Origin of the sequence: Syntrophus sp. (in: bacteria) (assembly GCF_040768185.1) — a bacterium.
GTDB lineage: Bacteria > Desulfobacterota > Syntrophia > Syntrophales > Syntrophaceae > Syntrophus > Syntrophus buswellii.
In genome coordinates this window covers 1-57,671 of record NZ_JAXGNC010000009.1, presented here as the reverse complement: position 1 = coordinate 57,671, position 57,671 = coordinate 1, and the positions used below count along the sequence as shown (strand labels likewise).

Genomic DNA, 57,671 nt, shown 5'->3' with positions numbered 1-57,671 from the left:
GCACTTCGATGCCCGCCTGTACTCCAAATGGGAAGACAGGAAAGAATCCGAGACATTCGCCCGGAAGATCTTTCCCCATACCTTCGCTGCCCGTGACGGCCTGGAAGTGGATCTATAGGATCCGCTTTTTCCCTCGGCCTCACCTCTCCAGAATGCCTACAACCTCGATATGTTTTGTCTGGGGAAACATGTCCATGGGTTGCAGCTCCGTCAACCGATAGCCGCCGTCGAGAAGACGGCGTATATCCCGGGCCTGGGTGGCGGGGTTGCAGGAAATATAGACGATCCGCAAAGGGTTCAGGCCAAGGAGACCGTCGAGGACATCCGGGCTGCAGCCGATTCGCGGAGGGTCCAGAACGGCGATATCGACCGTGTTTTTTCTTTCCAGGAAAAAGGCCCTTAACCATTCGCCGACGTCGCCGGCGAAGAACTCCCCGTTCGGCACGCCCTCTTCCCGGAGATTCTCTTCGGCGCAGCGGATGGCCTCCCGGTCCGCGTCCACCCCGAAGAGCCGCTCCACCCGCGGAGCCAGAAAAAGGGAGAAGAGGCCGGAACCGCAGTAGGCATCCAGGAGCGTTTCGGCTCCCGAAGGCGCACTGGCCTGGACCACCGCATCAACCATCGTGTCCACAAGGGTTGAGTTGGCCTGAAAAAATCCCGCAGCAGGCACACGCAGGATCTTTCCCTTGACGGAACGCAAGACCCGATTCCCGGGGGCCTGGGAGCGGCCGAATCCGGGAATTGCCTCTTCCGCACCGGACCACAGGGTTACCCTTTCCTCCTGCCTCCCGCCTCTGCCGGAGGGGGGAGAAGAATTCTCCAGGTCCTTCCGCAGCGTTGCCAGGGAGCGGTTGATGGACTCGTCGACAATTTCACACCGCGTCACCGGAACGATCCGGCTGTCCGCCGCCTCCTTGTAGCCGATCAGGGGGGGCCTTCCCGGTGCGAGGCGGACATGAAAATCCGCTTTGCACCGATAGCCATACGGCTTCGGGGAAGGGATGGCTCTGCGCACGGGGGGATCCGGCACCCTTCCGATCCGCGCAAAGGTTTCCGTAACCTGCCGCCTTTTAATGTCCAGCTGGTGGCCGTAGGCGATGTGCTGATACTGGCAGCCTCCGCAGCGTCCGTAATAAGCGCATGGGGCAGCGCTCCGGAAGGGGGACGGCTCCACTATCCGGCATATGCGCCCTGTGGCGTACGCCCGCCGCACAGAGGCAATTTCAATCTCAACCGTGTCCCCATCCGCTGCGAAGGGAACAAAGATGACCAGGCGCCCGACCCTGCCGACCCCCAGACCGCCGAAGGCGACGCTGTCTATCTTCACTTCCAGCCGGTCCCCGATCCCGATCTTGACCTCCCGGGTTGATTTCCGTCCCTTCAATCGATCCCCCTCATTTTTTTTCAGTCTCTGCGGATTTCAAAGATTTCCCCGGGGACCATGCCGCCATTTCCCCTTCCAAAAAAGTGGGCTGAAATCTCTGCAAGCCCTTTCCTCAAGCTTGAATTTTGCTTTCTTTTTTACAGGAAGGATCAGAAATTCCGAACCGGCTCCGGAAATGTCCCCCACGGCATTTCCCTTTACAAGCCCATAAAATACTGATAGGAATCTCTCCATGATCACAGAAACAAGAGTAAATACCATGCAGGACCGAAATGTCCATCATTTGTTTACCGGGGGAAAGGAAATCATCCTGGTAGGCACAGCCCATGTGTCTCGGGAAAGCGCGGACCTGGTGGAGCGGGTCATTTCCGAGGAGCATCCGGACACGGTGTGCATTGAGCTGTGCCAGGCCCGTTTTGACGCCCTGAAGAAAAAGGACCAATGGCAGGAAATGGACATTGTGAAGGTCATCAGGGATAAACGGACCTCCCTGCTCCTATCCCAGCTTCTGATGATGTCCTTCCAGAAGAAAATCGCCGAAAAATTCAATATCCATCCCGGCGAGGAAATGCTTAGGGCCATTGCCATGGCGGAAAAGCAGGGGGCAGGCATCGTTCTCGCCGATCGGGAAATCCGGGTAACGCTTCTGCGCACCTGGAGGCGGATGGGGTTCTTCAGCAAAGTCCGGCTGGCCGCGGAAATGTTTCTTTCCCTTTTCATGACGGAGGACATCGATGAACAGGACATCGAAAAGCTCAAGGAGCATGATGTCCTGGACATGACTCTCCGCCAGTTCGGGGAAAAAATGCCGGACCTGAAAACAACGCTGATTGACGAACGGGACCAGTATCTGGCCGCCTCCATTCGCTCCGCCGGCGGGGACAAGGTGGTCGCCGTCGTCGGCGCCGGTCACATTCCGGGCATTGTCCGCACTCTCGAGCAGAATCAGGAGGTCGACAAGGAGGCCATTTCGGTGATTCCTCCTCCCGGCCTCTGGGGCCAGGTGTTCGCCTGGGGATTTTCCCTGGGAATCGTAGGGATCTTTATCGCCGGATTTTTCAGTTCCGGCTTTTCAGCCAGCATGGCCATGATTTTTTCCTGGTCGGCCATCACGGCGGTCTGTGCGGCAGCGGGGGCGCTTCTTCTCCTGGCCCATCCCTTGACCATCGCCGCAGCCGCCTGTTCGGCACCCATCGCCACCCTTCACCCCCTGATCGCCACGGGCTGGGTTGCAGGCCTGACCGAGGCAACGATCCGCAAACCGAAGGTCAAGGACTTTTTGAGCCTGAAGGATGACATCCTCTCCGTTCGAGGATTTCTGAAGAACAAGATCACCCGCATCCTTCTTCTGATCGCCATCGTGAACCTGACGACCTCCATTGGTACGTTCGCCGCCATACCGGTCATGATGAGATACTTTTAACGGATCTTCCTGTTGGCAGGCCATGGTTTCTTCCGGAAAAACTTCCCTTCTCTGTCCCCGCTGCCGCAAGCTCATCAGTGCTGATGAGCCCCAGTGCCCGCACTGCGGATTGAGAAGTCCGGGATCACGCTGGCTTTCCGGATTTGTGTGGCGGCTCAACAGCGGAAGCCTCGACCCGATTCGCATCCTGATTTACTTAAACGCAGCGTTTTACCTGCTTTCACTCCTTCTGAACCTGTCCGGTACGCGAATATCCTCTAATCCCCTGGCCCTTCTTTCCCCATCCAACAGCAGCCTTTTTTCCCTGGGCGCGGCAGGGGCCATCCCGATCGCCCAGTACGGGCGCTGGTGGACCCTGATCTCAGCCTCTTTTCTTCATGGAGGCATTCTCCACATTTTCTTCAACATGGCCGCTCTTTCCCAGCTTGGCTATTTCGTCCTTCGAGAATACGGGTTTAACCGCTTTATCCTGATTTACGTCGCTTCGGGCATCGCCGGCTTTCTGATTTCGAGCCTGGTGGGGGTCATTTTTACTATCGGCGCCTCCGCCAGTCTGTGCGGCCTGATCGGAGCGATCCTGTTCTACGGCAAAAGCCGCGGGGGGTTTTACGGCGAGGCGATTTACCGTCAGTCTCTCGGCTGGATCGTGGGGCTGGTGATCTTCGGCCTGCTGGTGCCGGGCATCAACAACTGGGCGCACGGCGGAGGTCTCGTCGCCGGCATTCTCCTGGGATTTTTTCTGGGATATGAAGACCAGTCCGAGGAGAAGCCTCTTCATCAGATCCTGGGAGCCGGCTGCATCTTTCTGACGGCATTGATCCTCTTCTGGGCGGCCCTTCATTCCCTCTTCGCCTTTTTTGTCTCATAACCTGTAATTCTTATTGACTTAATCTCTGCTTGTTTATATGGAAAACCCATGTTCAGGAAAAAGAACCGGCACCTGGATCAGCAATAACAAAGACAAGGAGAAGACCCTTTATGCATGTGTTCAGATATTACGGACTTACCGTCGCGCTGTCGAGCCTGCTGTTCCTTTCCGGCTGTGATACCGCCGTAGTAACCAATGGAAATATCATGGGCATCCAGTCCGGCCAGTTTCTCTATACAAACGGCTACCTGCAGGCAGACTATCTCACGAACCTCGACAGCGTCTGGCAGGCCTGCGAACAGACCCTTCAGGACCTCAAGGCGACAAACATACGCAAGGACCGCAAAATCGCATCGGGAACTCTGAAGGCAGACGTCTATGACGACAAGATTGTTATAGAAATTGTCTACTCGGAAAGGGACAGGGTCACCGTTTCCGTGCTGGCAGGCATAGGCGGCAGCCAGCTGGCGGCACGGCTCATCCACGAGAGAATCGGGAAGGCGCTGCATGCAATGGGGGCAATCAAATCCTCATAAGGACTCGGTGCCTTCTTTAATCCACCCGATGATCACGAGACCACACTATTAAAAAAAGAGGGGACAAACACCATGGCTAAAGAAAATCAGGGGTCAATCGCAACCAGGGGCGAGCAGCTCCTAGAGGACCAAATCGACCTGAGCCGGGAAGCCGAGCTGGAAGCCAGCATCCAGCGCCTGGAGGAGTTGAACTCGGCCCTCAAATCCCTGCTTCGACACCGGGATCAGGACAGGCGGGATGTGGAGGAGCGGTTTCTTTCCAACGTCAAGGAGCTCGTCCTTCCCTACATCCAGAAGCTCAAGGAGACGGAGCTCGTCGGCATGCAGGCCACGTACGTGGAAATTGCAGAATCCAATCTCAACGACATCATGTCGCCCTTCCTGCAGAAGATCACCTCGCGATACCGGAACTTTACACCCAAGGAAATTCAGGTCGCCAGCCTGATCAAGGAAGGCAGGCGGACCAAGGAAATCGCCCAGATCCTGGGAATCTCGAAAAGCGCCATCGACCTTCACCGGAACAGCATCCGCAACAAGCTGGGATTGATCAATAAAAAAACAAATCTCCGCTCCTATCTGATGTCTCTTTTCTGATCCTTCCCAAGAACGGGGTGGCGCACGGCACCGTTCCAGGGATGTTCCAGCAGCCACCCCGCAGCTTGCCGCCCGGAAGGATTTGCCCGAAGCCCACATAGCCGGCAGCGCGGCATGGCATGCGGCCAGTTCAGGACTGCCCGATCTTCAGCAGAAAGAGGGACAGGACCGTCATCAGTATTCCCGTCGTATTCAACAGCGTCAGTTTTTCCCGGTAGACCAGGGCGGCAAGAACATTGGCCAGGACGAAATTCATCCCCACCACGGGAACGATGATAGACAGGGGACCTGTTTTCATGGCCGAAAGCAGGGTAAAAAAAGCCGCAAAATTGAGCAGCCCCACCGCGAAGCCGATCAAAAGGGCTTCTCCATAGTTCTTATTCGCCCCTCCCTTTTCAAATGGCCTCTGAAGCCCCAGGGAAAAGAGCATGCTGAGAGAGTAGGTCAAGGCAATGAAGGCCATGGTATTGGTGTACAGCGCGGCGAATTTGCTGGAAACCGCCGCCACGGCGCCCGTCAGGACGGCCATGACGATCAGAAAATACCCCTTGCGGGCATGCCGGTTTTCCTTTTGCTCCTCCTCGGAGAAGCGTGTCAGAGTGAGGATGACGCCGATGGCGAGAGCGATGCCGGCAGCCTGATACCCGTTCAGAGAATCCCTGAAATAGACCACGGAGAAGATGACCACCAGCACGGCGCTCATCCGGGTCATCGGATAGACGATCGTCGTGGGCAGATAGCGGAGCGCCTCAATGGTCACGACCGTATCGACAAAAAAGGTCAGGCTGTTGATGAGGGCAAGGGCCAGCAGCCAGTTCAGGTTTTTCAGGGCTTCATCGGAGGAGAACCACCAGATCGAACTGAGAATTGCCACGGTGCCCATGAAGGACAGGGTGGTCCAGGCGGTATTGCAGTTCCGCTGCGCCGACACCTTGTAGAGGAACCGCTGGATCCCGTAGAGGACGAAACAGACCATCGTCAGGAAAAACCAGTTCATGAGTCTTCCCCGGCCCGTTTCACGAAATCCCGAGAGCTCCCAGCGCCTTGGGAACCGTGTTCCCGGGGCTTACCTTGTACCAGGCCTCCAGGATCCGGCCGTCCTCATCAATCAGGAAGGATGAGCGGAGAATTCCGAAATATTTTTTTCCATAGAGAGATTTCTCACCCCAGACGCCATAGGCCTCCGCCACGGAGTGGTCCGGGTCCGACAGCAGAGGAAAGGACAGTTGAAGCTTGTCGCTGAACTTTTTTTGCAGGGCTGTTGAATCGGGGCTGATGCCCAGGGCGTCCACCCCGATTTCCTTCATTGCGGAGAGGGCATCCCTCACGGCCTCCGTCTGCCTGGTGCAACCGGAGGTTCCGGCCTTGGGGTAGAAATACAACAAGAGTTTTCTGCCCTTGAAACCGTCGAGCGTTACCGTTTTTCCGAACTGGTCGATCAGGGCGAAGCCGGGCGCCTGATCCCCTCCCTTCAATTTGTCCACCTGGCACCTCCTGAAAAGTTTCCGGTCCCGCTTTCCTTCGGCGTTCGCATCCGCATCCTCCCGTTCCGGCGGAAGAGCGGAACTTGAGAGCCACAACACCTTGGTTACTCTAGTATGACCTCCCGTGTTTTTCAACATCAGATACAAAGAAATCATCGACAAAGGGAAAATATTTCTGTAGGTTTTCTCCCGGCTGTGGCCTTTTATCAAGGAAGGGACGGAAAAAGAGATGAAAAGCAAAAGGTTCCTTTACGCCTGGATATGGATCGTCTGCATACTGCCCCTGGCGGGATGCCTGCCGAAGGAAATTCCCCCTCCACCCAGGCCCGCCACCATTGCCGTCGTGCTGGGGGCCGGCGCATCCCGGGGGTTCGCCCACGTGGGTGTCCTCAAGGTTCTGGAGAGCAGGAAGATTCCCATCTCCCTGATCGTCGGAACGAGCGCGGGAAGTTTCGTCGGATCCCTCTATGCTTCCGGAATGAGCACCTTTGAACTGCAGCGGATTGCCCTGACCATGGAAAAAAATGACGTGGCCGAGCTGATTTTCCCCGACACCGGCTTCATTCGCGGAGAAAAGCTTGAAAGCTACGTTAACCGCTCGGTCCGCCAAACATCCATCGAAAAGCTGGCGATTCCCTTTCGGGCGGTGGCAACGAACCTTCAGGACGGCTCGGAAATCGTTTTCGGGTCGGGAAACACGGGAAGGGCCGTCCGGGCAAGCTGCTCCATTCCCGGCATCTTTCAGCCGGTATGGATCGGGGGGAAGCCTTACGTCGACGGGGGCGTTGTGAGCCCCGTTCCCGTTCTGGCCGCGAAGCGGTCGGGCGCCGATGTCGTCATCGCCGTGGACATCTCCGCGGGGGTGGGGGGAGCGGTCCCCCGGGGGATAATGGACACGATCCTCCAGTCCATCGACATCATGTACAACAAGATGGCGGCGTCCCAGATCGCCTATGCCGACGTGGTCATTGCCCCCAGGGTGAGCTATATCGGCTCAGGCGACTTCGATAAGCGCCATGAGGCCATCCTCGAAGGCGAAAAGGCGGCTACCCTGGCTCTGCCCCGCATTCAGCAGATTCTGGCCCGGCTTCGCCAGGAGGGAAGGCTGCCCCGGTAATCTGACATCAGCCCAGCGCGCTTTTCAGCACACGGCTCAGATTCGCCACGCTGTAAGGCTTTTGAATAAAGCCGGCCAGTCCCTTTCCCGCGAAGCGCTGCGTCACTTCCTGTTCATTGAAGCCGCTGGACAGGATCACGGGCAAATCGTCCTGCAGATTGCGCAGTTCCTGGAAAGTCTCCTCGCCGCCCATCTCGGGCATCATGAGATCAAGGAGCACACAGGCGATCTCTCCTCTGTGGGTGCGGAACACCTGCAAACCCTCACGGCCATTGACCGCGGTCAGGACTTCAAAGCCCAGCTTTTCCAGCATCGCCGATGCCACGGCCATGACAAAGGGGTCGTCGTCAATGACCAGGACGGTGCCCCCGCCCTTCAGCGGTTCGCCCTGCTCCACCGTCCCCTGAACCGCGCCCGACTCCCGTGTTGCGGCAGGCAGCAGGATCCGGAAGGTTGTCCCCTTCCCCACCTCGCTGGAAACCTTGATGACTCCCCGATGGCCGCGCACGATGCCGAGCACCGCCGCCAGTCCCAGCCCCCTGCCGACGAACTTCGTGGTGAAGAAGGGATCAAAAATCTTTCCCTGGGTTGCGGAATCCATCCCGCATCCCGTATCCGACACCTCGATGTAGACATAGAGCCCCCCGGGGGGGTGATCGGGCAGATAGCTTTCGGACAGGTAGGCCTCATCACACTCAAGGCACCCCGTCGTAACCGTAATGACGCCTCCCGCACCTCCCAGGGCATCGGATGCGTTCGTAATCAAATTCATGATCACCTGACGGATCTGCGTTACATCCGACTCCACCTCCGGGAGATGATCAGCAAGGACATAGCGCACCGCCGATTTCTTGGACACCGAGACATCGAGTATTTTTCCCATTTCCCGGACGACTTCAGAGAGGTCGCAGCGGCTGACCACGAAGCGCCCTTTTCCGGAATAGGCGAGCATCTGCCGGCACAGATCCGCCGCCCGGTGCGAGGCCCGCATGATCTCCTCAATGTGCTGGCAGACGGGGGACGCCGGAGAGAGCGCGAGAAGGGCCAGGTCGGCGTACCCGAGGATGGCCATGAGCAGGTTGTTGAAATCGTGGGCAATTCCTCCTGCAAGGACGCCCAGGCTCTCGAGTTTCTGAACTTCCCGCATATGGGCATCAAACCTGAGGCGCTCCTCCTCCATCTGCTTCCGCTCCGTCAGATCGTTGAAGACGGCAAGGGTCTTGTTACCCATGAACGTTCGAAACAGCTCGATATTCCGAACGGATCCATCCCGGCACGTCACGTCCATCTCAATGCCGCAGGTGCTGCTTTCAAGCCTGTCAACCGTCCTTCGCAGACGCTCCACCGTCCTGCTCCGGTAGAGCGGATCGGGAAAGGCGCAGCGGAACCATTCCCCCAGGGTGGGAATGTCGTCGATCGTATAGCCGAACTTCTCGCTGAATTTCGGGTTGACGTACTCGACCCGCCCGTTCCTGTTCGCAAAGCCGATGGGCAGCGGAGAAGACTCCACCACCATCCGGAACCGTGCCTCGCTTTCAAGAAGCGCCTCCTCGGCCTGCTTGAGCTCGGTGATGTCCTGCACCGTCCCGATGCCTTTCAGGGGACGGCCTTCCGGATCAAATTCGTTCCGGCCGATTTCATGGACCCACTTGATCCGCCCGTCCTTCATCAACAGCCGGTGAGAGATTTCGTAGGCGGCCCTGTCCTCCACGCATTCGGCAAAAAGGTGTTGGACCATCTCCCGGTCGTCGGGATGGATTTGCTTCAGGAAAGCCTCGAACGAAGCGTCAAACTCGTCGGGGTCGATTTCAAAGATCTCATAAGTACCGTCGGACCATTGCAGGGTGTTTGTGATCAGATCCAGCTCCCAGTTTCCCAGTCGCGCGATATGCTGCGCCTCTCGGAGCTTTCTTTCGCTTTTCCTCAGTGCATCCTCTACCCGCTTGCGTTCCGTTATGAAGCGCGCCTGCTGGATGTTCTGATAGGCTGTCGTTGAAAGCTGGTTGGCAAGGGCAAACAGGGCGTGGGCGATCTGCTCGAACTTCTCCTGCGGCATGAAGGGCACCTGGCGATAGGCCTCGCAGAATTCCTTCTCGTCGAGACCCAGTTCGCGGCAGTATTCAAGGATTTTCTCTTCGTCCTGTCTTTCGTTGCGGACCTGACCGATCAGCCAGCTGGCGATGTGGCGGCCGCCGACGGTGATGCTGGCGCCTGCACCGCACAGCCCGGCGCTCAGGCAGGTCTGAACAACCGGTCCGGAGGGATCATACCTTCCGAGCGTCGCATCGGATATCATACATTTTCGTTTCCCCTTTTCGGTACTCCGGATGAACGTGCTGCAGAACCTGGTGAAGCTGCTCGGTTTCGTAATGGCCGTTCCGTCGGGACGTGTGATCAGCGCCGAAACGCCCCAGGTTTCCGCAAGAAGATCCTGAAGTCGTTGAAGGTCCGAAAGGTTAAAGAGGTCCTCGAAGGCGACGGTTCCGATATTTTCCAGGGGCTCCGTCAACGCGACGATTCGCCTTTCCAGCGCGTCCTCGGCCTGCTTGCGCCTGCTGATGTCCCGGCAGACGGCCAGAACGACGTTTGACCCGGCCAATTCGAGATGCTGCAGGGACACTTCCATCGGGATCAACGTTCCGTCCCGCTTCCGGTTCAGAGTCTCAAAGAGAACGTAGCCTTTCCGCCTGAGCGCCTTCATCCGCTCGTCATGTTCCGCCACCGCAGAAATGTCGATGTCCAGCGGCCTCATGGCCATAAGCTCCTCGCGGCTGTAGCCCAGGGTCTCCAGGGCGGCCTTGTTTGCATCCAGAAGGCGCTCTTCCTGGTCGAAGAGGTAAATGGCATCCTTGGCGAGATGGAACACGGCATGGAATTTTTCTTCGCTGCGCCGCAGGGCCGACTCCACCTGTTTTTGCGCCACAATTTCCCCTATGACCCTGGCGGTGGTAGCAAGGCGTTTCCTTGCAAGCTCAATCATCAGGGACGGACGGGGTTCACAGGCTTCCGCCTGCCGGCGGAGCTCCTCCAGGGGAACTCCGTAAGCCTCCGCCAGGTCGCGCAGTTTTTCCCCGTCGCGGGGAGGATCGCCATAGCCGATGGCGAGGCTTCCAACCACTTCGTCGCCGGCAAAGACCGGAACGGCAAAAATCCGGATTCCTCCACGGCAGGGCAGCTCCACGGGCTGTTTTGTTTCAATGGAGACAAGGGCAGCATCATTCCGGCAGGATTCGAAACAGGGCCCCTCGCCGGACGCCATGGCCTTCCGGCTGTCCGCTGCCCCGCAGAGCCGCCTCGATGCCTGATTCAGAAACCGGCACCAGTTGGAGGAGATGAACTTCAGCGCACAATCGCCGTTTTTTTCACAGACGGTAACGGAGGTGTCAACGAGACAGGCCAGGTCTTCGACAAGCTCGGAAAGGAGAGATTCGCCGACGAGGTCACGAATGTATCTGGAGTCCTTCAGAAAGACCAGATCGTCATAGGCCGGGATCGGTTCTTCCCGCGGCCCGGACCGGACGGCTCCCCCCGTCGAGATCCCGTTCAGTATTCCCTTGAGAGGCTGAACTGTATCTTCTTTTCCCTTCAGATTCCACACAGGCATCTTGCCGGCCATTCCGCACTCCTCAATCCATGCTTTCCGCTCGGTACTCCGGGGCGAACCTCTTTCGCCAATAGTCAGACCGGCCGGCTTCCATCCCGAAGGGGATAAAACGTTACAGAAAAAGGAGGAAAAGGAGGCTGCTTCTTGATTCCCGCGGCTCTTTTCCTCCACGTCTATATGGAAGGAACATTTTTCCTAAGGTATGGAAGTATAAAGATAAACGCTAATGGATGTCAACAAAAAAGGAGGAGCGCCCCCGGGAGGGAAACATCCCGTCAGAAGGGAAGTCCATTCTCTAATGAGGCGGTAAAGATCATTTTCAAATGCGGGTGATGGATGGTTCAGGGAAAAACCCTCAGGAGCAGGCCTTTGAGATAGCGCCCTTCCAGATGGGCAAGGCTCGTGGGATGGTCGGGACCGGGCCCGAGCACCTTCAGCAGCTGGACCTGTCTGCCCGCATCGCGGGCGGCGCCGAGCACGACCTTCTGAAAGAGCGCCTCATCCATGAAGTTCGAGCAGGAGAACGTCCACAGCAGCCCTCCGCCGCGAAGATGCTTCATGGCCTGGAGGTTGATGTCCTTGTATCCCCGCGCGGAACGGGCGACATCCTTGCGGGATTTGGCAAAGGCCGGAGGATCCAGGATGACGGCATCGAAAATCTCTTCCGTTTCCCGCAGCCATGAAAAGACATCCGCCCGAATCACCGGGTGCCGGTCCGGCGAAAAACCGTTTTTCTCCAGGTGAAAGCGCGCCATGGCATTGGCCCCTTCCGAAACATCGACGGAAATCACCTGCCGGGCTCCGCCCCCGGCGGCATAAACGGAGAAGGCCCCCGTATAGGAGAAGCAGTTCAGCACCTTGAGCCCCCGGCAAAGGGAGGCCACCCCTTCCCTGTTCGGCCTCTGATCCAGGAAAAACCCCGTCTTCTGCCCGCCGACCGCGTCCACTTCAAAGAAAAGGCCATTTTCCCTGACGGGGATCCGTCTGTCCGCCTCCATGCCGCCGTAAATCCAGCCGCTGCGCTCTTCAAGGCCCTCCAGCTTCCTGGCCCGGCCCTCGCTGCGCTCATAGATTCCCGCAGGATGGAAAAGTTCATGCAGCCCATCCAGCAGGTGATGACGATTCTTCTCCATGCCCGCCGTGGCCATCGAGCAGACCAGGTAATTCTCGTACTGGTCCACGATCAGGCCGGGCATCAGGTCCCCCTCGGCATTGACAAGACGGCAGGCCGTCGTATCCCGGGGAATGATCTGACGCCGCAGATCGGCGGCAAACCGGAGCCTTTCCCGCCAGAAGCAGGCATCCAGCCGAAGGCCGGCGTCCGCCGTGAGCAGGCGGAAGCGGATGTCTGAATGGGGGTTGAAAAAACCGAGCCCTAACGGCCTTTGTGCGGAATCCACTGCGGCCACGATGTCTCCCGGTCCGGGACGCCCTTCAACGGAAGCCACGGCCCCGGAAAAAAGCCAGGGATGGCCGTTCAGAAGAGACTTTTCCCGTCCGGGTTTGAGAAAGAGGCGGGGATAGAACGTTTTCATGGGAAATTCGGAACCCTCAGCGCTGAAGTTCCCCTGAATCTATCGATTTGCGGAAGAAAATACAAGCCCCATTGTGCGCTTTCACATCCACGACGGCGTTCCGCCCCGGCATCGCCGGCAATCTGCCGGTGTGGTACATCAATGCTTCTCCTTCCGGCCGCCGGTCCATCCTTTATAAATCACTATGGCGTTGACACGCTGGAGCGTTATCCTATACTCTATCGGCAAAGATCAACGCCTCATCTCAAGGAGAACATCCCATGTATGCCGTTATCATGGCCGGAGGAAAGGGGTCCAGATTCTGGCCGCGAAGCCGCAGGAGCAAACCGAAGCATCTCTTGGACATTGCGGGGCCGGAGACGATCATCCAGGAGACGGTCAAGCGCATCTCTCCCCTGGTCCCCCCGGATCGCACCCTGATCGTTACGGGCGCCACCCATGCCCGGGAGCTGCAGAGGCAGCTCCCGGAGATCCCCCCGGACAATATCCTGGTGGAACCCGTCGGCCGCAATACCGCCCCCTGCATCGGCCTTGCGGCAATCCACATCCGTCGGATCGCCGGAGACGCCGTCATGGCCGTTCTGCCGTCCGACCACCTGATCTCCGACAGCCGTCAATTTCTGGATACCCTGGCCATTGCCGCCGAAGCCGCCGAACGCGAGGACGTCCTGGTGACGATCGGCATCCGTCCGACCGGACCGGAAACGGGCTACGGGTATCTCGAACGGGGAAATCCCGTTGAATCGATAGGGGGCAGACTTCTTTACGATGTCTGGTCGATCCGGGAGAAGCCGCCTCTCGAACAGGCCGCCCTGTTTCTTGAGCAGGGCAACTTTTACTGGAACAGCGGCATGTTCGTCTGGAAGGCCTCTACGATTCTTCAGGCCATGGCGGCCCACCTTCCCGATCTGCACGAGGGGCTGCTCAAAATCGAAGAGGCCCTGGGGACGGGGGAGTATGAATCCGTGCTGAAAGAGGTTTACGGAGAGGCCCCTTCCGTTTCCATCGATTACGGCGTGATGGAAAAGGCGGACAAGGTCCTGCTGATTCCCGGCGACTTCGGCTGGTCGGATGTGGGCAGTTGGGACGCCCTCTGGGAGGTCTCGGAGAAAGACCCGGCCGGAATCGCCTTCCGCGGCCCGGTCGTCGCCGTCGATTCAGCCGATTCCCTCGTCCACAGTCCCCACAAACTGGTCGCCCTGGTAGGCGTCAGGGACCTGATCGTCGTGGAAACCCGGGATGCCCTGTTGATCTGCCGCAGGGGAGAATCCCAGAACGTCAAACGGATCGTTGACATCCTGGAGGAAAGGAACCTGGAGACGTATCTTGAATAGCAGCACGCCGTGGCAGAGCCTCACGGTTCGGCGAAAGCCGGCCTGCCGACCGGGGGAGTATGCCCCCTGATCCGGAAGTTCCGCCACGGGCTTCAGGCCGGCTTGACATCCTCTCCCCAATTTTCTATAAGCGTTCCACGCCCCCCGGGGCGGTGCGTTACAAAGCAGATGGATCGAACAGACTCAGAAGCCTTCAGATCGATTCGAGCTTGCAGCCTCCGTCCATGGCCTGCGAGCGGAAAGGGAGCCGCTTTTTTTTCATGTGTATCCGCCTGACGGAAAAACTCATCCTGGCCTCCGCATCGCCCCGGCGGGCCGAACTCCTCCGTCTCCTGGGTCTTGACTTTGACGTCATCCCCAGCCATATGGATGAAGCCTCGATTCATGGAGAAACGCCGCCTGAGCAGGTTCTGCGCCTTTCCCGGGAAAAAGCCGGCCGAATCGCCGACCTTTTTCCCGAGGCCATGGTGCTCGGGGCGGATACCGTCGTGGTCATTGGCGGCCGGGTGCTGGGCAAGCCGGGCACCGTGGAGGATGCGCGGGAAATGCTCGAAGCGCTCAGCGGCCGGGAGCACATTGTTTTCACCGGCTTTTCGCTGATTTCGCGGCGGTTGGAACTTCAGGTTTCCCAGGTGGTGCAATCCGCCGTCCTTTTCAAGGAAATCCCCGAAGATGAGATCTCCTGGTATGTCCATTCCGAGGAGCCCTATGACAAGGCCGGGGGCTACGCCGTCCAGGGAATGGGGGCTTTTTTCATCCGCGAGATCCGGGGCTCCTACACCAATGTCATGGGCCTTCCGCTCAGTGAAGTCGTGGAGACCTTGAAGGACCTTGGAACCCTCACCTTTTCAGGAGATTCTCATGACCGATGACGGCATAAAAAGCAAGATCCAGATCGTCCGCAGCCGCATTGCCGAGGCGGCGGCCCGGTCCGGCCGCCGGCCCTCAGAGATCCGTCTCATGGCCGTCACCAAGACGGTGGAGGAAAACCGGATCCGGCAGGCCCTTGAGGCCGGCATCGACCTGTGCGGGGAGAATTACATCCAGGAGAGCAGGATCAAGATCGAATCCATCGGACATCCTCCGCAGTGGCACATGATCGGCCATCTCCAGACCAACAAGGCCAAGTACGCCGTCCGGCTTTTCGACATGGTGGAATCCGTGGACCGCTTCGAGCTGGCGGTGGAGCTGGACCGCCGCGCCGGAGGGGCGGGACGGGTGTTGCCGATCCTGATCGAAGTGAACAGCGGCGGAGAGCTGACGAAAAGCGGTATTCCCCCGGAGGAGGCCATCGGCCTGATCCGCAGGATCGCGCCCCTGGAACATCTCGCCATATCGGGATTGATGACCATGCCGCCCTGGTTTGACGATCCTGAGGAGGCCCGGCCCTTCTTTTCCGCCCTGCGGACCCTGCGGGACCGGATTGCGGCGGAGGAATTCGACCGCGTTGCCATGACGGAGCTTTCCATGGGCATGACGGATGATTTCGAAGTGGCCGTTGAGGAAGGCGCCACCATCGTCCGCGTCGGCCGGGGAATCTTCGGGGAGCGCACCGGCCGTTGACCAAAACCGTGTTCTTTCGTTGAAATCGAATTCAGACCAGAAACCAGGAGGAGCCCCCCATGACAACGGAAAAAACCATCCAGGCGGAAGATCGGCGGATGCCGAGCTTTTTCAAAAAAATCCCCGTCTCCATCGAACGCGGAGAAGGGGTTGTCGTGTGGGATGAAGAGGACAGGCGCTTTCTCGATTTCACGGCAGGCTGGGGCGTGACCTGCCTGGGGCATGCCTCCCCGGTCATCTGCCAGGCGCTCCTGGAACAGAGCGGGAAAATTCTCCAGGGCCCCAATTCAGGACTCACCTATTCTCCCGTCCGCGCCCGGCTCCTGTCCCTGATGGCTTCGATCCTGCCGGAAAACCTGACCCGCATCTTCTTCTCCAACAGCGGTGCGGAATCCAACGATGCGGCTATCAAGCTCGCCCGCAAGGTGACGGGAAGGCCGGACATCGTCTCCGCCCTGGCGGGGTTTCATGGCCGCTTGGCCAGCACGGCGTCAGCCACCTCCCAGGCCGCCCGCCGGGAGCCGTCCGCCCCGCCTGCCCCAGGTTCCCGCTTTGTCCCCTATGGCGATATCTCCGCCCTGGAGGCGTGCCTGGACAGCCGGGTGGCGGCGGTCCTCCTGGAGCCGATCCAGAGTGAAGCGGGCGTCCGGATTCCTCCAGATTCCTACCTGAAAGAAGCGGCCCGGCTCTGCCGCGCCAATGGGGCCCTCCTGATCGTCGATGAAGTGACGACGGGATTCTGCCGCACCGGACCGATGTTCGCCATCGAACCGCTGCAGGTTGAAGTCGATTTTCTGACCATGGCCAAGGGCATTGCCGGGGGGTTCCCCTTCGGGGCCTTCGCCCTGACGGAAGCCGTCGCCTCCCGCCTCGAATACGGCGATCACGGCGGCACCTACTGCGGCAATCCCCTGGGGTGCGCCGTGGCCGCCGCGGTCATTTCCCATCTCCTGGAGGCCGACATCTCCGCCAACGTCACGGCGATGGGAGCGCTGGCCATGGCCCGGATGGGGCAATGGAAACATGCCTGGCCGGAGGCCCTTGTGGATGTCCGCGGCCGAGGCCTGCTGCTGGCCATGGAATTCCGGCAGGAGGCCATGGCCGACCGCATTTCCGATGCCTGCCTCGCCCGGGGGCTTTTCGTGCGGCCTACCCAGGGAAACATTCTCCGGATCTTCCCGGCCCTCAACATTCGGAGGGAAGAAATGGAAGAGGGCCTGGCCGTCATCGAGAAGGCCCTGGAAACCTGCCTCTAGAGAGATGATCTACCGAATCCTCGCCGATGCCGTGGTGACCCTCCACTTCGGGTTCATTCTGTTCGTCGTTTTCGGAGGGCTGCTGGCGGTCCGGAGACGCTGGATTCTCCTGCTCCATCTGCCTGCCGCAATCTGGGGCGCCTTGATCGAGTTTCAGGGGTGGCTCTGTCCCCTGACAACCCTTGAATGGAGGCTTCGCCAGGCGGGAGGGGAAGCCGCTTATGGCCGGGGCTTTATCGAACACTACCTCGTCCCCATCGTTTACCCCGACAGGCTTACTCCCGAGCTGCAGGCCGTTCTGGGGGCCGCGGTTCTCCTTATCAACGGGGCCGTGTACGGCTGGCTTTTCCGGCGCCGGAAACGCATGGATGGCGATCGCGGCATCGGTTAGCCCTTTTTCCGGATGCCGTTCGACGGCAGCCGGACAGAAGTTACCTTATTCAGCCCATTCCCCCTTCGCCGGGAATCGCGGGGATGGAACCCTCATCGTGAAGCAGAAAGGAACAGGTTCATCGGCCCATGAAGACATCCCTGGATTGCATCCCCTGCTTTCTTCGGCAGGCATTGGACGTGGCGAGGCTCTCAACGGCGGATGCCTCCGTTCACGAGAGGATTCTCCGCGACGTCCTACAGTGGGCCGGTGGGATGAATCTCGATCAGCCGCCCCCACTGCTGGCTCAGCGCATTCACCGCCGCCTGCGCGAGCTCACCGGGATGGAAGATCCCTACAGAGCGGCAAAAAACCGCCATAACGCCCTGGCCTTGAAGATGCTTCCCCGGCTGAGGGCCGAAATAGCATCGGCATCGGATCCCCTGATCATGGCGGTCCGCCTGTCCATCGCCGGAAACATCATCGACATGGGGGTTAACGGCGGCTTTACCGAAACCGACCTACGGCGCTCTCTCGATGAGGCCCTGACCGAACCTTTCAGCGGAGATACCGACGGATTTCACCGATCCGTTGCACAGGCCGCCAACATCCTCTACCTGGCCGACAACGCCGGTGAAATTGGCTTCGACCGCCTGCTGATCGAACAGCTTCCGGCAGAGAGCGTGACCGTGGCCGTGCGGGGCGCACCCGTCATCAACGATGCAACGATGGCCGACGCCCTGGCTTTGGGCCTGCAGGAGATCGCCGAAGTCATCGACAACGGCTCGGATGCCCCGGGCACGGTCCTCGCCGATTGCAGCCGGGAATTCAATCGGCATTTTGACGAGGCCGACCTCATCCTTGCCAAGGGGCAGGGCAACTTCGAAACGCTCAGCGATGAAAACCGGAACATCTATTTTCTTCTCAAGGCCAAATGCCCTGTTATCGCCTCCCACATCGGGCTGCCCATGGGGACTCACATCCTGAAGAGAGTCCGGTCGTCCGGATGATCCGTCTTTGCGAAAGCAGTCTCTGAATGCGAGCAGCAAGCCGGTCCTGGAACGGTGGCGCCGACCCCCGCTTTTTTCAGACCGGACCGGAAATAATTCGCTCGAAGCGGCGGAATCCGGTTCGCAAAAAGCGGCCTGTTATCGGGAAGCGGCATATTCCGCGATGGCCTCCAGAAGCCCCGCTTTTTTGACGGGCTTGACGAGGTGCCCGTTGCAACCGGCTTCAAGGCTCTTCTGCCTGTCCTCTTTATAGGCATAGGCTGTCAGCGCGATGATCGGCGTTTCCTTGAGGCGATGCTCCCTTTCCCATGCTCGAATCTCCCGGGTCGCCGTATAGCCGTCCATCACCGGCATCTGGATGTCCATGAGGACAAGGTCGTATGTCCCCTCCCTGAACTTCTTCACGGCCACCGCCCCGTTTTCTGCGATATCCACCTGGTATGGACACTTTTTGAGATAGGACAGCAGCAGCAGGCGGTTGTCGTCCGAGTCCTCGGCCAGGAGAATTCGGAGGGCCCTGGGCTCTCCAGGGACGGTCGGTAACGAGGCCGCGGGTTTTCGGGATGCGGCTTTTGACTTTCCCACGGCGGCCAGGATCACATTTTTAAGATCGGCCCGCTTGACCGGCTTGGTGAGGTAGGCCGATATGCCCAGTTCGTGAAACCGCTTCGGGTCTCCCCTCCCCAGGTCCGAGGTGAGCATGACAATCGTGGCATCCTTTATCTCCGGGTCTTCCTTGACGCGCTTCGCCACATCAAAACCGTCAAGAAGGGGCATGCGGTAATCGATGAGCAGGAGATCAACGGGCGTTCCGGATTTCCTGGCCCGTTTCAGTTCAGCTATTCCGGATTCCCCGTCTTCCGCCTCCGCGGTAAGGGCGCCCCATCCGGCAAGGATCTCCCGCAAAATCATCCGGTTGGTGGCATTGTCATCGACAATGAGGGTTCGAAGCCCTTTGATCTCCACCTCCAGCTTTTCGGCCGGTTTCTTCTGCTCCTCCTGGAAGCCGAATGTCGCCGTAAAAGAGACCCGGGTCCCCCTGCCCATTTCGCTCTCAATCCAGATCCGCCCCCTCATCAGTTCGATGAGGCGCTTCGATATGGACAGCCCGAGCCCGGTGCCCCCGTACTTGCGGGTCGTGGACGAATCAACCTGGGTGAACTTTTCAAAGATCAGATCTATTTTTTCTTTGGGGATGCCGATTCCCGTATCGGAGATCCGGAACAGCAATTCCGTGTTATCGCCGTCTTCCTGCCTGTAGGCCTCAGGCTCCCCCCTGCTCACCTCGACGAGAATCTCGCCTCTCTCCGTGAATTTAACGGCATTTCCAATCAGGTTGATCAGGATCTGCCGCAGACGGATCGGATCCCCGATCAGGTTGACCGGTACATCGGGCAGGATGTGGCAGATCAGCTCAATCCCCTTGTCATGGGCGCGGATGGCCAGCACTTCACCAGTCTTTTCAACGAGTTCGGCAAGATCGAACTCCTCATACTCGAGTTCAAGATGTCCGGCCTCCACTTTTGACAGGTCAAGAATGTCGTTGATGACGTTCAGGAGGTTTTCTCCCGCATTCTGGAACACCTCGACATACTTCTCCTGCTCGGGAGTGAGCGGCGTCTCCGACAGGAGCTCCGCCATGCCGAGAATGGCATGCATCGGCGTGCGGATTTCATGGCTCATGCTGGCCAGAAAATCGCTCTTGGCGCGGTTTGCAGCTTCGGCCTCTTCCTTGGCCTTCCGTAATGCCTCCTCGGCATTTTTTCGCTCGGTGATGTCCTCTATGACCCCATCGACCCACTTGACCCTGCCGTCGGCATCATACAGCGCCTTTGCCGTGGCTGAAGCCCAGATCGGCGTGCCGTCCTTTTTCCTCAGCTGAAGCTCCTCATCCTTCACAAAGCCGCATTGCCGGATTTTTCTTCCAAACCGGCGCATCTCCTCCGGGTCCTGGTAGGCTTGCGAAACGGGCAGCTCCATAAAGTCGCTCATGGAGTCATAGCCAAAAATCTTCACGATGGCAGGGTTCACCTGGACAAAACGCCCCTGCTGCCCGGCTGTGACCCTGTACACGCCGATATTGACATTTTCGACGAGCGTTCGATACCTCTCTTCACTTTCCTGGAGCGCCGCCTCCCGCTCGGACAGCTTTTTCAATATTTCGTTGATTGCCTTGAGCTGCCGGGTGCGCTCCGCAATTCTCTCCCGAAGCTCCTCATTGAGCTTGTAGACCTCCCGTTCGGCCTGCTTGCGTTCCGATATGTCCATGAAGGATAGAACGCTCTTTGTTGTTCCTGGAATGATGGCGACCGTCATGAAGATGTCCCTGAGCTGACCCGCCCTGTTTTGAAACCGGATTTCATAATTCCTCGGGGCCGCGTCGGGATCGAGAATCCGCAGTGCGGAATAGCGCCTCATCTTTTTTTCATCGTTTTTCTCGATGAAGCCGATCCAGCTTCTCCTGCCCTCCAGTTCCCCCCTGCCATAGCCCGAAAGCTTTTCAAATTCCGCATTTGCCAGGGAGATGGTGAAGTCCTCCCCGCCTATGATCGTGGCGCAGCCGGTATTCTCGAAGATGGTCCGGTATTCGGCCTCCGATGCCCCCGTCAGGCCCCCTTCCCCGGCCTCCCGCTCAGCCGCCTTCCGGCGCAATTCCCTGAGCTCGGAAAGGAGCTGCTCTCTGGTTTTATCCTCATCGTTCATGCGACAATCCACTCATCACGGGGAATCCTGCAGAGCCGGATTTCGGCCGATCCTGCCGGGGAGAACATCCTTCAGCGCCTCTTCATGGAAGCCGCCAGAGCCGGATCGCTTCACTTCCCGAAAGTCCGAAAGGTTCGGCCGCTCCCGGGCCGCCGGACGTGCCCCGGGAAAGGCGGCGGGGGAGTTTCATCTGGAGATTTTCAGAAAAGGCTTGGATTTACGTAGGGAAAGTATAGGGAAACGGCGGGTTCCTGTCAACGGATTAGCGGATACGGGGGCCGGCAAAGCCCTGTCCCTTCAATCCCCGGACAGCACGTGCTCCAGGATCACGTCGGCCTGCTTGGCGGCGGCAATGGAAACCCTCGGGGAAATCGCGGGCCGGAAGGCGATATCGGATTGCAGATCCCCGATGAGGACGAAGTTCTCCCGGACGGGATGCAGCCGGATGGCATCGCTTGATCCGTAGCCGCCAAGCCCGGAAACCGCCACCACGAATTTCTTCAGCATGAGCAGTTCGGAAACGAGGAGGCTTTTGTCTTCGGGGCGGTCCAGGCACTCCGCCACCACGGCGCAATCGGAGAACAGGGCGCCTACCGAATCTTTCTCGATTTTCCGGTCCTCGATCTCCAGTTCCAGGTCGGAGGCGATCCGAAGGAGGTTCTGGCGGAGGGCCTCGACCTTCCGCATCCCCACCTGGTCGGCGAAGTAAAACTGGCGGTCCAGGTTTCCCGCCTCGACCACGTCGAAATCAACCAGCTTCAGGCTGCGGAATCCGACCCGCACGAGGTGGGCGGCACAGTTCGACCCCAGGCCGCCGGCCCCGGCGATGCCGACCCGGATCGTCCGGAGCCGGTCGAATTTTTCCCGGCCGATCTTCCCGATGAGATGCTCGTGAAACGCTTCGATAATCGTCATAATCCAAAAATCCAGTCCTTTAACACCGGATCGTAGCCCTTTTCGCGAAGCCGGGCCATCATCTCCGGAATGCTCCGTGAATCGGCAATCTCGAACTGCGCAAAGGCGTCTTCCGCCTCGTCCGGAACGGTGTAGCCGCCGACGCTGGTGCAGGAGCCGGCCGACATCCGGGTAATGCCCAGGGGAATCAGGGAATCGCGGAAACAGGAGTCCTCCCGGGTGGAAAGGGCGATGCCCAGCCGGGGCAGAAAGAGCCGCAGGGCCAGAATCGCCTGAACGATGTTCCGGTCGCCGACTTCGCACGAGCCCTGAAAGGCGCCGGCAAAGGGCCTCAGCCTTGGCACGGAGGCCCCGATCTCGACCTCGGGGAACCGGTCCTGGAGGTAACGGGCGTGGAGCCCGACCATCAGGATCTCCCTTCGCCAATCCGCCAGTCCGAGAAGAGCCCCGATATTGACCTGCCTCATCCGGGCCGCGGCGCCCCGCTCCGGCGCCTCCAGGCGATAGCGGAAATTCCGCTTCGGCCCAGCGGGGTGGAGAACCCGGTACAGACTTTCGTCATAGGTTTCCTGGTAAAGGGTCAAGCCGTCGACGCCCTCCGCCACCAGGCCGGCATAGTCTTCCTCCGACAGGGGGTAAACCTCGATGGCCACCGAAGAGAAATGCCTTCTGAGAACCTGGACGCAATCCCGGAGATAACCCACAGGGCTTTCCTTCTTCGATTCCCCCGTCAGCAGAAGAATGTGCTGCAACCCCGTGCCGGCAATAAAGGCCGCCTCGCGATCGATCTCCTCCAGGCTCAGTTTTTTCCGTTTGCGCCGGTTTCTCGAACTGAAGCTGCAGTAGAGGCAGGAGTTTTCGCAGTAATCCGACACGTAGATGGGCGCGTACAGCTGGATCGTCCGTCCGAAATACCTCAGCGTCAGCGCCCGGGCCTTCTGCGCCATCGGCTCCAGGTGGGCTTCGGCGGCCGGGGAAAGGAGGGCGAGAAAATCGGAAAAGGAAAGATGCACCCGCCGAAGGGCCTGTTCGACATCCGCCCCGGAAGCGGCGGCAAGGGCTTCGCCCCAGTCCCGTTCCCGGCAAGCAAGGTAGGTATCGTAAAAGCTTTTTGACAGAAACTCAGTCATGATCCCTCAAAAAACCCGTCAGGGGTGAAGAGGCCCTGGCCTCGGCGGCGCTTCCGGGCATCCCGGTCCGGTAGGCCAGCCTGCCCGCCTTCACCGCCAGGCTGAAGGCCCTGGCGAATTCCACGGGATCCGGGGCAACGGCAACGGCGGTATTGACCATCACGGCGGCGCATCCCATCTCCATGCACTGGCACGCGTCGGAGGGCTTCCCCAGCCCCGCATCGACGATAATCGGCACCGAAATTTCCCGGATCAGAATTTCCACCAGCTCCCGGGTCCTCACCCCCCGGTTCGTGCCGATGGGCGAGCCCAGGGGCATCACGGCCGCCGCGCCGCAGTCGGCCATCCGCCGGGCCATGGAGAGGTCCGGGCTCATGTAGGGAAAGGTGATAAAGCCTTCCTTGACGAGAGTTTCCGTCGCTTTCAGGGTTTCCAGATTGTCGGGAAGGAGATACCTGCTGTCGGCGATGACCTCGATCTTGATCCAGTCTCCCGCCCCGGAGGCCCTGGCCAGCCGGGCGATGCGAACCGCTTCGGCGGCATTCCGGGCGCCGGAGGTGTTGATCATGACGGTGCAGGACGGCGGGATATAATCCAGGATGCTCTCCGCCATCGCACCGCTCTCCACCCTTCGCAGGGCGACGGTGACCACATCGGCCTGCGCGGCCAGCAGGGCCTCGCGCATCTGCGCGTTGCCGGCGTATTTGCCCGTCCCCAGGAAAAGGCGGCAGGCGATCTTCTTTCCTCCGATCTCCAGCAGATCTTCCATTCCTATCCCCCTCCGACAAAGCTGACCAGTTCCACCGAATCCTCCGCCTGCAGGGAGACCGTCGGCCAGTGTTCGCGGGGGATGACTTCGAGGTTCAGCTCGACCACAACCCGCTCCGGAACCAACCCCCGGGTCTCCACCAGCTCCTGCAGCGTCACGTTCCCATCCGGAAGGCTCTCCTCCCGACCGTTGACTCTCACCTTCACGCGTCACCTCCCTGCGCCCTTTTTCAGGCGATCCTTGTACCACCGCGTCCGGGACGCGACATCCTCCGCCTGCATGATGTCGCGGATCAGAGCGACGGAAGAGGCCCCTTCCGACAGCAGGAGATCCAGGTTGGACGTATTGACGCCCCCGATCAAGACCACGGGTGTCGAAGCGATGCGCAGGACTTCCGCCACGTCCCCCGTCCCGATGGAATAGTCCTTGGTCCGGGTGGGAAAGATGGGGCCGAAGGCGAGATAATCGGCGTCCAGGTCACAGGCCCGGCGGAACTGCTCAAGGGAATGGGTGGAAAGGCCGAGAATCCGATCCTTTCCGATGATTTTCCGCGCCGTGTCCACGGAATACGTCTGAAGATCCTCCTGCCCCAGGTGGACCCCGTCGGCGTCCAGTTCAGCGGCAAGGAAGGGATCGTCGTTGACGATGAAGGTCACCCCGCTCTTCCGGCAGAGCGCGGCCAGTCCGCTTCCCAGTTGGATAAGATCGGATCGCGGCCTGGATTTCTCCCGCATCTGGAGGATATCGACCCCCCCGGCTATCGCCTCTTCGGCAACGAACATCAGGGGCCTGCCTGTTCCGTACTCCTCGGTGAGGACAAGATAGAGATGGCGATCCGTCAGATCGCGCGTGTTTCTTCCGTTCATGTTCAGCCTCGAATAAAAAAGCCCTTATGCTTGAAAATCGAGGCATAAGGGCTCCATGTTCTCTTGCACTCCCTCCGCCGGCATTACCCGGATCAGGTTGTGAGGGTCTTCCGCTCTGCACCTGCGGAACTCTCAGGCCGAAGTTACGGCCTCCCCTTATGCGCTATGAATGGACAAGGATAAAATCACATTATCCCGTTTCTGTCAAGGCGTGAAGCGTTGAAGGTTCGACTTCTCCGGGGTGCCTGAATCCACTTGATAATATCCGAAATCTCAGGTAGTTTGACGGGCAATTTTCCTGAAGACCGCTTCTTCGTTTCCGGCCCCCGGCCGGTAATCCGCGAGATCCAGCAGGAAACCGGGGAGACGGACAGAAGCCGAAAAAAAATGAAGAGGATTCCCCAATGACCCGATATGTCAACGATTCGGACTTGCTGCAATTCGTTCAGGATGTGTTCTCCAGCTTCGGAATCAGCCGGGAGAATGCCCTCATCTGCGCCGACAACCTCGTCCTCGCCGATCTGCGAGGCGTTTCATCCCATGGCGTGGCGCGCCTTCGCCGTTATGTGGACGGCATGACCAACGGCACCATCCTGCCCCACAGCGAGCCCTGGGTGGTGCGCGAAGCCCCGTCCACCGCCACGGTCGACGGCCGGGCGGGCCTGGGGCAGATCACAGGGCATTTCTCAACCGGGATGGCGATTGAAAAAGCCAAAAAAACCGGCGTCGGCATTGTCGCGGTGCGCAATTCAAATCACTACGGCATCGCGGGCTACTATACGCAGATGATGCTGGAAGCAGGCCTCCTGGGAATCTCCATGACCAATACGGCGCCCCTCGTCGTGCCGACCTTCGGGAGAAAGATGATCATCGGCACGAATCCCATCAGCCTCACCGCACCGACGAAACGGAACCTGCCCTTTTTCCTGGACATGGCCACCTCGGTGGTGCCCCGCGGAAAGCTGGAGGTCTACGACCGGATGGACAGGGACATGCCCGCGGGGTGGGCCGTGGACTCCAGCGGCCTGACGACGACGGACGCCACGAGGGTTCTGAAAAACATGGTCGCCCGCCTGGGCGGGGGCATTCTTCCCCTCGGCGGCGAAGGGGAGCTTTACGGAGGTTACAAGGGGTACGGCATCGCCCTTCTGGTGGACATTCTCTGCGGCGTCCTTTCAGGGGGAGCCTATGCCGACATGGTCGATGTCAAAGGTCCCGGCGGCGAAGGTCAGCCTGCCCGGGTCGCTCACTTCTTCATGGCCCTGAACATCGAGAATTTCGTGGAACTGGACGTTTTTCAGGAAAAAATGGACGACCTCATCGACCGCCTCAAGGAATCGGAAAAGGCCGAAGGCCAGGAGCGGATCTATATCCACGGAGAGAAGGAATACGAACTCTACGAAAAACACAAATCATCGGGCGTCCCTCTGGAAGAACCTGTATTCGACAGCCTGAAGGCTATCGCCCTGGAGCGCGGAGTGCCCTTCGAACTCTGAGGTGGAAAGGAAAATCCGTCATGACGCGCGTTTTTATCCACGGCCTGGAAAGCAGCAGCCAGGGTGACAAAGGCCGCTATTTCCGGGAGCGTTATCCCGACATGATCATTGAAGATTATTTCGGGTCCCTGGAGCAACGAATGGAGACCCTGAGGAAGCGGCTGGAAGGAAAAGCGGACCTGATCCTGGTGGGATCGAGTTACGGCGGGCTGATGGCCGCGATCTTCGCCTGCGAACAGGAGGAGCGGGTTCGTAAGCTCGTCCTGCTGGCGCCGGCCCTGAGTCTTCCCGGATTTGCCCCTTACCTGAACCGGCGCCTCTGTGTCCCGACGGCCCTCTTTCACGGCAGCGGGGACGACGTCGTCCCCCCGGAACCGGTGCGGGAGATCGCCGAACAGGTTTTTCTCAACCTGAGTTATAACCGGGTTGTTGACGACCATTCCCTCCATGAGACCTTCTCTTCCATGGCCTGGGATTCCCTGATCAACATCAAACAGGATGGCACGTATCAATAAGGATGGTCATGGTAAAGCCCGCGATGACACCGTCCATGGAGCGTCTTTGGTGACCGGTCACGTATGGAGAGATGCGGCTTTCAAAATCCAATTTAAATGACTCTATTATGGTTCGACTACGTTTGGTGGCTTAAAATATGCTAATGCACTTCATGATTGGGCATTGTTCCGCCGTTTGTTGATCCGGCCAGATTTTCCTGCCCTAATCAGGACATAACTCTCCCATATTTAAAACTCATTCTGATAAAAGTGATTATGAACGACAAAGATCAATCTACCAGAAGTGCAGTGTTTTTAACAAACGGGTGCCCTGAAAATCGGCTTGACGCTGCCAGTATGCTGGAATTGTGGCGCAGTCAAGGTCGGGATGTTTCTTCAGATGTCTCCAATGCCGATTTAATCCTTTTCAACGCTTGCGGCCTGACGGATGCCAACGAAATGACATCTCTAGAAATCATCAAAGATATAAGAAAGAAAAAGAAGAAAAGTTGTCGTCTTATTGTCTGCGGCTGCCTTCCAAGAATTAACCCCGCAGCTCTTGAAGGGATCTATGAGGATATTACGTTCGGATCGGATGATATTAAATCTTTTTCAAAATTGATAAATGCCGATCAATCAAGGAATTATCCTTGTGCTAATTATTTGCTTCCAATCACCACCTATAAAAATATCAGTATCAAAAGTATTAATCGATTCAATAAGCTAATTGATCCATATTTTACGTTGTATCATCTTTTGCTTAATAAACGATATTCCAGGTATGGGCGTGAAAGAGATATCTCCAATCCCCGCCATTATTTCATCAAAATCGCTACAGGTTGCGTACATCGTTGCTCCTACTGCGCCGTGAGACTATCACGAGGGCCTATTCACAGCAAGCCGATAGAAAACATTTTACAGGAGGTAAGAAAGGGCTTGATGGAGGGCTACTCAGATATTGCGCTTCTAGCAACGGATTCGGGCAGCTATGGTGTTGATCGTAACGCCACGTTTGTGGATCTCTTGAATGAAATTCTTTCCATCCCCGGAGACTTTCGTATTCGGCTTAGAAATGTCCATCCGCAGTTCTTGACGTTCAAGTTGCCAGACTTGGTTCCCATTTTTAAAACAGGCAGAATTGTACATATGACTTCGGCGATTCAATCCGGTAACAACAGAATTCTAAAACTGATGAATAGAAATTATACAGTCGAATCCTGTTGTGCCGCCTATGATGCGCTTAAGAAGGCATGTCCCTCTCTACAGATTCGATCCCAGATCATTGTGGGTTTTCCAGGTGAGACAGAAGCCGAATTTCAAGATAGTCTCAAAGTGATAGATACAGGATTATTTGATTTTATGGAGGTTTACCAATTCTCTCCCCGAATAAACACACCGGCTGCAGCGTTGGCAAACAATTTGTCATCGAGTGTTGTATCGAATCGTTACTATCGCCTGGTGAAAAAAATTGTGGAACAGATCGAGAACGGAAGGAAAACTCGGTGATTAACATTCACGTAGATTGATGTGCCTCAGTCGAAACCGGCCTTATCAATCTCAAATTTTACATGCCGTAAGGCCATGCATTTCTTGACAAGCCGAAGAAAGTAGTCGATAAGAAAGGCCTTGTATCACATTCGGAAAGAGGCTTGAAAGCATGTATTCCAAAAAGGTCATTGTCCACTATTCCGCCGGCATTGTCGAACAGCCGATCATCTACCAGCTGGTCAAAAAGTATGATCTGATCTTCAACATCCTCAAGGCCAGGATCTTCCCCCGGCGGGAAGGCGTCATCGTCCTGGAGCTGAGCGGCGAAAAGGACAACTTTGATGCGGGGGTCCGCTTTCTCCAGGAAAAGGGCCTGCGGGTCGAACCCCTGTCCAAGAGTGTCAGTCACAACACGGAAAAATGCGTGCACTGCGGTGCCTGCACCTCCTTCTGCCCCACCGGCGCCCTGTCCATGGACCCGGTCACCATGAAGGTCTCCTTCGATCCGGAAGTCTGCAACGGCTGCGGCCTCTGTGTGACCGCCTGCCCGGCGAGGGCGATGGAGATCAACCTGGGGTTCTGACCGGGGACCGGAACGTCCCCCCCCCCGACGAATGCCCGCCGCGGCTTGAGACGTTCTCATTTACCTGCTCGGCTGTTTCTCTTTCTCCTTTCCCGTCAGGGAATCCATGCCCTCGGTAAACTTCCTCCCCTTCTCGTAGACAACCTTTCCCGTTTCGTACGTTTTTTTGCCGGTCTCCACGATTTTTTCCGCCTTCACCCTGGTCTTCTGCCAGAATTCCCCCACGTCCTTCGAAGACCGGCCCGGCTCCTTCAGGTAGTGATATCCTGCGATGGCCAGAACGATAAGGACGCAGAACAGGGCGAGCTTGATCAGCCGATTGAAGATGAAGTAGCAGATCAGAACCGCCGCGGCAAGAATCAGCATCAAGGCGGTATGATGGGACGAAAGGTAAGCTAACAGGGAATCCATGGCCATCTCCAAAAGCAGAATCGCTTCATCTTAAAAGTTCTCTTTGATCCTCGCATTGTGATTACCGCGCTTTTGTAATAAAATCCAGCTCTCCTTTCGTCTTGACAAACTCTTTCAGGATGATAAGAGTCCATCCGGATCGAATCCGGAAAGGAGCAGGAATTGAAATCGGAACGCCCGTTGTCCAGGGTCGCAATCGCCACACTGGGCTGCAAAGTGAACCAGTACGAATCGGCGGGAATCGGGGAGGCCCTGGCGCGTTCAGGCCATGCCCTCGTCCCCTTTTCGGAAACAGCGGATTGCTACATCATCAACACCTGCACCGTAACGGCCCGGACCAACTACCAGTCCCGGCAGATCATCCGGCAGGCGATCCGGAAAAATCCCGAGGCCCTCATCGTGGTCACCGGATGCTACGCCCAGACCGCGCCGGATGAAATTGCCGAAATCCCCGGCGTTTCCCTGATTGCAGGTCATGGAGAGAAGGATCGGATCCCCGATCTGCTCGGCAGCCTGGAAAAAAACGGCCGGGAAATCCGTGTCGGGGACATTTCTCCGGTCCGGCCCTTTGCTTCCCTGCCTGTGAGTCGCTTTCAGGATCACACCCGGGCCTTCCTGAAGATCCAGGACGGCTGCAACGCCTGGTGCCGCTACTGCATCATTCCATCCGCCAGGGGAAGAAGCCGGAGCCTCTCGCAGGACGGGGTCCTGGAGAAGCTGAATCTCCTCGGCCGGGCGGGATACCGGGAGGCCGTCCTGACTGGAATTCACCTCGGGGCTTACGGGCAGGATCTCTCGCCGGAAACCTCCCTTGTCGACCTTTTGAAGCGGATCGAAAGGGAAAGGCCGCTGGAGCGACTCCGCCTGAGCTCCATTGAGCCCACCGAAATTTCGGATGACCTGATTTCGCTGCTGCGGAAATCCAGCCTGATCTGCCCCCATCTCCACATCCCGCTCCAGAGCGGCGACGACGCCATCCTCTCCGGGATGGGACGCCAGTATTCCGCCGCCTTTTATAAAGCCCTGCTGGTGGATCTCGAGGGGGCGATCCCCGATCTGGCCATCGGCATCGACGTTATCGCCGGCTTTCCCGGAGAGGATCGGGCATCCTTCGAAAACACACGGGAGCTGATCGAATCCCTGCCCGTGGCCTATCTCCATGTGTTCCCCTATTCGCCCCGCCCGGGGACCCCTGCTGCGGACATGCCCGATCAGGTTCCCCCGGACGAGAAGAAAAGGCGCGCGGAAATCCTGCGCGATCTTGGTTCGCGGAAGCGGGAAACCTTCGCCCGGCGTTTCCAGGGGCGCACCCTCCAGGTTCTCGTAGAGGAGCGGATTGACCGCATCAGCGGCCTGAGGAAGGGGTTTTCCGGCAATTATCTTCCGGTCCACCTGATCAACAGCAGGGCCTCCCAGGTCAACTCCCTGATCACGGTCCGGCTTGAAGGCTTCGAGGGCACAAGAATCCTGGGGAGGGTCCTTTCGCCATGACCGAAGAGCGCCATCAAGCCCTGAAGAACCTGGAAACGGCTCTTTCCCACCTCTTCGCCGACCTTTCCCTGCTGGATCATGCCCTCGTCCACCGCTCCTATGTCAACGAGAACCCGGCATGCTCCTTCGGCGACAACGAACGGATGGAATTTCTGGGAGATGCCGTTCTCGAACTGTGCATCACCGATCTGCTGATGAAAACCTTCCCGGACTATTCGGAGGGTCAGCTGTCCAAACTGCGGGCCTCCGTCGTCAACGAGCAGCCCCTGGCCGATCTCGCCAGGAAACTCGAGATCGGTCGCTGCCTCCTCCTGGGCAAAGGGGAGGAAAGCTCCGGCGGCCGCTCCAAAACCTCCATCCTGGCCGATACCCTTGAAGCCGTCATCGCCGCCGTTTACCTGGATGGGGGCTTTGACCGGGCCTGCGAAGTGGTCCGCGGACTTTTCAGCCTCCTGATCGTAGAAGGAAGCCGCAACCTGACCTACCGGGACTACAAGACGGCCCTCCAGGAGTACAGCCAGAACCGGTTCAAGGAGATTCCCAGCTATGCGCTCATCGGGGAATATGGCCCGGACCATGACAAAATCTTCGAGAGCCGCCTTTCCCTTTCCGGGATCCTGGAAACAACGGGCAGGGGGAAAAGCAAAAAGGAGGCGGAACAGAACGCCGCCCATGCCGCCCTGGATGCCCTGATGCAGAATTCCGATGAGCAAGGCTGAGCTTCATGGCCGCCCCCCGGATCATTCCGATCTTTCTGCCCTACCAGGGATGTCGCCAACGCTGCATCTACTGCAACGAAAGTATAGCGACGGGCGTGGCGCCGGGAGCCCTCTCCGAAGAGACTCTGCAAAAGATCATGGCGCTTTCCTCCGGCCGCTCAAAACCGGACTGCCGGCCGGTTCAGATCGCCTTCTACGGAGGGACCTTCACCGGAATGGCGGCAGAGGAACAGACCCGCCTGCTGAGGATGGTCCAGCCCTTTCTGCGGGAAGGCCGGGTCGACAGCCTCCGGATTTCCACGAGGCCCGACGAGATTGACGAGGATAACCTCGATCTCCTGCGCCGTCATGGCGTAAAGACCGTGGAAATCGGCGCCCAGTCTCTCGTTGAGGACGTCCTTCGCCGATCCCGGAGGGGCCACACCGTGGAAGATGTGCTCTCCGCCGTGAAACGCCTGCGCCGGAAAGGGTTCGAGATCGGAATACACCTGATGGCCGGCCTTCCTGGCGACAGCCGGCAGTCCTTCGCAACCACCATCGACCGCACCTGCATCCTCCAGCCGGACACGGTCCGGCTCCATCCGACCCTGGTCTTCCGGGACACGGCTCTCGCGGCCCTGTACAACGAAGGGCGCTATTCCCCCCTTTCCCTCTCCGAAGCCGTCCGGCAGTCCCGCTATGCCCTGCTCCGCCTGGAAAAGGCGGGCATCGCGGTCATCCGGATCGGCCTGCAGACAACGCCGGAAATGGAGCTCCCGGGCAATGTCGTCGCCGGCCCTTTTTCCCCGGCGCTGCGCTCTCTCGTGAATGCCGGAATCTTCCGGGAAATGGCCTCGCTCCAGCTTTCCGCCGTTGCGCCCGAGGGCCGAACCGTGGCGTTTCTTCTCTCCCAGCGGGACATCTCGGATTTCCGGGGGAAGAAAAACGAAAACATCGCGTTCCTTACCAAGCGGTTCGGACTGCAAGGGATCCGGATCGCCGGAAGCCCCGATTATCCCAGAGGCTGGCTGACGCTCCGGAGCGACGGCCGAACCGTCGTTCTCCATCGCACAGGCCTCCTTACCACTCTGTCATGACGGTTCGGACGGCTTCTGGTAGGCGTGGGAGTGGGCCCTGTGCGCCTCCCAGTTTTTCAGATACAGCCCGGCGATCGCCCCGTCCCGGATAATGAGCAGATTTTCCGCATTTTTCTCCTCGGCGGCCCTGGTAAAATTGAAGCTGCCGGTAATAACCGTCTGCTGATCGATCACCATGACCTTATTGTGCGCAATGGCGTGCTGATCGTCGATGAACGTCGGGATTCCCCGGTTGGTCATAAAATTCGCCGTCCCGTATTTGGTCGTTTCGGCATTGGATTTGTCCAGGATGACGTCGATCTTTACGCCCCGTTTCCGGGCATCGAGCAGCGCCCTGGCAATCGGGCGCGACGTAAAGGAATAGGCCTGCACCTTGATTTCCGAGGTCGCCCGGTTCAGCTCCTGAACGATCGCCTCGGTGCAGCCTCCGCCGGGGCTGAAACAAACGCGGATGGCCGCCCTGTCCACGGCCTGCCGCCTCTCCTGCTGTTCACAGGCGCAGATCCCGATCAGAAGGACCGCAACCAGAAGAAGACCCGTATAGATTCCCCTGTTTTTCACTTCTTGTAAAACCTCCCCAAAGAGCCTGTCATGTCCTGTTCAGGCGCAATAAAAAGCTCTCTCTACATCCCTTTACAGCCTTTCGTCAAGAGCTGGTCAGGAAAAACTGGACAGCATACGTGATTAAGCTGCTCTTTAATGCCCCAAAGGAGGAACAACATATGAGAAAAAGCCCGAGAAAAAATCATGCAGCAGCGTTCAAAGCAAACGTGGCCCTAAGAGTTTGTCGGACGTTTCCGATTTAATGTGATACAGCCGCTCTTCTTTGAAACAGGGGTGTCCCTGGGATGAGCTTACACTTTATTCCGTGTGACCGAAAGACGCCTTTTCTGCCTCCGCCGTCAATTGACGCCGAGGACATCTACGAAGACTGGTGGCCTGAAGGTCACCGTGCCCGCTTTGTGGTTGAGGTTGTTTTTACAACTCAACCTTCGTTCTTGAAGAGATTCCTATGCCGGTCGCAATCCCCAACCATACAACCCGGAGATGCTGACAGCGGATACTTCAGCAAGTCGAAAGTCGCTGCCTGTGAAAGGCAAGAATTGAAACCTTACATTGCCGTCGATCGAGAGGACTACAATGAACCCTTATGGCGTCGATTCCAGGAACCGCCGCCGCTGCCAGACAATGCCGATGCCGGCACTAAGGATGAAACACCGGCTCCGGACAACGGCAGGAAAAGCCGTCTCTGGATTACGCAAGACAACCTCGGATCCGGTTTTTGGAATCATCAAGGCAGTCATGGGATTCAGAAGCTTCCAGAGGCGTGGTTTTGCAAAGGCACAAGGGGGATGGAGTCTTGCCTGCATTGCCTGGCACATCAAAATGCTGCATGCCATGACCCGATAGATTGAAAAAGAGCAGAATTTCTCCAAGGAATAAACAGAGCATATTCAAACCGCATCCGATTATGGTCTGAAAGAGCCAGGACAATCCGCATAAAATTGTTTTAATCTTTTACAATTCCTGAATTAATAATAAATCATAGCGATTATAAAATATTGAATCAAAATTCTTCATCTGGCATCAAATATTTTCGTCGGAAATGTTTACAATTTTCATTTAAGTAACTTTTATAAATTATAAATTACCCATATAAAACAAGATATTACGTACAAGGCATGATTAATGCTCATGCGTATAATGAAATGATGCTTAAATGGAATTGTTGGAAGTGAGAAAATATTTTAACTGGTTATGGAGCTGCGAGGACGTGGCTTTCGTTTATGTTGATAAGTGCTTATTGCAGGAAGATTTATAAAATACTACGAAAAATAGAAAGGAGAACGTAATGAAAAAGTTAATTGCACTTATGATTGTAATGGTTGCGAGTCTTATGTTATGCGGTGTCGTCATGGCGGTCCCCATAACATCCACGGTAACGGCAGGCGATAAAGATTGGGGCGCAACTCGCAGTGCCTATGATGACACGACAAACATGGACTGGTATGTTTTCAAGGCTGGAAGTGAGGTATCGGGTGCTGCAACGAACAGCAAAGGGCTCATTTCCTGGACATACAACCTGCCTTACCAGATTACAACGGCGATTTCTGGAAGTATGACGGCTAGGGTATGGGATATCGATCCGAGTGATATCATGACGGTTTATTTTGACTTTGGAAATGGGAACATTGTTAATGCTGGCCTCTTAACCGGCAGTGATGGCGGAAATATTACTACCTGGGAAACTGCTGTCGCCAATGGCACCACTGCTTCACTTGGCGGCTGGTCGACGACCACCTTTGCTCTTGATTCCGTTGCATTAGCAGCGCTTTCTGGAACGACGGGATTTAATCTTCTTCTCGCGGTAGAGAATACTGCAACTTCTTGGGCTGCAGTTATCGACTATGCCGATTTCACCCTGACCTATGAACCAGGCGCCCCCAATCCGGTTCCCGAACCCACCACGATGATGCTTCTTGGTTTTGGTTTGATCGGCTTGGCTGGAGCCTTTAGACGGTTTAGAAACTAACGAAACACACGATAAGTTTATATCGAAAGGCAGGGTCAGAAATGGTCCTGCCTTTTTTCTTGTCTTTTGATCAATGCTCTTCATTCCCCCATAAAATATCCGCCTGTTTCAGCCCTCCTGATCTGTTAGGACGTCGTTCCGGTTGCAGGGCCGATTTTTCCATGTTATGGAAAAACAAATGCAAGGGGGAAATTTCCGTCATGTTCAAATCCGGCTTTATCGGAATCATCGGCAGGCCCAATGTGGGAAAATCAACGCTGCTCAACGGCATCCTGGGCGAAAAGCTGGCCATCATCACCTCCAAACCCCAGACCACCCGGAACCGGATCCTGGGCATCTTCAACCGGGAAGACGCCCAGTTCATCTTTGTGGATACGCCGGGGATCCATTCGCCCCGAACGCCGCTGAACCGGGCCATGGTCCGCGCAGCGACGGACACCTTTGCCGACTCCGATGTTCTTCTGCTCGTCGTGGAAGCGGGGCAGGAGATCGGCCCCGACGAGCGGCTCATCCTCGAATCCCTGCAGGGAAACTCCATCCCCAAGTTCCTGGTCCTGAACAAGATCGACCTGATCCGCAGGGAGCAGCTTCTGCCGCAGATGGAGGCCTTCCGCCACCAGCATCCCTTCGCCGAAATGATCCCGGTGTCCGCACTGACCGGCGAGGGCATTCCCCTTCTTCTCGATGAGCTCTGGAAATACCTGCCGGAGGGCCCCCGGTATTTTCCGGAGGACATGATGACGGACTCCAGCGAGCGATTCGTCGCCGCAGAGATGATCCGGGAAAAGATTCTGCTGTTGACCCATAAGGAAATCCCCTATTCCGCGGCCGTCGTCGTCGATTCCTTCAAGGAGGACGAGGCAAAAAATCTCATCCGCATCTCGGCCACGATCAACGTGGAAAAGGAATCGCAGAAGGGGATCCTCATCGGAAAGAAAGGCTCCATGCTGAAGGAAATCGGTTCAAGAGCCCGGGTGGACATGGAGAAGTTCTTTGCGGCCCGGATTTTCCTGGAGCTCTTCGTGCGGGTGAGAAAGGACTGGACGAAGGACGCCAAAAGGCTCCGTGAATTCGGCTACAGCGAATGATCCGGGTCCGACCCCTGGTTTTATCCCGTGAAAAAAAAGCCGCCACTTCAAAAAAGGCGGTTTTGGAATTGCATTTATTTCCGAGGTTAAACACAAGGAGGGAGGAAAGCTTATGACAACGTTGACGGGAAGAAAAAGGCTCTTGACGCTCATCACGGCCATGTTTCTTCTTCCGGCGTTTTCCTTTGCGGCGCCGGCGCTGCACGCGGCCGTTCGAGAGGACGTTGACTATGTGACCCTGGCGAAGCCCGTTGCCGGCATGGACCGGGCCGTGATCGAAGTCTTCAGCTACGACTGCACCTTCTGCTACAAGCACGACCAGATGGTCATCCCCAACCTGGCAAAGATCCTGGCCAGAGACGGCATCCGGTTCGTCCCCTGGCATCTCAAAACCCGGGGCCGATACGGCTCCCAGGCAAGCGAACTCTTCGCATCGCTCCTGACCAAGGACGAGAAGGCCGGTTTAGGCCTTTTCGACGACCGGGCTTCCTTCAAAAAGGCCAAGTTCGCCTACTACAGAGCCTATCACGACAGCAGGGAGCGATGGGACAGGGGACCGGAGAGCTTTCTGAAAACAGGCCTGGACGCCGCCGGGATTTCCGGCGGGGAATTTCAGAAGCTTCTTCGGGAGCCGGCCACCCAGGCCCGCCTCAAAGACTGGGATGGTGCGTATGAAATCGCCAGGATCCAGGGAATTCCGGCCTTTGTCGTAAAGGGAAAATACCTGCTCTCCATGAAAAACCTCCGGTCGCTGGACGACATGGCGGCCAAGATCAGGGAACTGATGGCAAAATAGCCCTCCGCCGGGGCCATCTTCCGGTTTCATGAGAAGGCATGATGAATTGGATCGAAAAAATAGCCGCCTTGCAGGACCGCCGGATTTTATGGGTCCTGATGGCGATCATCGGCATCGGCCTTGCCCTCACCTCGTTTCTCGTCTTCCAGAGGTGGCTCTACCTGAGGCCGTGCGAACAGTGCGTCTACATCCGCTTCGCCATGGCCTGTATCGCCGTCGGCGGCGCTGTCGGCGCCGTCAATCCCAGGGTTCTCGTGCTGAAGCTTGCCGGTTACGGCGCGGCGGTCTATGGCGCGACTAAGGGGATCGACTACTCTCTGACGCTGATCCGGATCGGCGAGGCGTACCGCAGCGGCAATCTTTTCGGTGTCCAGGGCTGCAGTGCGGAGCCGGCGTTTCCCTTTCACCTGCCCTTGCACTCGTGGTTTCCCGCCACCTTTCTACCCACGGAAGACTGCGGCGTCAGCTATCCGATCATTCCCGAAGGCGCCGTTTTAAGCCCCATGCAGAAATACTTTACGGACCTGTACCGCGACGGCTGGTACCTGATCCCCTCCCGCCAGTTCATGACCATGGAGCAGTGCACGCTGCTGTGCTTCAGCCTGATCCTCACCGCCCTCCTGATTTGCCTGATTTGCTGGACGATTGTCCAGGCAGGAAACAGACGTCGCCCCTGAGAATTCAAGGAACGCTTTTTCCTGACGGCGGACCGGGCTGCCCGGAGAGCCCGTATTTTCCTGTTGCCCTCTTTTCTCTTGAACTGTCCGGCAAGATGTGCCAAATATCCCGTCAATTCCATGTGCGGAGATGAAGGGAATCATCCGATTTTTCGCTTTTATCTTCCTGCCCGGCCCATTCTTCCGGAAGCTCCTCATCAAAGGAACTTCCCTCCTGTTCTCCATGGCACACCGGCCGGGAAAGACCGTCCGCACCATTTCAATAAGGGGTAGGTTTTGGAAAGAAACACCATTGTCGCCATCGTCGGAAGGCCCAACGTGGGCAAATCCACGCTGTTCAACCGGCTGTCCCATAAAAGCAAGGCCATCGTCATCGATGTGCCGGGAGCCACGCGGGACCGGAACTACGCGGACTGCAGCTGGTACGGACGCCGGTATACCCTGATCGACACGGGAGGCTTCGAACCCGCTTCCACGGAGACCATCCTCATCCAGATGCGCGAACAGACCCATCTGGCCATTGAAGAGGCCGACCTCGTGATCTTTCTCATGGATGGGCGGGACGGCCTGACCCCCGCCGACATCGAAATTTCGGCGATGCTGCGGGAAGCGGGGAAAACCGTCTTTTACGCCGTCAACAAGGTTGACGGCCCCCGCCATGAAGGCTTCCTGCCCGAATTCTACCGCCTCGGAGCGCCCCGGATCCATGACATCTCCGCACAGCATGGCCTGGGCATCGACGAACTGATGGATGACCTGGCGGAATATCTTCCTCCGGCAAGAAAGCCTCCCGAAGAAGGCGAAGAGGAAAAAGCGGGGGAGCGGATCCGGATCGCCCTGATCGGGAAACCCAACGTGGGCAAATCGTCCCTGCTGAACAAGATTCTCGGTTATGAGCGGACCATCGCCAACCCCACACCGGGAACGACCCGGGACGCCATCGATACCCCCTTTACCTTCAGCGGCCGGAACTATCTGCTCGTCGACACGGCCGGCATCCGGAAGAAGAGCCGCATCAGCCTTCAGCTCGAAAAGTACAGCGTCGTCCAGGCCCTGAAGACCCTGGATCGCTGCGAAATCGCCCTGCTGCTCATCGACGCGGAGGAGGGGATCACGGACCAGGACACCAAGATTGCGGGGCTCGCCTTCGAAAAGGGCCGGGCGGTCATTGTCGTGGTGAACAAATGGGATAAGATCGCCAAGGACAACAGCACGGTGGGCCGCTACGTCGAGGACATCCACGACCGGCTGAAATTCATGGATTTCGCCCCCATCATCTTCGTCTCCGCCCTGAGCGGCCAGCGTGTCATGCGGATTTTTTCCCAGGTGGAGGAGGTGTACCGGCAGTACACGGCCAGGATCGGCACGGGGGAGCTGAACCGGAAGATGACGGAGATTGTCACCCGCAATCCGCCGCCCCAGTACGCGAAAAAGGGGCACCCCTTCAACTACGTCACCCAGGTGGCCGTCAAACCGCCCACCTTCGCCTTCTTTGTCGCCAAGCCTGCGGAAATCCATTTTTCCTATGAGCGATTCCTGATCAATTCCCTGCGGGAGTCTTTCGGGTTTACAGAAGTCCCCATCCGGATCGTTTTTCGCAGGAAGCACCGGGACACCGGCTCCTGAAGGCTTGATTTCGCCTTGACTCCCTCCGACTTTTTCAGTAGTAATGCTGGGTTTTAAATTTCGGATTACCCTGTCATTTGCGCGGGATAACAAATTTACAAGCGCCCTTCAGGAGGTTGCCATGAAGCGTTTTTTACATCGTTCTTCTTCGAGCCTGATCTTTTCAGGATTCTTGATCCTGCTGCTCCTCGCATCCCTTGCCGGCTGCGCCGGGGAGGAGGGGAAATCGCCCGCCGGCGGAGAGAAAAAGGAAGCCGCTGCGGCAAACGACATCCGGATCGGCGTCGCCGGGGCTCACAGCGGCGATCTGGCCTCTTACGGACTGCCCACGGTCAAGGCGGCGGAACTGGTGGTCAAGGACATCAACGCCAAGGGGGGCATTCTGGGGCGGCAGGTCAAACTTCTTGTTGAAGACGATGCCTGCAAGCCGGAAATGGCCGCCAACACCGCGGCCAAGCTCGTCTCGGCCAAGGTCCATGCCGTCATCGGCCATATCTGCAGCGGCGCGACGAAAGCGGCCATAGGGATCTACAAGGATGCCGGGATCGTCGCGATAACCCCGTCGGCTACGAATCCCGAGCTGACCCAGAGCGGCCGGTACCCCAATTTCTTCCGGACCATCGCCCCCGATGACGCCCAGGCGAAGATGCAGGTGGATTTCGCCCTCAACCGCCTCAACGCCCGCAGGATCGCCGTTCTCCATGACAAGGGCGATTATGGGAAGGGCCTGGCTGAATTCGCCAAAAAGTTCGTCGAAGCGTCCGGTGTGGCCGAAGTCGTCCTCTTTGAAGGGGTGACGCCGGGCGCCGTGGACTATTCGGCAGTCGTCCAGAAGATCAGGGGGACCAAAGCCGATGCCGTCATTTACGGCGGCTATCATCCCGAGGCTTCCTCCATCGTCATGCAGATGCGCAAGAAGGGCATGAAAACCGCTTTCCTCTCCGATGACGGCGTCAAGGACACCACCTTCATCAAGGTTGCCGGCCCCTACGCGGAAGGCGTCTATGCCACAGGTCCCAGAGACACATCCTCCAACCCCATCGCCATAGCCGCCAATGAGGCCCACAAGAAGGCCTATGGATCCGAACCCGGCGCCTTCTTCCTGAACGCCTATGCCGCAACACAGGCGCTTCTCAACGCCATCGAAAAGGCCGGATCCACGGATTATGAAAAGGTCCGGCAGGCCCTGCGCTCCCAGGAGGTGGAGACTCCCCTTGGAACGATACATTTTGACGTAAAGGGCGAGGCCGTCGGAGTGGGTTTTGCCATGTACCAGGTGAAGAATGGTGTCTACACTGAGGTTGAGTAAGACAGGATGGAGTATTTTCTGGAGCTTTTCGTCGGGGGATTGACACGGGGCAGCATCTATGCCCTCATCGCCCTCGGCTACACCATGGTGTACGGCATCATTGAACTGATCAATTTCGCCCACGGCGAGATTTACATGATCGGGGCCTTCACCGCCCTGATCGTCGCGAGCGTCCTGACCCTGAGCGGCTTCTCGGGGGTGTCCGTTCTGGTCCTTGCGGCGGTTTTCGCCGTGGTGTATGCCTCAGCCTACGGGTTTACCGTGGAGAAGATCGCCTACAAACCCCTGCGCCAGGCGCCGCGCCTTTCCCCCCTGATCAGCGCCATCGGGATGTCCATCTTTCTTCAGAATTATGTTCTCCTCGCCCAGACCTCCGATTTTCTTCCCTTCCCCAATCTGCTGCCGCAGTTCGACTTCCTGGCTCCCCACGCCGCCGTCATCGGCTCGACGGAGCTCTTCATCATAGCCACCACGGCCGTTGTCATGGTTCTTCTAACCGTCCTGATCAAGTTCACCCGCATGGGCAAGGCGATGCGCGCCACCGCCCAGGACCGCACCATGGCCATGCTCACCGGCGTCAACGTCAACCGGGTGATTTCAAACACCTTCATCCTGGGTTCCGCCCTGGCCGCCCTGGGAGGGGTGCTCATCGCCTCCCACATCGGCCGAATCAATTTCTACATCGGCTTTCTCGCCGGCATCAAGGCCTTTACGGCAGCCGTGCTTGGCGGCATCGGGAGCATTCCGGGCGCCGTCCTCGGCGGCCTGCTCCTGGGCTGGACGGAGAGCTTCGCCACCGGCTACGTTTCCAGCGATTACGAGGACGTCTTCGCTTTTCTGCTGCTGGTGCTCGTCCTGATCTTCCGCCCGGCGGGGCTCCTGGGCCGGACCCCTACCGGAAAGGTGTAGCCATGCTGAAAAAAGCGGCTCTCACCTCCCTCTGGTTCCTGTTTCTCACCTTTCCTCTCCTCGTCATCCGGGTGAACACGATCGAACATCTCGTGGAATGGCGCTGGAAAAACATGATCTACGTGGGGATCGGCAGCTTCGTGCTGTCCCTTCTGTGGCAGTACCTGCTGGCCCGCCAGGCCTCGGCCCGCGGGCCCGGCGAAGGGGGAGGCTCACCGATGCGTTCCCTGTACCGCAGGATCCTGGACGATCGCCGGGTCCGGTACCCTCTTCTGGCGGCCTGCGGAGTCTTCGCCCTGGCCTTCCCCTTTCTTTTTCCCAGTTATCAGACCAGCATTCTGACGACGGCCCTGCTCTATATCGTCCTCGGGCTGGGCCTGAACATCGTGGTGGGGCTTGCGGGACTCCTCAATCTGGGCTACATCGCCTTCGCCGCCGTGGGCGCCTATGCCTACGCCCTCCTGAATGTCCATTTCGGGCTGGGCTTCTGGGCGGCCCTGCCCATCGGCGCCCTGCTCGCCGCCCTCTTCGGAATTCTCCTGGGATTCCCCGTCCTGCGGCTCCGCGGCGATTACCTGGCCATCGTCACCCTGGGATTCGGCGAGATCATCCGCCTGGTCCTTGAAAACTGGAACGACTTCTCCTTCGGCCCCAGCGGCATTTCCAACATCCCCCGTCCGGGGCTGTTAGGGGTCGAACTCAACCTCCAGCAGGCTACGTCCTATACCTACTATCTCATGATCGCCCTGTGCCTCCTCACCATCCTTGTAGTCAACCGCCTCCAGGATTCGCGCATCGGCCGCGCCTGGATCGCCCTGAGGGAGGATGAACTGGCCTGCGAGGCCATGGGCGTTGACAAGACCATGGCCAAGCTGACCGCCTTCGCCCTGGGGGCCACCTGGGCGGGCATGGCCGGGGTGGTCCTGGCCGCCAAGACGACCTTCATCAACCCGGCGAGCTTCACCTTCCTCGAATCGGCCATGATTCTGTCCATCGTCGTGCTGGGGGGGATGGGCTCCATCCCCGGCGTGATCCTCGGGGCCCTGCTGCTGATGCTTCTTCCGGAATACCTGCGGGTTTTCCAGGATTACCGGATGCTCCTCTTCGGAGCCACCATGGTCCTGATGATGGTCTTCCGCCCCCAGGGCATGGTTCCCGCCATCCGGCGGTCCTATCAATACAGGAGGGATGAGCCGTGACCGTAACGGAAGCCTCCCCCGCCCTGGACGTCCAGAAACTGACCATGGACTTCGGCGGTCTGCGGGCGCTCAACGGCGCTTCCCTTCAGGTGAAGGAGGGAGACATCGTCGCCCTCATCGGCCCCAACGGCGCCGGCAAGACGACTTTCTTCAACTGCATCACCGGGCTGTACCGGCCAACGGGAGGAGACATCTTTATTTCCCCGCCCGGCGGGAAGAAGGAGCGGATATCCGGGCTGAAGGTCCATGACGTCACGAAAAGGGGGCTGGCGCGCACCTTCCAGAACATCCGCCTCTTCTCGAACATGACGGTCCTGGAAAATGTCATGCTGGGCCGCCACTGCCGCAGTTCCGCAGGCATCCTGGGAGCCGTTCTCCGCGGACCGAAAACCCGCCGGGAGGAGAAGGACATCGCCCGCCGCAGCTATGCCATCCTGGAAAAGATGGGACTGGCTGACGCGGTCAATCTGCCGGCCAAGAACCTTCCCTACGGGGCGCAGCGGCGCCTCGAGATTGCCCGGGCCCTGGCGACGGATCCCTTTCTTCTGCTCCTGGACGAGCCGGCTGCCGGAATGAATCCCCAGGAAACCCGTGAGCTTGAGAGCCTGATTCGGCGCATCCGGGATGAGGAGCACATCTCCATCCTCCTGATCGAACATGACATGAAGCTGGTCATGAGCCTCTGCGACCGGGTCACCGTCCTGGATTACGGGCAGAAGATCGCCGAGGGCACACCGCGGGAAATCCGGGAAAATCCCGTCGTCATCAAGGCCTACCTGGGAGAGGACATCTGAACATGCTCGAATTGAGGCAGGTTGAAACCTGGTACGGAAACATCCAGGCCCTCAAAGGGATCGACATTTCGGTCCGCCCGGGAGAGATCATCACCCTGATCGGGGCCAACGGCGCCGGGAAAAGCACGACCCTCATGACGATCTCAGGGCTGGTTCCGCCCCGGAGGGGCGAGATCCTCTTCGAGGGAAAGCCCATCCATGACCGGGCGCCCGATGCCATCGTGGCCCTGGGAATCTGCCAGGTCCCGGAAGGGAGACACATCTTCCCGTCGCTGACCGTCGCCGAAAATCTCGACATGGGGGCCTTTCTGCGGCGGGACAGGCTGGCGATCCGCAACGACCTGGACTACGTCTTCGACCTCTTCCCGATCCTCGCCGAGCGCCGCCACCAGCCCGGCGGAACCCTCAGCGGCGGCGAACAGCAGATGCTGGCGCTTTCCCGGGCGCTCATGGCCCGGCCCAAACTCCTTCTCCTCGACGAGCCCTCCCTGGGCCTCGCACCCCTGGTCGTCCGCCTGATCTTCCAGATCATCCGCAAGATCAACTCGGAAAACGAGACGACCATCTTTCTCGTGGAGCAGAACGCCCACATGGCCCTCCAGGTGGCCCACCGGGGCTACGTCCTGGAAAACGGTGAGATCCTCATGGAGGGGACGGCGGACACGCTTCTCCACAACGAAGCTGTCCGCCAGGCCTACCTGGGGCTGTGAGAAAAACCGCTTTCAAGAAATGCCCTTTACAAAATTCCCGGAAAAGTTATAATCCCGCAATTGTTAAAAGATGTCGGCTCAGAGATTGCTTGTCTCATCAGCACCGGGCAATTCATGATGTTTTCATAAATGAAGGATGATTCGGCGGCTCTTAAAAAAATTATGGGAAAGGACAATGTAGAGAGGACCATGATGAAGGCGAAACGAATCGGTACAGCTGTTCTCGTGATGATGTTCCTGTGCGTTTGTCTTTCGGCCTGCGGCAGTCCTGAAGAGCGGAAGGCCAAATTTTTCAAGAACGGGGAGGAGCTTTACAAAAAGGGGGAATACGCCAAGGCGATCATCAATTATCAGAATGCCGTCAAGATCGATCCCCGCTTTGCCCTGGCCCACCAGATGATCGGCCTTTCCAATTTCCGGCTGAAGCGCTTTCAGCCGGCTTACGCCTCTCTCAATCGCGCCGTGGAGCTGAACCCGCAGCTCTGGGAGTCGCAGGTCACCCTGGGAAGCCTCCTGTTCGCGGCGGGGAAGAAAGCCGAGGCGCATGAAAAGGCGGATCTTGTCCTGGCAAAGATACCGGAGCATGAAGAAGCCCTGATGCTCAAAGTCCTCTGCCTCCTGGCGGATTCGAAGACCGAAGAAGGCGAGTCCATCCTGAAATCCCTGATCGCCCGCAACCCGAAGAAAGAAGAGCCCTACCTGCTGCTGGCGGGCCTGAAGAACCGGCAGAACCTTGGCGCCGATGCGCAGGCGATCCTGAAAAATCTCATTGCCCAGAACCCGCAGAGCAAAAAAGCCCGGCTCATGCTCATTGCAATGCTGGAAAGGCAGAAGGCCTGGCCGGAAGCGGAGAACGAATACAAGGCGCTGGCAGCCCTCGATCCGGCAGCCGATGACCCGAAGCTTCTCCTGGCGAGCTTCTATCAGCGGACAGGGCGGCCCTCGGCGGCCGAAACCATCCTGCTGGACCTGGTCAAGGGCCATCCCGACAAGCTGAACCCCCGGATCCAGCTCGCCCAGTTCTACGCGGCGGGGAAACAGTACGATTCCATGGTGGCCGTCCTTCAGAAGGCCATCCAGGATTTTCCCAAGGAGCTGGCGCCCTATGACATCCTGGCCCGGTATTACCTGACGGTCAACAACTCGAAACAGTCCATCGCCCTGCTCGAACAGTACCTGGACAAGGCGGGGAGCGCTCCCGCCGCCCTCAAGGCCAAACTCCTGCTGGCCGGCATTCTTTATCCCTCAGGGAACAAGGAAAGGGCCGAGAAGCTGGTGGAGGAAGTCATCAAGGAAAACCCCCAGGATGAGGCAGCCCATGTCATGAAAGGCGACATCCTGGCGGACAGAAAGGATTACGTCACCGCCATCGCCGAATACCGCTCCGTCCTCAAGTCGTCGCCCAATTCGATTCCCGTCCTCCTCAGGCTTGCCCGGGTTCACTCGCTGAACAAGGAGGATAAACTGGCTGAAGACACCTACAAGACCATTCTCAACCTGCAACCCAAGTCCGAAAGCGCCCTCTTCGGGCTCGCCCTGCTGGAGGAATCCCGGAAGCGGCCGGAGCAGGCACTGGCCTATTATGAAAAGATCCGCGGGTTCTACCCGCACAACGCCGGAGCGGCGATCGGCATCACCCGTATCCTGGAGGGGCGGGGAGAAATCTCCAAGGCCCGGGTCATTCATGAAGAGATGGTGTCCCGTTACCCCAACTCTCCCCTGCTCGTCAACAATCTGGCGTTCCATCTGGCCGAGTACGCGCCGACACCGGCCAACCTGAACCGGGCGGACAAGCTCCTGGCCCCCTTCATGAAAACCTACGGAAAGAATTATCACTTCGCGGATACGGCGGCCTGGATCGCATACCGGCAGGGGCGCTACGCCCAGGCCAGAGAGCTGCTGGCAGGGCTGGATGCGCAGACGCTCCGGAATCCCGCGATCAGCTACCACCTGGGCATGGTTTATCTCGCCCTGGGAAACACCGCCGAAGCCCGCTCGTACCTGAACGTTGCAGCGGCAAGCCGCGAGCCGTTCCCCGGGGACAGGGAAGCCAGGGAGGCCTTGAAAAAACTGGCCCCTTAAAGAGGCGCCGGGAATCTCTTCCCGCGCCTGGGCAAACGCCCCGCTCGGGGAGAAAAGCAAAAAATAAGGGTTTTGGAGGGGACAAATCAGGGTTTTCCTGATGGATGATCTGCGGATGTTCGCTTATGGTATCCTGCGAAGTCCGCCGACCCCAATAGATCGATTTTTGTGGAGGGAAAAATGAAAAGAATCGGAACACCCGTCATCCTTTGTCTTCTGTGCCTCCTGCTTGCCGTGACGCTTGGGGAAGCCTTCGCACAGAGCGCACAGAGCAGCTCATACCGAATCGGCGCCGGCGATGCGCTGGAGATTTCCGTGTGGAAGGATCAGAGCCTGACCCGGGAGATCGTCGTCCCGCCCGACGGCGTCATTACCTTCCCCCTCATCCAGGAGGTGAAGGTTTCCGATCTCACCGTTGCGGAACTTCGCGACATCGTGACGAAGAAAATCTCCTCCTATGTCCCTGACGCCAACGTCACGGTCATCCTGCTGCGAACCCCCAGCATGACGGCCTCCGTTGTGGGCAAGGTCAACAAGCCCGGCCAGTTTCCCATCACGCAGGAAACCGATGTCATGCAGATCCTGGCGATGGCCGGCGACCTCAACCCCTTTGCCGCCGGGGGCAGAATCCTCATCCTGCGGAAGGAAAACGGCAAGGATATAAAAATCCCCTTCGATTACAATGAAGTCAAGAAAGGAAAATCTCCAGCAGAATATTTTCCTCAAGCGCGGCGATGTGGTCGTGGTCCCCTGATTGAATGAAAATTTCCATGACAATTCCCCGGAAAGGACGGACTTCATGAACGAAAACAAGCGGCTGCCGTACGTTGTTTTTTCCCTGTTGCTGCTCTTGTGCCCTTTTTTTCTTCCGTCGTCCCAGGCGGCGGAAATCACGCTCACGCCGTCGGTCGGGCTTCGAACCGAGTACGATGACAACATCGATTTCGAGCACAACGATCGGAAGCGGGACGATTTCGTCTTCACGGTCAGTCCTGGACTCCGGCTGGACTACAAAACGGAGCGGACCTACCTGGGGGCCACGGCAAAGCTGAACGTGCTGAGGTATGCGGATTACAGCGATGAAGATGTCACCAACCAGTATTACGGGCTGAACCTCTCGCACCGGCTCCTGGAAAAGCTGAGCGTCCGGGCCAACGCCGGCTACAGCCGGGACACCACCAAGGATACGTATTTCGAGGAAACCGGCCTGGTCACGAGAAAATCCGACGTGCACCGCTATTCCGGCGGCGCGGGCCTCTCCTACACCTTGAGCGAGGTTTCGGACCTGGGCTTGAATTACTCCCACTCCCAGACCGATTACACCTCTGAGGACGATGAAGACACCACCAGCGATTCCGTGAGCCTGACGTACAGCCGCGCCTTTTATGACCGCCGCTACATCCTGTCGCTCTCCCCCCTCTACACCCACTACGACTCGGACAACAGCACCGTGGATAACTACGGGCTCTCCCTGGGAGTTTCCTACCGTTTCCGGGAAACCCTGACGATCAACGCTTCGGCGGGAGCCCGGTACTCCGACGCACAATACCACAAGTCGAGATACCGCCTGAGGGAAGAAACGGACACCAACTGGAACTGGACAGCCAACATCTCCGCGACAAAATCCTGGGAAACGGCCTCCGCCACCGTCGGCTATTCGAGAGATATGAATTTCACGAGCGAGGGCGAACCGATCAACGTCGACCGCTTTTATGCCAACGCCAGCAGAAAAATCACCGAAAAATTCGGTGCGGCTGTGAGCGGTGCGCTGTCGTTCACCAAATCGGACGATACGAAATATGAGGCCTCCGAGGAAGATTCCCGATACTATTCGATTTCACCGAGCCTCTATTACACCTTCACCAAGGATTACCGGCTGGATGTCGGGTACACCTATGCCAACGACTACGACAAAACCCTGGATCGCTACAGGACCATCGATCGCAACCGGTTCTGGATCCTTCTGACCTTTAATTTCCCCTACACCTGGTAAGGGGATGTCGTTTTACAGGACGACAGCAAACGGAGAGCATCACGATTATGGAACAGGGGCGAGTGGCCATGCAGCCGCAAAAGCAGATGGATTTCCATGAACTCAGGCAGTTGGTCAGGCGACTGCTGAGGAAACGGGGAAAAATGTTCCTGGTCACGTTTTTATCCCTTCTGCCTCTGGGGATTCTTACGGCCTTTGTCCTGCCCCCCGTTTATGTCTCCAAATCCACGATCCTCATTGAAACGCAGCAGATTCCCCAGGAGTATGTCCGGACATCGGTCACGAGCTACGCGGAGGAGCGCCTTTCAACCATTACCCAGCAGATCCTCAGCCGCGCCAGGCTTATCGAAATCATCAACCGCTTCAACCTCTATCCGGAAATGCGCAACATCTTCGCCATGGAGGAAGTGATCGCCAACATGAGGGACGACATTGCCCTGGAAACGATCAGCACGAGCGATTTCGGCAAAAGCAGGCGCCCGTCGGGAAAGGAAACGACGGTCGCCTTCACCCTCTCTTACAGTGGAAAAGATCCGGCCACGGTGCAGAAGATCGCCAATGTCCTGTCCTCTCTTTACCTGGAGGAGAATTTCAAGAAGCGGGAAGAGCGGGCCGCGGGAACGGCGGAATTCCTCAATTCCCAGCTCCTTGAGCTCAAGAAGCAGATGGACGGCTATGCCAACCAGATCAGCGCCATGAAAAGCGCCCATATGGGAGAGCTGCCGGAACACGGAGTGAGCAACATGCAGGCCCTTGACCAGCTCCGCCGCGACCTTGACCAGGCCAACGCCCAGATCCGCATTGCCCAGGAAAGAAAGGTCTACCTGGAGAGCCAACTGGCGACGGTGGATCAGTACATTACCGACAAGGGGATGGGAGACGTGGAACAGAGCCCCGCGGTCCGGCTGGAGGCCCTGCGCAGCGAGTTGATCAATCGCCAGACGACCCTGAGCGACAGGCACCCGGACATCATCCGCCTGAAGAGGGAAATCCGGGAGTTGGAGAAGCGGCTCGCCGAGGGGCACAAGGCGGGAGGCAGGGGAACCCAGCCGACGGGAAGGTCGAACATCAATCCGGCCTACACCTCCCTGAAAACCCAGCTTGAAACGGCGGCGCTGGATATCCGCTCCCTTCAGCAGCAGGCGGCCCAGATCCGGGGCCAGATGGGCGCCTACCAGGGCAAGCTGACCCGCGCCCCGATGATTGAAGCGGAATACAAGGGCCTTCTGGGCGATTACGAAAACGCCAAGAACAAATACAACGACATCATGAACAAACTCCTGGAGGCCAAAGTCGCCCAGGGGATGGAGGAAGCACAGAAGGCGGAGCGATTCACCATCATCGAACCGGCCGCTTTCCCGGAAAAGCCGGCGAAGCCGGACCGGCCCAAGATTCTCCTGGCCGGATTTTTCCTGTCTCTGTTTGCCGGGATCGCCCTGGTCGCCGCCCAGGAGTCCCTGGACCGGTCCGTCAAGACGGAGACGGATCTGAACTCGCTGGCCGGTGTTCCCGTGCTCTCGGTGATACCTTTCATGAGCCACGCTGAAGAGAAAAAAAGCTGGAAGCTGGACCGGAAAATGCTGATGATCCTGGCGGCTTGCGCCGTTGCCGGAGTCGTGCTGCTCGTCCTGGTCCATTTCTTCCTCATACCGCTGGACATTCTCTGGATTCGCCTGCAGAGGAAATTGTTGCTGATGTTTTAAAGACGGGCCGTAAACAGGATAGGAAAACTTCATGATGAAACAGGGTATGCCATGAGCAAGATACAGAAAGCGCTGGAAAAGGCCAAGGAAATGCGGGGCGATTTCTTCGACAGGTTCACCCGTGCTCCGGAAGCCCCCGAAGACGCGGAGAGCATCCAGGGCCGCCGGCGAAGGGACAGGCGGGAGGAGGCGCAGGCGCCCGTTTACCTCCACACGCGCACCGTTTCCGCGGATTTTGAGCACCTTCTCCAGAATCACATCATCCCCGATTGCAAGGGCAGCTCGGCGGCCAACCGGGTCAAAATGCTCCGCACCCACATTCTGTCCAAAATGGCCAACGAAGGGAAAAACGCCCTGCTGATCACCAGCGCCAATCCCGGTGAAGGAAAGACGCTGACGGCCATCAACCTGGCCATCAGCATTTCCCAGGAGATGGACCGCACCACCCTGCTGGTGGATTCCGATCTCCGCAAGCCCTCCGTGCACAGCTATTTCGGCTTTGAAGCCAACCAGGGACTTTCCGACTATCTCCGCAAAGACATTCCCCTGAGCGCCCTACTGGTCTCACCCGGCATCGAAAAACTGGTCATCCTGCCCGGCGGAAGGCCTCTGACCAACTCGTCGGAGCTGCTGGGATCGCCGAAAATGGAATCCCTGGTGATGGAGCTCAAGGAGCGTTATTCGAACCGTTTCATTATCTTCGACAGTTGCTCCCTCCTGGAGTTCGCCGACCCCCTCGTCCTTGCCCGGTTTATCGACGGCATCCTGCTTGTGGTGGAAGCGGAAAAAACGACCAGGAACGATCTGAAGCGGGCCTTTGAACTGCTCAAGGACAGGCCCGTTATCGGCACCCTTCTGAACAAACTCAGAGATTAAGGAAAAAAACGCCCATGTACGAATCATTCTACGGATTGAAGGAAAACCCCTTTAACCTGACTCCGGACCCCTCCTATCTCTTCATGAGCAAAGTCCATGAGGACGCCTACACCCACCTGGAATACGCCATTGTGGAAAGCAAAGGATTCGTCGTCATCACGGGGGAAATCGGCTCCGGAAAGACGACTCTGATCAATCTGCTTCTGAACAAGATCCAACAGAACATCCAGGTGGGCGTGATCAACCAGACCCTGGTTTCCCCGACCCAGTTCCTCAAGATGGTCTGCCAGGAATTCGAGCTGCCGACGGACTCCCGGGACAAGGCGGAGCTTCTCGATCTCATTCACTCGTTTCTTCTGAAGCAGTTCTCTCGCAGAAAGCGGGTGACCCTGATCATCGATGAAGCCCAGAACCTGCCGGACAACACCGTGGAGGAGATCCGCATGCTTTCGAACCTGGAATCGGAAAAGCACCACCTCATCCAGATGATCCTCGTCGGCCAGCCGGAGCTGAAGTACAAGCTGCAGCAGAAGCGGCTGGAGCAGTTTGTTCAGCGCGTGACGGTCTACTGCCATTTGAGCGGTCTCGACCGCGATGAAGCAGCCAGCTATATCCGCCATCGCCTGTCCATTGCCGGTGCGGAGAATCCCGAGCTCTTCACGGCGGAGGCCATTGACGCCATCCACCGCTATGCCCGGGGAATTCCCCGGCTGATCAACATCCTGTGCGATGCGGCCCTTGTTTACGGCTTTGCCGATGAACTCCGCACCATCGACAAAATCGTCATTGACGAAGTCATTGCGGAAAGGAAAATCGGAGGCATCTTCCCGGAGCAGGGCGCGGAACAGGAGGCCGATCTGCCTTTGATGCCCGAGTACGGGGAACGACGGACCCCGGGGATGGAGCAGCAGTTTTCGTCCATCGAGAGCCGCCTCCAGCTTCTTGAAAGCCTCGTGGCCGACATGAACTCCCGCCTGGGAATCCTTTTCGAACGGAAAGAGCAGCAGGATGAGCGGGTGCTGCAGCTGCTGAACATGCTGAAGGAAAGCAATGAAAGCAGGGTGGCGCTGATGGCGGAGATTTCCGTCCTCAAGCAGCAGGCGGGCTGACAGATATCAGGGCATTATTCCGAATTCTTAACCGAACTTCCCCCACGATCCCAGGATTGTACAACATTTTTTTGCCTGAACAACGAGAGACAGGAATCTTTACGACAAAGCCAAAGCATGGTATAAAGATATCAGTGGCAACGCTGATTCTCATCCGATTTATCCATGTTCCAACCTCCGTGACCGTACCTTTCCGTAGCCTGGGGACGAAACGATTCAGGTTTTTGGAAGGGGCAAATCAGGGTTTTCCCCTATTGTCGAGTTAAACCGTTTTTTCTATAACGTGTTCATCGCACAGAGGAAAGGCGCAGAACAAAGTTGTCAGGCACATTAAACTTGGATCAATGCCTGCGGTTACGTCAACGGCTTCTTGATCCATTTTTTCCGGCCACCGGCAGGGGATCATCATGACAAAGATATCAGAAGCCGAAGAGAAATCAGAATACCGTTCCTCCTCAAGCTCCGTCCGATTCTTCTCCCCGCCATCCCCGGCTGAAGAATTCTGCAGCGAAGCCGTCTTTCAGGAAAAGCTGCTCCGGGAGAGGCAGCGCACCGACCGCACGGGCCGGCCCTTCCTGCTCATGCAGATCGGTCTGGAATCCCTCCTGAAAAAAGAATCGACCAAGAGCGCCAAAGACCTTGAACATCTTGAGCGCAGGCTCATCGCGGGAGTCTGCTCACCCATCCGTCAGACGGACATTGCGGGATGGTTTGCCTCCTGCTCCGTTATCGGTGTCATCTACACGGAAATCGACAAGGAAAAGCGCTTTGAGATCCGGGAAAAGCTGCTGACGCGGGTCAGGAAGCAACTGGCCGAGATCCTCGGACCGGAATTAAGCGCGGTTCACATTTCCTTTCAATGTTATCCCATGGACTTTGACCCCGAACAGGAATCGTCCTTCAAGCTCTATTTCTCCCCGGAGGCCAAACGAGAAAAAGGCGGGAAATCCCTCTCCCTGATGATCAAGCGAGTCTTTGACATTGTCGGGAGCCTCGGTGGGCTGCTGTTCTTTCTGCCGTGCTTTTTCGTTCTTCCCATCCTCATCAAGAAGACCTCCCCGGGCCCCGTATTCTTTCGCCAGACGAGACTGGGGCTGAACGGAAAGCCCTTCGTCTTCCTGAAATTCCGAAGCATGAGGGTGGACAACGACCCCACCATCCACCAGGAATTTATCAAGGCGCTCATTGAAAAGGATCCCGCCTCTTCCGATACATCCTCCATGGAACAGGAGCAGGTCTACAAGATTCAGAGCGACCCCCGCGTTACGCCGATCGGGCACTTCCTGAGGAAGACGAGCCTGGACGAAATCCCGCAGTTTCTCAACGTCCTGCGGGGCGAAATGTCCCTCATCGGCCCCAGGCCCCCGATCCCCTACGAACTGGAACATTATCAGTCCTGGCATCGTCGCAGGATTATGGAAGTCAAACCCGGAATTACCGGTCTCTGGCAGGTCAAAGGCCGCAGTTCCTGCAGTTTTGACGAAATGGTGCGGCTTGATCTTCAGTACAGCCGGGAGTGGTCTCTCTGGCTCGACCTCAAGATTCTCCTTCAAACGCCATGGGTCATGATTGCAGGGAAAGGCGCCTATTAACATTTAACCGGAACTACAACAGGCGGCAGTCCCGGGATGGACATCCGGAACTGCAGGCGGAGAGGAGATTTTGCGTGATTCGAATCGGCGTTATCGGATATGGTTACTGGGGACCCAACATTGTGCGGAATTTCAATTCGATCGAAGGGGCATGCGTGGCGGCCGTCTGCGACATGAACCCCAATGCCCTGAAGAAGGTCAACGCCGCCTGGCCGAACATCAGAACAACCACGGAAAGTACTGAAATCATTGCTGCGGGAGACATCGACGCCATCGCCGTCGTCACCCCCGTCTACACCCACTACGAACTGGCCAGGAAGGCCCTCCAGGAGGGCAAACACGTCTTCGTCGAAAAGCCCTTCACCTCCACGTCCGCCCAGGCGGCGGAGCTGAATGAACTGGCGGCCCGGAAGAACCTCACCATCATGGTGGATCACACCTTCCTCTTTACCGGGGCCGTCCGAAAGATCAAGGAACTGATGGATGAGGGAACGCTCGGCAACCTGTACTACTTCGATTCCATGCGGGTCAACCTGGGCCTCTTTCAGCATGACATCAACGTGATCTGGGATCTTGCGCCCCACGATCTTTCCATCATGGACTATCTCGTGCAGGATGCGCCCCAGGCGATTGTGGCGACCGGCACATCCCACTTCAACGGATTGGAGGATGTCGCCTACGTTTCATGCTACTTTTCCAACAACATGATCGCCCACTTCAACGTCAACTGGCTTTCCCCCGTCAAGGTGAGAACGATGCTCATCGGCGGAGACAAAAAGATGCTGGTCTGGAATGACCTGGAGGCCGACGAAAAGATCAAGATCTATGACAAGGGAGCGGACGTGCAGAACCGTGAAGGCGTTTACAATCTTCTCATCAACTACCGCTCCGGGGATGTGTGGATGCCCAAGGTGGAAGTGACGGAAGCGCTGAAGCTGGAGGCCAGCTACTTTGTGGACTGCGTCTCCCACAACACCGCCCCCATCAACGACGGCCATGCGGGGATGCGGGTCGTCAAGATCCTGGAAGCCGCCAATCATTCCCTGCTGAATAAAGGAGCCATGACTTACCTATGAGCCAGTACCTGTGCATCGCCGATGACGTCCGGCTGGGAGAGAACGTCAAGTTATCGAAATTCATCAACGCCTATGGCTGCACCATCGGCGACAACACAAAAATCGGCGCCTTTGTGGAAATTCAGAAAAACGCCACCATCGGCAGGAACTGCAAGATTTCCAGCCACACCTTCATCTGCGAGGGCGTCACCATCGAGGATGAGGTCTTTGTTGGCCACAATGTTGCATTCATCAATGACACCTATCCCCGGGCGACAACGGCGGACGGCGGTCTGCAGACGGAGGCGGACTGGCAGGTGGAGCCCACCCGGGTGAAAAAGGGGGCGTCCATCGGTTCCGGCTCGACGATCCTCAGCCGGGTCACCATCGGGGAGAACGCCCTGATCGGAGCCGGCAGCGTCGTGACCCGCGACGTTCCCGATAACGCCATCGTGGCCGGCAATCCGGCAGCGTATATCAGGGACATTTGATCGACGGTATGTCGACTTTTCACAGACAGGGAGATATTCTCATGCAGGTTCCTTTTCTCGATTTGAAAGCGCAGTACAGAAGCATCAAGGAAGAAATCGATGCGGCCATGCAGGCCGTCGTGGATCAGACCGCCTTCGCCGGCGGGCCCTTTGTCGCCCGCTTCGAGGAGGCCTTTGCCAAGTTCTGCGGGTGCAAATATGCCGTCGGCGCTGGAAGCGGCACGGACGCCCTCTGGATGGCGCTGATCGCCTCCGGGGTCGGTCCGGGCGATGAAGTCATCACCGTTCCCGACACGTTTATCGCCACGGCGGAAGCCATTTCGTTCTGCGGCGCCAAGCCCGTCTTCGTGGATGTGGTGGAAAGCACCTGCAATATGGATCCGGAAAAGCTCGAAGGCGCCATTACGGAACGGACCAAGGCGGTCATCCCCGTTCACCTCTTCGGCCAGCCGGCGGACATGGATCCCATCCTGGAAATCGCCCGCAGACACGGGCTTCTGGTGATCGAAGACGCCTGCCAGGCCCATGGTTCCCAGTACAAGGGCAGGATGGCCGGCTCTCTCGGCGATGCCGGCTGCTTCAGCTTCTATCCCGGCAAAAACCTGGGCGCTTATGGGGAAGCGGGCGCTGTCGTGACCAACAGCGAGGCTTTGGCGGAAAAGATGCGCATGTTCCGGGATCATGGGCAGGCGCGCAAGTACGAACATGAAATGATCGGCTGGAACGCCCGCATGGATGGTCTGCAGGGCGCCGTCTTGTCGGTCAAGCTGAATCACCTGGAAGACTGGAACAACGCCCGGCGGCAGAATGCCCATTTCTACGATGAGCTTCTCCAAGGGGTGCCCGGCATCATTGTCCCCACGGAGGCGGACTATGCCCGCCATGTCTATCACATCTACGCCATCCGCGTGAAAAACCGCGACAAACTGATTCCCCAGTTGGCGGAGCACCAGATCTTCTGTGGAATACACTATCCGATCCCGCTTCACCTTCAGAAGGCTTATGAATCCCAGGCGATTCCGGCAGGCCGCTTCCCCATGGCAGAGCAATGCGCCTCGGAGTTTCTCTCGCTCCCCATGTACCCGGAACTGACCAGAGAGCAGATCGAGTTTGTCTGCACAACGCTCAAGACCCAGATTCCCCAGGAATAAACCTCTTGACAAAGACTGTTGTGCCTGTTTGCGGGAATATCCCTTATGCTTTAAAAATAAGGGATATTCTTTAATCCTTGTGGTAATGTAGCGTATCTTTTTTCATCATTTCATTGTAAATCCATTCCTTAATATGTGGGTTTGCCGGCGTATCCATGCAGGATTCCGATTTATACGTTTTTTTTAGCGGGTTCTGTAACTCAGGGGGCGGAGCTGTGCTCAAGGGCCGATCCGGGATCGAGAGTTCGCAGAAGGCATTAACCTGTCGTCATGAGTGAGGAAATCCGGATTGTTAACCCGCTGGACAATCCGCACTGGGACGATCTCATCCTTTCTAATCCGGCATCCTCTTTTTTCCATTCCGCAGCCTGGGCAAGGGTGCTTGTTGAATCCTATGGATACAAGCCGCTCTATTTCGCGTCCTTTTCTTCGGAACGGCTTTGCGCCTTACTGCCTGTCATGGAGGTAAACAGTTCTTTAACGGGAAACAAAGGGGTTTCCTTGCCCTTCACCGATTACAGCAATCCCATCATTGATGGAGCTGTTCAGCCCCAGGTGTTTTTAAATCGAGCGCTTGAGCATGGCCGGCAACGTCGCTGGAAGTATCTGGAACTGAGGGCGGCAAATCTGTTTCTACCATCCACTCCACCCTCGCTGACTTACATAGGCCATACCCTGGATCTCAACGGAACATTGGATCGGATTTATTCTCGTTTTCGAGGCAGCACCAGGAGAAACGTCAAGAAGGCCCTGCGGGAAGGAGTGGAGATTAACATTGGCACCTCCCCGGATTTCGTAAAGGAGTTTTACCGTCTCAATTGTTTGACGAGGAGAGAACATGGTCTGCCGCCGCAGCCCTATGAATTTTTCAAGAGCATCCACAGGCATGTCCTCCTGAAAGGCCTCGGATCCGTCATCCTTGCATCTTATCGAGGAAAGCCCATCGCCGGCTCAGTTTTTTTTCACTTCGGCAGGAAAGCGCTTTACAAATACGGTGCATCCGACCACACGCACCAATGGCTCCGGGCAAACAACCTCGTCATGTGGGAAGGAATAAAAGCTTATGCTGAAAAGGGATATGAAAGTATTTGCTTCGGCAGGACAGAGATGGAAAATCAGGGTCTTCTGCAGTTCAAGTCCGGATGGGGAACAAGCGAACATCTGATTCGTTATTACCGTTACGATTTCGGAAGGCAGACCTTTGTCCGCACTTCTTCAAAGGTGACGGGGTTCCACAATAAAATTTTCAAGAAAATGCCTCTCCTTCTGCTGAAAAAGTTGGGGAATGTTCTTTACCGGCATATGGGTTAAACGAATAACAGAGCGGTCAGAAACCAAGACAGGATATTTCCTGTCTGATAACGGAGATGTTTTTGGGAACGATAGCATTTATTAACCCTGAAGAGGACACCCGATGGGATCATTTCGTGGAGAACCACCCCTACGGATGGATCTGTCATCTTTCAGGATGGAAACAGGTTCTGGAAAAAAGTTTCAGCCATATGAAAGGATACTACCCCGTTCTTCTGGATGAAACGACCCTGCAAATCAAGGCGGCCATGCCGGTTTTTGCGGTAAAAAGCTGGCTGACCGGAAAGAGACTCGTCAGTATTCCCTTTGCAACCCTTTGTGATCCCTTGATTGAATCCGGCGAAGAAATGCATCAGCTCCTTGATGCCGTATTGAATCTCTTCAATAAGATAGGTGCAAACTACCTTGAAATCAGGACCTTATCCTCTTCCCATCTCATTCAAAATGA

54 protein-coding genes, 1 pseudogene and 1 riboswitch (1 of these 56 running past the window's edge) are annotated in these 57,671 nt (G+C 57.5%); of the genes and pseudogenes, 42 read left to right on the top strand and 13 right to left on the bottom strand.

Annotated elements, in window-relative coordinates; genetic code table 11:
* Positions 1-118 carry the final stretch of an MBL fold metallo-hydrolase gene (locus AB3175_RS10115; protein ID WP_367360819.1) on the top strand. Its footprint begins 632 nt before the window's first position, so the window shows 118 of its 750 coding nt (coding positions 633-750); the start codon falls outside the window, past its left edge; it ends in the stop codon at positions 116-118.
* 21 nt (positions 119-139) lie between these two features.
* Here the strand turns inward: AB3175_RS10115 and AB3175_RS10110 are convergent, their stop codons facing one another.
* On the bottom strand, positions 140-1,384 hold the full coding sequence (locus AB3175_RS10110; RefSeq protein WP_367360818.1) for a class I SAM-dependent RNA methyltransferase: 1,245 nt from the start codon (positions 1,382-1,384) through the stop codon (positions 140-142).
* A gap of 259 nt (positions 1,385-1,643) precedes the next feature.
* Between AB3175_RS10110 and AB3175_RS10105 the strand changes: the two genes are divergently transcribed.
* The 4 genes from AB3175_RS10105 to AB3175_RS10090 all read left to right on the top strand — a co-directional run bounded on the left by AB3175_RS10105 (position 1,644) and on the right by AB3175_RS10090 (position 4,805).
* The gene (locus AB3175_RS10105; RefSeq protein WP_367360817.1) at positions 1,644-2,807 is read left to right on the top strand and encodes a TraB/GumN family protein; all 1,164 of its coding nucleotides are present in this window, start codon (positions 1,644-1,646) and stop codon (positions 2,805-2,807) included.
* A gap of 22 nt (positions 2,808-2,829) precedes the next feature.
* Positions 2,830-3,675, top strand: a complete 846-nt coding sequence (locus tag AB3175_RS10100) for a rhomboid family intramembrane serine protease (protein ID WP_367360816.1) — start codon at positions 2,830-2,832, stop codon at positions 3,673-3,675.
* Positions 3,676-3,785: 110 nt separating this feature from the next.
* A complete protein-coding gene (locus AB3175_RS10095) occupies positions 3,786-4,211 on the top strand; it encodes a DUF3568 family protein (RefSeq protein ID WP_367360815.1) in 426 nt (141 codons plus the stop codon).
* A gap of 72 nt (positions 4,212-4,283) precedes the next feature.
* Entirely contained in the window at positions 4,284-4,805 is a 522-nt protein-coding gene (locus AB3175_RS10090) for a helix-turn-helix transcriptional regulator (protein WP_367360814.1), read from the top strand.
* Positions 4,806-4,935: 130 nt separating this feature from the next.
* Here the strand turns inward: AB3175_RS10090 and AB3175_RS10085 are convergent, their stop codons facing one another.
* Positions 4,936-5,802 carry an EamA family transporter gene (locus AB3175_RS10085; RefSeq protein ID WP_367360813.1) on the bottom strand — a complete coding sequence of 289 codons (867 nt, stop codon included), beginning with the start codon at positions 5,800-5,802 and terminating at the stop codon, positions 4,936-4,938.
* Positions 5,803-5,821: 19 nt separating this feature from the next.
* Positions 5,822-6,289, bottom strand: a complete 468-nt coding sequence (gene bcp / locus AB3175_RS10080) for a thioredoxin-dependent thiol peroxidase (RefSeq protein WP_367360812.1) — start codon at positions 6,287-6,289, stop codon at positions 5,822-5,824.
* A gap of 229 nt (positions 6,290-6,518) precedes the next feature.
* On the opposite strand from bcp, the gene AB3175_RS10075 reads away from it, so the two are divergent.
* Positions 6,519-7,406, top strand: coding sequence for a patatin-like phospholipase family protein (locus tag AB3175_RS10075; RefSeq protein ID WP_367360811.1), 888 nt, complete (start codon positions 6,519-6,521; stop codon positions 7,404-7,406).
* Positions 7,407-7,413: 7 nt separating this feature from the next.
* On the opposite strand, the gene AB3175_RS10070 is transcribed toward AB3175_RS10075, so the two are convergent.
* Together AB3175_RS10070 and AB3175_RS10065 are read right to left on the bottom strand one after the other, a co-directional pair.
* The gene (locus tag AB3175_RS10070; RefSeq protein ID WP_367360810.1) at positions 7,414-11,022 is read right to left on the bottom strand and encodes a PocR ligand-binding domain-containing protein; all 3,609 of its coding nucleotides are present in this window, start codon (positions 11,020-11,022) and stop codon (positions 7,414-7,416) included.
* A gap of 329 nt (positions 11,023-11,351) precedes the next feature.
* Complete coding sequence (locus tag AB3175_RS10065; protein ID WP_367360809.1) at positions 11,352-12,545, bottom strand: class I SAM-dependent rRNA methyltransferase; 1,194 nt, start codon at positions 12,543-12,545, stop codon at positions 11,352-11,354.
* A 260-nt stretch (positions 12,546-12,805) separates the two neighbouring features.
* Between AB3175_RS10065 and AB3175_RS10060 the strand changes: the two genes are divergently transcribed.
* The 6 genes from AB3175_RS10060 to AB3175_RS10035 all read left to right on the top strand — a co-directional run bounded on the left by AB3175_RS10060 (position 12,806) and on the right by AB3175_RS10035 (position 18,078).
* The gene (locus AB3175_RS10060; RefSeq protein ID WP_367360808.1) at positions 12,806-13,879 is read left to right on the top strand and encodes a mannose-1-phosphate guanylyltransferase; all 1,074 of its coding nucleotides are present in this window, start codon (positions 12,806-12,808) and stop codon (positions 13,877-13,879) included.
* A 260-nt stretch (positions 13,880-14,139) separates the two neighbouring features.
* Positions 14,140-14,751: a nucleoside triphosphate pyrophosphatase gene (locus AB3175_RS10055; protein WP_367360807.1), complete on the top strand. Its 612-nt coding sequence runs from the start codon at positions 14,140-14,142 to the stop codon at positions 14,749-14,751.
* Complete coding sequence (locus AB3175_RS10050; RefSeq protein WP_367360806.1) at positions 14,741-15,442, top strand: YggS family pyridoxal phosphate-dependent enzyme; 702 nt, start codon at positions 14,741-14,743, stop codon at positions 15,440-15,442. Before AB3175_RS10055 ends, AB3175_RS10050 begins: the two co-directional genes overlap by 11 nt.
* A gap of 59 nt (positions 15,443-15,501) precedes the next feature.
* Positions 15,502-16,698: an aspartate aminotransferase family protein gene (locus AB3175_RS10045; protein ID WP_367360805.1), complete on the top strand. Its 1,197-nt coding sequence runs from the start codon at positions 15,502-15,504 to the stop codon at positions 16,696-16,698.
* A gap of 4 nt (positions 16,699-16,702) precedes the next feature.
* Entirely contained in the window at positions 16,703-17,089 is a 387-nt protein-coding gene (locus AB3175_RS10040) for a DUF2784 domain-containing protein (RefSeq protein WP_367360804.1), read from the top strand.
* A gap of 128 nt (positions 17,090-17,217) precedes the next feature.
* Positions 17,218-18,078: a DUF89 domain-containing protein gene (locus AB3175_RS10035; RefSeq protein WP_367360803.1), complete on the top strand. Its 861-nt coding sequence runs from the start codon at positions 17,218-17,220 to the stop codon at positions 18,076-18,078.
* A 138-nt stretch (positions 18,079-18,216) separates the two neighbouring features.
* Here the strand turns inward: AB3175_RS10035 and AB3175_RS10030 are convergent, their stop codons facing one another.
* The 6 genes from AB3175_RS10030 to thiE form a co-directional block, all read right to left on the bottom strand.
* Complete coding sequence (locus AB3175_RS10030) at positions 18,217-20,781, bottom strand: response regulator (RefSeq protein ID WP_367360802.1); 2,565 nt, start codon at positions 20,779-20,781, stop codon at positions 18,217-18,219.
* Between the two features lie 297 nt (positions 20,782-21,078).
* Complete coding sequence (gene thiF / locus AB3175_RS10025; protein WP_367360801.1) at positions 21,079-21,696, bottom strand: sulfur carrier protein ThiS adenylyltransferase ThiF; 618 nt, start codon at positions 21,694-21,696, stop codon at positions 21,079-21,081.
* Positions 21,693-22,826 (bottom strand): 2-iminoacetate synthase ThiH, encoded by a 1,134-nt coding sequence (gene thiH, locus AB3175_RS10020; RefSeq protein WP_367360800.1) that lies wholly within the window; start codon positions 22,824-22,826, stop codon positions 21,693-21,695. Before thiH ends, thiF begins: the two co-directional genes overlap by 4 nt.
* Positions 22,819-23,595, bottom strand: a complete 777-nt coding sequence (locus AB3175_RS10015; protein ID WP_367360799.1) for a thiazole synthase — start codon at positions 23,593-23,595, stop codon at positions 22,819-22,821. Before AB3175_RS10015 ends, thiH begins: the two co-directional genes overlap by 8 nt.
* Before the next feature lie 2 nt (positions 23,596-23,597).
* A complete protein-coding gene (gene thiS / locus AB3175_RS10010; protein WP_367360798.1) occupies positions 23,598-23,801 on the bottom strand; it encodes a sulfur carrier protein ThiS in 204 nt (67 codons plus the stop codon).
* A 3-nt stretch (positions 23,802-23,804) separates the two neighbouring features.
* The gene (gene thiE / locus AB3175_RS10005; RefSeq protein WP_367360797.1) at positions 23,805-24,461 is read right to left on the bottom strand and encodes a thiamine phosphate synthase; all 657 of its coding nucleotides are present in this window, start codon (positions 24,459-24,461) and stop codon (positions 23,805-23,807) included.
* 53 nt (positions 24,462-24,514) lie between these two features.
* A riboswitch (TPP riboswitch) is annotated at positions 24,515-24,628 on the bottom strand.
* A gap of 237 nt (positions 24,629-24,865) precedes the next feature.
* On the opposite strand from thiE, the gene AB3175_RS10000 reads away from it, so the two are divergent.
* The 4 genes from AB3175_RS10000 (at position 24,866) to AB3175_RS09985 (ending at position 28,522) form a co-directional block, all read left to right on the top strand.
* Complete coding sequence (locus AB3175_RS10000; protein ID WP_367360796.1) at positions 24,866-25,957, top strand: Ldh family oxidoreductase; 1,092 nt, start codon at positions 24,866-24,868, stop codon at positions 25,955-25,957.
* Positions 25,958-25,977: 20 nt separating this feature from the next.
* Entirely contained in the window at positions 25,978-26,472 is a 495-nt protein-coding gene (locus tag AB3175_RS09995) for an alpha/beta hydrolase (protein WP_367360795.1), read from the top strand.
* A 255-nt stretch (positions 26,473-26,727) separates the two neighbouring features.
* On the top strand, positions 26,728-27,957 hold the full coding sequence (locus tag AB3175_RS09990) for a radical SAM protein (protein ID WP_367360794.1): 1,230 nt from the start codon (positions 26,728-26,730) through the stop codon (positions 27,955-27,957).
* Between the two features lie 151 nt (positions 27,958-28,108).
* Complete coding sequence (locus AB3175_RS09985) at positions 28,109-28,522, top strand: 4Fe-4S binding protein (protein WP_367360793.1); 414 nt, start codon at positions 28,109-28,111, stop codon at positions 28,520-28,522.
* Positions 28,523-28,582: 60 nt separating this feature from the next.
* Here AB3175_RS09985 and AB3175_RS09980 read toward each other — a convergent pair whose 3' ends face one another.
* Complete coding sequence (locus AB3175_RS09980) at positions 28,583-28,933, bottom strand: hypothetical protein (RefSeq protein WP_367360792.1); 351 nt, start codon at positions 28,931-28,933, stop codon at positions 28,583-28,585.
* Between the two features lie 162 nt (positions 28,934-29,095).
* Here AB3175_RS09980 and mtaB point away from each other — a divergent pair, with 162 nt between their 5' ends.
* From mtaB to AB3175_RS09965, 3 genes are read left to right on the top strand one after another with little or no spacing between them, the layout of a single operon-like run.
* On the top strand, positions 29,096-30,424 hold the full coding sequence (gene mtaB / locus AB3175_RS09975; protein WP_367360791.1) for a tRNA (N(6)-L-threonylcarbamoyladenosine(37)-C(2))-methylthiotransferase MtaB: 1,329 nt from the start codon (positions 29,096-29,098) through the stop codon (positions 30,422-30,424).
* A complete protein-coding gene (gene rnc, locus AB3175_RS09970; protein WP_367360790.1) occupies positions 30,421-31,143 on the top strand; it encodes a ribonuclease III in 723 nt (240 codons plus the stop codon). The genes mtaB and rnc overlap by 4 nt, the downstream gene beginning before the upstream one ends.
* Before the next feature lie 5 nt (positions 31,144-31,148).
* Positions 31,149-32,219 carry an elongator complex protein 3 gene (locus AB3175_RS09965; protein WP_367360789.1) on the top strand — a complete coding sequence of 357 codons (1,071 nt, stop codon included), beginning with the start codon at positions 31,149-31,151 and terminating at the stop codon, positions 32,217-32,219.
* On the opposite strand, the gene AB3175_RS09960 is transcribed toward AB3175_RS09965, so the two are convergent.
* Entirely contained in the window at positions 32,214-32,780 is a 567-nt protein-coding gene (locus tag AB3175_RS09960; RefSeq protein WP_367360788.1) for a phospholipase D family protein, read from the bottom strand. The genes AB3175_RS09965 and AB3175_RS09960 overlap by 6 nt on opposite strands.
* A gap of 579 nt (positions 32,781-33,359) precedes the next feature.
* On the opposite strand from AB3175_RS09960, the gene AB3175_RS09955 reads away from it, so the two are divergent.
* The 23 genes and pseudogenes from AB3175_RS09955 to AB3175_RS09845 all read left to right on the top strand — a co-directional run.
* Complete coding sequence (locus tag AB3175_RS09955) at positions 33,360-33,629, top strand: transposase (RefSeq protein WP_367360787.1); 270 nt, start codon at positions 33,360-33,362, stop codon at positions 33,627-33,629.
* A 442-nt stretch (positions 33,630-34,071) separates the two neighbouring features.
* A complete protein-coding gene (locus AB3175_RS09950; RefSeq protein ID WP_367360786.1) occupies positions 34,072-34,752 on the top strand; it encodes a PEP-CTERM sorting domain-containing protein in 681 nt (226 codons plus the stop codon).
* A 200-nt stretch (positions 34,753-34,952) separates the two neighbouring features.
* Entirely contained in the window at positions 34,953-35,840 is an 888-nt protein-coding gene (gene era, locus AB3175_RS09945; RefSeq protein WP_367360785.1) for a GTPase Era, read from the top strand.
* A 112-nt stretch (positions 35,841-35,952) separates the two neighbouring features.
* Positions 35,953-36,636, top strand: a complete 684-nt coding sequence (locus AB3175_RS09940; RefSeq protein ID WP_367360784.1) for a thiol:disulfide interchange protein DsbA/DsbL — start codon at positions 35,953-35,955, stop codon at positions 36,634-36,636.
* A 38-nt stretch (positions 36,637-36,674) separates the two neighbouring features.
* Entirely contained in the window at positions 36,675-37,313 is a 639-nt protein-coding gene (dsbI, locus tag AB3175_RS09935) for a protein-disulfide oxidoreductase DsbI (RefSeq protein ID WP_367360783.1), read from the top strand.
* Positions 37,314-37,589: 276 nt separating this feature from the next.
* Entirely contained in the window at positions 37,590-38,939 is a 1,350-nt protein-coding gene (gene der / locus AB3175_RS09930) for a ribosome biogenesis GTPase Der (RefSeq protein WP_367360782.1), read from the top strand.
* A 121-nt stretch (positions 38,940-39,060) separates the two neighbouring features.
* Positions 39,061-40,248, top strand: a complete 1,188-nt coding sequence (locus AB3175_RS09925) for a branched-chain amino acid ABC transporter substrate-binding protein (protein WP_367360781.1) — start codon at positions 39,061-39,063, stop codon at positions 40,246-40,248.
* A 6-nt stretch (positions 40,249-40,254) separates the two neighbouring features.
* Positions 40,255-41,157: a branched-chain amino acid ABC transporter permease gene (locus AB3175_RS09920; protein ID WP_367360780.1), complete on the top strand. Its 903-nt coding sequence runs from the start codon at positions 40,255-40,257 to the stop codon at positions 41,155-41,157.
* Between the two features lie 2 nt (positions 41,158-41,159).
* Entirely contained in the window at positions 41,160-42,356 is a 1,197-nt protein-coding gene (livM, locus tag AB3175_RS09915; RefSeq protein ID WP_367360779.1) for a high-affinity branched-chain amino acid ABC transporter permease LivM, read from the top strand.
* Between the two features lie 44 nt (positions 42,357-42,400).
* Complete coding sequence (locus AB3175_RS09910; protein WP_367360870.1) at positions 42,401-43,150, top strand: ABC transporter ATP-binding protein; 750 nt, start codon at positions 42,401-42,403, stop codon at positions 43,148-43,150.
* 2 nt (positions 43,151-43,152) lie between these two features.
* Positions 43,153-43,860, top strand: coding sequence for an ABC transporter ATP-binding protein (locus tag AB3175_RS09905; protein ID WP_367360778.1), 708 nt, complete (start codon positions 43,153-43,155; stop codon positions 43,858-43,860).
* A 129-nt stretch (positions 43,861-43,989) separates the two neighbouring features.
* On the top strand, positions 43,990-45,942 hold the full coding sequence (locus AB3175_RS09900) for a tetratricopeptide repeat protein (protein ID WP_367360777.1): 1,953 nt from the start codon (positions 43,990-43,992) through the stop codon (positions 45,940-45,942).
* A gap of 180 nt (positions 45,943-46,122) precedes the next feature.
* Complete coding sequence (locus tag AB3175_RS09895) at positions 46,123-46,704, top strand: polysaccharide biosynthesis/export family protein (protein WP_367360776.1); 582 nt, start codon at positions 46,123-46,125, stop codon at positions 46,702-46,704.
* 37 nt (positions 46,705-46,741) lie between these two features.
* A complete protein-coding gene (locus AB3175_RS09890) occupies positions 46,742-47,935 on the top strand; it encodes an outer membrane beta-barrel protein (protein ID WP_367360775.1) in 1,194 nt (397 codons plus the stop codon).
* A 47-nt stretch (positions 47,936-47,982) separates the two neighbouring features.
* The gene (locus AB3175_RS09885) at positions 47,983-49,638 is read left to right on the top strand and encodes an XrtA system polysaccharide chain length determinant (RefSeq protein ID WP_367360774.1); all 1,656 of its coding nucleotides are present in this window, start codon (positions 47,983-47,985) and stop codon (positions 49,636-49,638) included.
* 51 nt (positions 49,639-49,689) lie between these two features.
* On the top strand, positions 49,690-50,514 hold the full coding sequence (locus tag AB3175_RS09880; protein WP_367360773.1) for a polysaccharide biosynthesis tyrosine autokinase: 825 nt from the start codon (positions 49,690-49,692) through the stop codon (positions 50,512-50,514).
* A 14-nt stretch (positions 50,515-50,528) separates the two neighbouring features.
* Positions 50,529-51,623, top strand: a complete 1,095-nt coding sequence (locus tag AB3175_RS09875; protein WP_367360772.1) for an ExeA family protein — start codon at positions 50,529-50,531, stop codon at positions 51,621-51,623.
* 407 nt (positions 51,624-52,030) lie between these two features.
* On the top strand, positions 52,031-53,215 hold the full coding sequence (locus AB3175_RS09870; RefSeq protein ID WP_367360771.1) for a sugar transferase: 1,185 nt from the start codon (positions 52,031-52,033) through the stop codon (positions 53,213-53,215).
* 74 nt (positions 53,216-53,289) lie between these two features.
* Positions 53,290-54,291, top strand: a complete 1,002-nt coding sequence (locus tag AB3175_RS09865; RefSeq protein WP_367360770.1) for a Gfo/Idh/MocA family protein — start codon at positions 53,290-53,292, stop codon at positions 54,289-54,291.
* Positions 54,288-54,761, top strand: coding sequence for an acyltransferase (locus AB3175_RS09860; RefSeq protein WP_367360769.1), 474 nt, complete (start codon positions 54,288-54,290; stop codon positions 54,759-54,761). The genes AB3175_RS09865 and AB3175_RS09860 overlap by 4 nt, the downstream gene beginning before the upstream one ends.
* A 41-nt stretch (positions 54,762-54,802) precedes the next feature.
* On the top strand, positions 54,803-55,912 hold the full coding sequence (locus AB3175_RS09855; protein ID WP_367360768.1) for a DegT/DnrJ/EryC1/StrS family aminotransferase: 1,110 nt from the start codon (positions 54,803-54,805) through the stop codon (positions 55,910-55,912).
* Between the two features lie 270 nt (positions 55,913-56,182).
* A complete protein-coding gene (locus AB3175_RS09850; protein WP_367360767.1) occupies positions 56,183-57,223 on the top strand; it encodes a lipid II:glycine glycyltransferase FemX in 1,041 nt (346 codons plus the stop codon).
* Between the two features lie 62 nt (positions 57,224-57,285).
* Positions 57,286-57,671 (top strand): annotated as a pseudogene (locus AB3175_RS09845) (methicillin resistance protein); the annotation flags it as partial.

Bases quoted from the DNA above. Each gene is read 5' to 3' on its own strand.
- AB3175_RS10105 (WP_367360817.1), top strand. From the start codon at position 1,644: ATGCAGGACCGAAATGTCCATCATTTGTTTACCGGGGGAAAGGAAATC.
- AB3175_RS10100 (WP_367360816.1), top strand. From the start codon at position 2,830: ATGGTTTCTTCCGGAAAAACTTCCCTTCTCTGTCCCCGCTGCCGCAAG.
- AB3175_RS10095 (WP_367360815.1), top strand. From the start codon at position 3,786: ATGCATGTGTTCAGATATTACGGACTTACCGTCGCGCTGTCGAGCCTG.
- AB3175_RS10090 (WP_367360814.1), top strand. From the start codon at position 4,284: ATGGCTAAAGAAAATCAGGGGTCAATCGCAACCAGGGGCGAGCAGCTC.
- AB3175_RS10085 (WP_367360813.1), bottom strand. From the start codon at position 5,802: ATGAACTGGTTTTTCCTGACGATGGTCTGTTTCGTCCTCTACGGGATC.
- AB3175_RS10075 (WP_367360811.1), top strand. From the start codon at position 6,519: ATGAAAAGCAAAAGGTTCCTTTACGCCTGGATATGGATCGTCTGCATA.
- AB3175_RS10070 (WP_367360810.1), bottom strand. From the start codon at position 11,022: ATGGCCGGCAAGATGCCTGTGTGGAATCTGAAGGGAAAAGAAGATACA.
- AB3175_RS10065 (WP_367360809.1), bottom strand. From the start codon at position 12,545: ATGAAAACGTTCTATCCCCGCCTCTTTCTCAAACCCGGACGGGAAAAG.
- AB3175_RS10060 (WP_367360808.1), top strand. From the start codon at position 12,806: ATGTATGCCGTTATCATGGCCGGAGGAAAGGGGTCCAGATTCTGGCCG.
- AB3175_RS10055 (WP_367360807.1), top strand. From the start codon at position 14,140: ATGTGTATCCGCCTGACGGAAAAACTCATCCTGGCCTCCGCATCGCCC.
- AB3175_RS10050 (WP_367360806.1), top strand. From the start codon at position 14,741: ATGACCGATGACGGCATAAAAAGCAAGATCCAGATCGTCCGCAGCCGC.
- AB3175_RS10045 (WP_367360805.1), top strand. From the start codon at position 15,502: ATGACAACGGAAAAAACCATCCAGGCGGAAGATCGGCGGATGCCGAGC.
- AB3175_RS10040 (WP_367360804.1), top strand. From the start codon at position 16,703: ATGATCTACCGAATCCTCGCCGATGCCGTGGTGACCCTCCACTTCGGG.
- AB3175_RS10035 (WP_367360803.1), top strand. From the start codon at position 17,218: ATGAAGACATCCCTGGATTGCATCCCCTGCTTTCTTCGGCAGGCATTG.
- AB3175_RS10030 (WP_367360802.1), bottom strand. From the start codon at position 20,781: ATGAACGATGAGGATAAAACCAGAGAGCAGCTCCTTTCCGAGCTCAGG.
- thiF (WP_367360801.1), bottom strand. From the start codon at position 21,696: ATGACGATTATCGAAGCGTTTCACGAGCATCTCATCGGGAAGATCGGC.
- thiH (WP_367360800.1), bottom strand. From the start codon at position 22,826: ATGACTGAGTTTCTGTCAAAAAGCTTTTACGATACCTACCTTGCTTGC.
- AB3175_RS10015 (WP_367360799.1), bottom strand. From the start codon at position 23,595: ATGGAAGATCTGCTGGAGATCGGAGGAAAGAAGATCGCCTGCCGCCTT.
- thiE (WP_367360797.1), bottom strand. From the start codon at position 24,461: ATGAACGGAAGAAACACGCGCGATCTGACGGATCGCCATCTCTATCTT.
- AB3175_RS10000 (WP_367360796.1), top strand. From the start codon at position 24,866: ATGACCCGATATGTCAACGATTCGGACTTGCTGCAATTCGTTCAGGAT.
- AB3175_RS09995 (WP_367360795.1), top strand. From the start codon at position 25,978: ATGACGCGCGTTTTTATCCACGGCCTGGAAAGCAGCAGCCAGGGTGAC.
- AB3175_RS09990 (WP_367360794.1), top strand. From the start codon at position 26,728: ATGAACGACAAAGATCAATCTACCAGAAGTGCAGTGTTTTTAACAAAC.
- AB3175_RS09985 (WP_367360793.1), top strand. From the start codon at position 28,109: ATGTATTCCAAAAAGGTCATTGTCCACTATTCCGCCGGCATTGTCGAA.
- AB3175_RS09980 (WP_367360792.1), bottom strand. From the start codon at position 28,933: ATGGATTCCCTGTTAGCTTACCTTTCGTCCCATCATACCGCCTTGATG.
- rnc (WP_367360790.1), top strand. From the start codon at position 30,421: ATGACCGAAGAGCGCCATCAAGCCCTGAAGAACCTGGAAACGGCTCTT.
- AB3175_RS09965 (WP_367360789.1), top strand. From the start codon at position 31,149: ATGGCCGCCCCCCGGATCATTCCGATCTTTCTGCCCTACCAGGGATGT.
- AB3175_RS09955 (WP_367360787.1), top strand. From the start codon at position 33,360: ATGAACCCTTATGGCGTCGATTCCAGGAACCGCCGCCGCTGCCAGACA.
- AB3175_RS09950 (WP_367360786.1), top strand. From the start codon at position 34,072: ATGAAAAAGTTAATTGCACTTATGATTGTAATGGTTGCGAGTCTTATG.
- era (WP_367360785.1), top strand. From the start codon at position 34,953: ATGTTCAAATCCGGCTTTATCGGAATCATCGGCAGGCCCAATGTGGGA.
- AB3175_RS09940 (WP_367360784.1), top strand. From the start codon at position 35,953: ATGACAACGTTGACGGGAAGAAAAAGGCTCTTGACGCTCATCACGGCC.
- dsbI (WP_367360783.1), top strand. From the start codon at position 36,675: ATGATGAATTGGATCGAAAAAATAGCCGCCTTGCAGGACCGCCGGATT.
- AB3175_RS09925 (WP_367360781.1), top strand. From the start codon at position 39,061: ATGAAGCGTTTTTTACATCGTTCTTCTTCGAGCCTGATCTTTTCAGGA.
- AB3175_RS09920 (WP_367360780.1), top strand. From the start codon at position 40,255: ATGGAGTATTTTCTGGAGCTTTTCGTCGGGGGATTGACACGGGGCAGC.
- livM (WP_367360779.1), top strand. From the start codon at position 41,160: ATGCTGAAAAAAGCGGCTCTCACCTCCCTCTGGTTCCTGTTTCTCACC.
- AB3175_RS09910 (WP_367360870.1), top strand. From the start codon at position 42,401: ATGGACTTCGGCGGTCTGCGGGCGCTCAACGGCGCTTCCCTTCAGGTG.
- AB3175_RS09905 (WP_367360778.1), top strand. From the start codon at position 43,153: ATGCTCGAATTGAGGCAGGTTGAAACCTGGTACGGAAACATCCAGGCC.
- AB3175_RS09900 (WP_367360777.1), top strand. From the start codon at position 43,990: ATGAAGGATGATTCGGCGGCTCTTAAAAAAATTATGGGAAAGGACAAT.
- AB3175_RS09895 (WP_367360776.1), top strand. From the start codon at position 46,123: ATGAAAAGAATCGGAACACCCGTCATCCTTTGTCTTCTGTGCCTCCTG.
- AB3175_RS09890 (WP_367360775.1), top strand. From the start codon at position 46,742: ATGAACGAAAACAAGCGGCTGCCGTACGTTGTTTTTTCCCTGTTGCTG.
- AB3175_RS09885 (WP_367360774.1), top strand. From the start codon at position 47,983: ATGGAACAGGGGCGAGTGGCCATGCAGCCGCAAAAGCAGATGGATTTC.
- AB3175_RS09880 (WP_367360773.1), top strand. From the start codon at position 49,690: ATGAGCAAGATACAGAAAGCGCTGGAAAAGGCCAAGGAAATGCGGGGC.
- AB3175_RS09875 (WP_367360772.1), top strand. From the start codon at position 50,529: ATGTACGAATCATTCTACGGATTGAAGGAAAACCCCTTTAACCTGACT.
- AB3175_RS09870 (WP_367360771.1), top strand. From the start codon at position 52,031: ATGACAAAGATATCAGAAGCCGAAGAGAAATCAGAATACCGTTCCTCC.
- AB3175_RS09860 (WP_367360769.1), top strand. From the start codon at position 54,288: ATGAGCCAGTACCTGTGCATCGCCGATGACGTCCGGCTGGGAGAGAAC.
- AB3175_RS09855 (WP_367360768.1), top strand. From the start codon at position 54,803: ATGCAGGTTCCTTTTCTCGATTTGAAAGCGCAGTACAGAAGCATCAAG.
- AB3175_RS09850 (WP_367360767.1), top strand. From the start codon at position 56,183: ATGAGTGAGGAAATCCGGATTGTTAACCCGCTGGACAATCCGCACTGG.